Origin of the sequence: Streptomyces nitrosporeus (genome assembly GCF_008704555.1) — a bacterium.
GTDB classification, from domain to species: Bacteria; Actinomycetota; Actinomycetes; order Streptomycetales; family Streptomycetaceae; genus Streptomyces; species Streptomyces nitrosporeus.
On sequence record NZ_CP023702.1, the window covers coordinates 5730417 to 5787006 of the forward strand.

Genomic DNA, 56590 nt, shown 5'->3' on the forward strand with positions numbered 1-56590 from the left:
CCTTTCCCGCACCTTCTTCCCCCTTGTCCCGCGCTGTCGCCTGCCCGCCGGCGCGTGGATTTCGCCTGTCTCTTCCAGGAGTTCGCCATGTCTGCACCCACCGCTGCCGCCGACCAGTCGCTTTGTGCCCCTCTGCCGGTTCTGGGATCCGATGTCACGGTTCCGCTGGTCACCGGAGGAGATGTCACCTATGCCGCCCTCGACTACGCGGCCAGCGCCCCGGCGCTGAAGCGGGTGTGGGACGACGTGGCGGCGTACGCCCCCTACTACGGCAGCGTGCACCGCGGCGCCGGGTACCTCTCGCAGCTCTCCACCGACCTGTTCGAGAACAGCAGGGCGACCGTCGCGGAGTTCCTCGGATGCCGGGCCGACGACCAGGTCGTCTTCACCCGCTCCACGACGGACTCGCTCAACCTGCTGGCCGCCGTACTGCCCGCCGGCTGCCAGGTGTTCGTCTTCGAGACGGAGCACCACGCCTCGCTGCTGCCGTGGCGCGACGCGCGGGTCACCTGCCTCGACGCCCCGCGCACCCCGGAGCAGGCCGTGGCCACGCTGGAGCGGGCACTGGCCGGCCGGGAGCCCCACGGCCCCGCGCTGGTCTGTGTGACCGGCGCGTCCAACGTCACCGGTGAACTGTGGCCGGTACGGGAACTCGCCGCCGCCGCCCACGCGCACGGGGCGCGGATCGTCCTGGACGCGGCGCAGCTGGCGCCGCACCACCCGGTGGACATCGCGGAACTGGACGTCGACTGGGTCGCGTTCTCCGGCCACAAGCTGTACGCGCCCTTCGGTTCGGGCGTGCTCGCGGGCCGGGCCGACTGGCTGCGCGAGGCGGAGCCCTACCTCGCGGGCGGCGGTGCCTCCCGGCAGGTCACCCGGCGCGCCGACGGCGGGGTCGACGTCCAGTGGCACACCACCGCGGCCCGCCACGAGGCCGGTTCGCCCAACGTCATCGGCGTCTACTCCATCGCCTCCGCCTGCCGTGCGCTGACCGAGGCGGGCTTCGCGGACCTGGTCGCCCGGGAGCAGGCACTGGTGGCCCGGGTCCGTGCCGGGCTGGCGGAGGTCCCCGAGGTGAAGGTGCTCTCGCTGTTCGGCGACGACGCCCCGCGGGTCGGCGTCATCTCGTTCGTGGTCGAGGGCTGGAACAGCTCCCACTTCGCCGCGGCGCTCTCGGCCGAGTACGGCATCGGGGTGCGCGACGGGCTGTTCTGCGCCCACCCGCTCGTCCGCACCCTGCTGGGCAGCGAGCCCCAGGAGCCGGGGGAGTGCGGGGCGCCGGAGGCCGCGCCGGGGGAGAGGTCGCTCAACGCGGTCCGGGTCAGCTTCGGCGCCGGCACGCCCGACGAGCACATCGAGCGCTTCCTCGGCGCCGTACGCGAACTGGTGACCTCCGGGGCGCGCTGGAACTACCGCACGGAGGACGGCCGCTGCGTCCCCGACCGGGGCGCGGCGCAGGTCTGAGCCGCCTTCGCCCGCCGGTCCGGTCCGGACGCGGCGGGCGGTTTCGGCGGGTCCCGGAGCCCCGGGTGGAAGGGGCGCCGGACGGAAGGGGCCCCGGGCTCGCAGGGGCCGGGCCCCCTTTCCGGCGGGGGCCTCAGGCGTCGAGGCCGATGGCGAAGGCCGCCTCGAGGTCGTGCTGCGAGTACGTACGGAAGGCGACGTGCGTGTCGGTCGCCTCGACCCCCTCGATCTTGCTGATCCGGCCGGGGATGACGTCGGCCAGGTCGTCGTGCCGGGGCACCCGGACCATGGCGATCAGGTCGTACGTGCCGGTGACCGAGAAGACCTCGCTGACGCTGTCCAGCGCGGCGATGGCCTCGGCGATCTCGGGAATCCGGTTCACGCTGGTTTTGATGAGCACGATCGCGGTGATCACGGCTGGCTTTCTCCCTCGGTGGCCGTGGCTGGAGTCTTCACCCTAACCCCACCCCGGTAGCGTCCCCAGGCGCAGAGGAAGCCCGCGGCGAAGCCCGCGACGTGCGCCAGGTACGCCACGCCCGGGCCGTCGCCCGCCTCCCGCGCCGCCAGCCACTGCAGGACGAACCAGAAGACGAGCACGAACCGGGCGGGGAGGCGCAGCGGCAGGAAGAAGAGGAACGGGAAGAGGCTGGTGACCCTGGCCCGGGGGAACAGGTACAGGAACGCCCCGAGCACCCCCGAGATGGCTCCCGACGCGCCGACCAGCGTCTGGCCGGAGCCGGCGTGCGCGAGTGCGTGGACGACCGTGGCGAGGTAGCCGCAGCCGAGGTAGAAGAGGAGGAACCCCGCCCGGCCCATGCGGATCTCGGCCATCACGCCGAAGACGTACAGGAAGAGCAGGTTGCCCAGCAGGTGGAGCCAGCTGCCGTGGACGAACAGCGCTGTCAGCGGGGTCAGGGCGGCGCGCGCGGAACCGTCCAGGAGCTCGCCGGGAATCACCCCCCAGCGCTCGAAGTACCCGGCCCGGGCGGCCAGCAGGACGTCCGCGGAGCGGCCGTAGGAGGGGTTCAGCCCGGAGACCGGGCCGAGCAGGAAGACCGCGCCGCACAGCACGATCAGCCCGTACGTGACCGGGGCGCCGCCCGGAGCGGCCGCCGCCCGGGTCCTCCCCGGCCACCGCCGCCGGCCGGACGCCCGCCCATCGGTCACGTACAGAGCATGACGTACCGGGAAGAACGGGACGGACCGCATCGCCGTGTCGGCGTGGCGCGCCCAGGCCGTAGGGTTACCGCAGGACATTCGCAGTTCGACGGCGCACCGCGAGATCGACGACCCGGGCCCCGCGGGGCCCGGCGGACGACGGAAGAGGACGCAAGGATGACTACGGTTCCCCAGCCGACGGAGACGACCCGCTGGCGCTGCACGCTCTGCGGCAACCTGACCCGCTTCGACGTGACACGGTCCTCCAAGGTCGTGGAGTACGTGCATCTCGACCTGGCCGGTGAGTCGAGTGTCGAGGAGCGCGAGGTGGTCAGTGAGACCATCGAGTCGGTGCGGTGCCGTTGGTGCAACGCGGTGGACCAGATCGAGCTGGTCGACAGGCCGGGCGCCGAGTCCTGAGAGCCGCGGTCGGACAGACAACTTTGGGGTGATGGATGGTGGAGCAGCCGGCAGGCGGCGCCGAACCGGCCGATACGGCCGAGGGCGCTGCGGAGTCGCTCGACCGCCCGCTGCCGGAGAGCGTGCGCCGCAAGGTCGTCGCGCTGGTCTCGGACGCCTTCGGCGGGCTGACCGTCGGCGAACTCCCCGCCCAGCTCAGGCAGTACGCCCGCTTCACCCCGACCCGGCGCGCCAAGTTCGCCGGGAACGCCATGGCGGCCGCCCTGGAGAGCGACGCCGTCTTCCGCCGGCGCATCGGCGAGCGGCTCGGCCGCAGCCAGCCGGAGCTGGCCGCCGCCCTGGAGTCCGGGGCGCCCCCGGCCGCGGCCGACCCGGTGGACGTCGCCGCGGCCGCCTACGTGCTGCGGCCGGCCGGCTGGGCGAAGCTGGTCGCGGCGGTCGGTGAGGAGGTCCAGCGCGCCGACGCCGAACGGGCGGACGAGGAGACCCGGCACGAGCTGGCGAGGCTGCGCGAGGAACTCGCGCACTCCCGCGACCGGACCAGGGCCGAGACCGAGCGGCTGCGCACCGAACTGGAGGCGGCCCGCAAGGAGACCGACTCCCTCCAGCGCAAGCTGCGCAGCGCGCTCAACGAGGTGAAGCGCGGCGAGGCGGCCCTGCGCAAGGCGGGCGCGGAGACCGAGACCGTACGCGGTGAGGCCGCCGCCCAGGTCTCCGCCGCCGAGAGCGAGTCCCGCCGGCTCAAGGCCCGGCTCGCCGAGGTGGAGACCGCCCTGGAGACGAGCCGCCGGGCCGCCCGCGAGGGGCGTTCGGTGGAGGACATGCGGCTGCGGCTGCTCCTGGACACCGTCCTGGACGCGGCCCAGGGACTGCGCCGTGAACTGGCCCTGCCCCCGTCCTCGGTCCGCCCCGCGGACAGCGTCGACGCGGTGGAGCCGGGGCGGATGTCACCCAAGGACATCGCGGCCAGGGCCCTTTCGGAGACCGACCCGGCACTGCTGGACCAGCTGCTCGCCCTGCCGCAGGCGCATCTGATCGTGGACGGCTACAACGTCACCAAGACCGGGTATCCCCAGATGCCCCTGGAGAAGCAGCGGTTGAGGCTGCTGGGCGGCCTCTCGGCCCTCGCCGCCCGTACGGGTGCCGAGATGACCTGCGTCTTCGACGGGGCGGAGCTGGCCGCCCCGGTACTGCTGGCCCCGCCGCGCGGGGTGCGGGTGCTGTTCAGCAAGGCGGGGGTCACCGCCGACGAGCTGATCCGGCAGCTGGCACGTGCCGAACCGCCCGGCAGACCCGTCGTGGTGGTCTCCACCGACCGCGAGGTGGCCGACGGGGTGGCGAAGGCCGGCGCCAGACCCGTCGCGTCCGCCTTGCTCCTCAAGCGGCTTTCGCGCGTCTAGCGTGTCTTGCGTGGCATGGGGCGCTTGCCGGGTTTCATGGAACGGTCCGTCAAACCACCGCTACACGCTGTGGGATGAAAGCAAAGAAGTGCCTGGTGTGACGAGTTTTTTCCCGCGAGGATTTGAACTGATCACAAGATGGTCACTAGGGTCAGGCCACGAAACCTTCGCACGGTTGATCGCCCACCCGGGGTGACGGCGAAGGAACCGCCGAGTCCGTGACGTGCACGGAGCCGGGGACCCGCTCCCCCCACCAGCCCGGTAGGCGGCTCGAGGAAGAAGGAGCTCGCCTTCGTGGCGTCCCACCGTCGTCCCAAACCGCCGAGCCGCACCCGCGTGACCGTGCTCACCGCGACCGCCGCCGCAGCCGTTGCCCTGTCCTCCCAGGCGGCGCACGCCGACCCGAAGCCGACCACGGAAGAGGTCAAGGCGAAGGTCGACAAGCTCTACCACGAGGCCGAGGTCTCCACCGAGAAGTACAACGGCGCCAAGGAGCAGCAGGACAAGCTCAAGAAGCAGGTCGACGCGCTCCAGGACAAGGTCGCCCGGGGCCAGGACGAGCTCAACACCCTGCGGGGCGAACTGGGTTCGCTCGCCACCGCGCAGTACCGCTCCGGTGGTCTCGACCCCTCGCTCCAGCTGATGCTCTCCTCGGACCCGGACGACTTCCTCGACCAGGCATCCGCCCTGGACCAGCTGACGGCCAAGCAGGCCGAGTCGCTGGAGAAGATCCAGTCCAAGCAGCGGGCCCTCGCGCAGCAGCGCAAGGAGGCCCAGGCCAAGCTGGGTGACCTCGCCGACGTCCGCGAGGCGCTGGGCGAGAACAAGAAGAAGTTCCAGGGCAAGCTGGCCGAGGCCCAGAAGCTGCTGAACACCCTCACCGCCGCCGAGAAGGCGAAGCTGGCCCAGGAGGAGCAGCGCTCCAGCCGCGCCGCCAGCGACCGGGTCGAACTCGGCAACGAGGTCTCCGCCTCCGCCCGCGGTGCCGCGGCCCTCGCCGCCGCCGCCTCGAAGGTCGGCACGCCGTACGTCTCCGGAGCCTCCGGACCCGGCTCCTTCGACTGCTCGGGCCTCACCCAGTGGGCCTACGCCCAGGCCGGTGTCCAGCTCACCCGCACCACGTACACCCAGATCAACGACGGCCCGCGGATCGGCCGCAGCGCCCTGCAGCCGGGCGACCTGGTCTTCTTCAACAACACCTCGCACGTGGGCCTCTACGCGGGGAACAACCAGGTGCTGCACGCCCCCTACCCGGGCAAGTTCGTCCGGTACGAGTCGATGGAGTACCTCGGCTCCTTCCAGTTCGGCGTGCGCCCCTGACGCCCTGACGGGCACGTTCGCACAGACGTCCGCCCCGCCGGCGGCCTTCGGGCCGCCGGCGGGGCGCCGCCGTCCCCCGGCCCGCCCTCCGGGGCACCGGCCGCCCGCGGGTGACCGTACGATCGGCTGGATGACTGTCCGGACGCAGGACGCGCGGCGGGAGCGCACCCGCAGAGGGAGCACGGCGGGCGCCGTGCTCGCCGGACTGCTCCTCGCCGGCGCGTGCTCGGCGCCCGCCGGTACCCCCGCCGGCCTCACCCCGGGAGAGCTGGGCGTCGTCCTGGACCGGCGCGCCGCCGCCGTCCTGGCCCATGACACCGAGGCATACCTGGCCCCGCTGGACCCGGCGGCGGCCGCCTTCCGCGCGCAGCAGCGCACCGAGCTGGACAACCTGGCCGGTGTGCCGATCGGATCGTGGGAGTACCGGGTGAAGGATCTGACGGGGGAGGGGGACGGCCGGGCCGGGGCCGAGGTGGACCTGCTCCACCGGATCGAGGGATACGACAGCGCCCCGGTGACCTCGCCCCGCACCCTGGAACTGGTGCGGCGCGGCGACAGCTGGTACATCGCGGGGGAACGGGCCGCCGAGGGCGCCCCGGAACTGCTGTGGCACCAGGGCGGCATCGACGTCGTACGCGGCGCGCACAGCCTCGTCCTGGGCGTCGGGCGCCCGGAGGAGGAGCTGCGGCGCCTCGCGGAGACCGCCGACCGGGCGGTCCCGGCCGTCGGGGAGTCCTGGCCGCGGCCCTGGACGGGACAGGTGATGGTGCTCGCCCCCGCGTCCGTCGAGGACATGGCCGGCCTCCTCGACGGACCCGCCTCCAGCTACCGGGGGACAGCCGCGGTGACCACCGGCGAGGTCGGCGGCGGCCGCCGCCGGCCGGCGGACCGGATCGTCGTCAACCCCGCCGCCTACGGTTCGCTCGGCGAGTTCGGCCGGCGGGTCGTCCTCACCCACGAGACCACGCACGTCGCGACCCGGGCCGACACCACCGCGGCCACCCCCGTCTGGCTCTCCGAGGGCTTCGCCGACCTGGCCGCCTACCGCCGCGAGAACCGCACCGCCCCGGAGCTCGCCCCCGGACTCGCCGCCGCCGTCCGGCGGGGCGAACTGCCCGCCCGGCTGCCGGCGGACGAGGACTTCGCGTTCGACGAGGACCCGGAGGGCCTCGCACGGGCCTACGAGGGCGGCTGGCTGGCCTGCGAACTGATCGCCGGTGAATGGGGCGAGGCAGAGCTGATCGCCTTCTACCGGGCCGTCGGGGCGCACCCGGGCCGGGACGGCGCGGTGGAGCACGCCCTGCACAGCGTGCTCGGCACGACCCCGGAGGACTTCACGGCGCGCTGGCGGGAGTATCTGCGCGAGCGGCTGGGCTGATCTCCCCCGCGTCCCGCCCGGCACCCGGTCCGGGCACGCACGCCCGCCACAGCCGCCACGAAGCCGTCAGCGCCGCCGCCAGCAGCAGCCCGTTGCGTACGGCCATCAGCGCCACCCCCTGCGCGTCGCTCGCCACGACGTGCGCGAAGCCCAGCGGGAACTCCAGCACCGTCACCCCGGTCGCCACCAGCACCAGCCACGCGCAGGGCACCATCCGGGTGCCCCGGAACACCAGGCACACCGCGGCGAGCCCCACCAGCCACACGAGGTACTGGGGGCTGACGACCCGGCTGGTGACGGTGAAGAGCAGCACCGCCGTGAACGCCGCGTCCGCCGCGGTGTGCACCGCGAACGTCCGGGCCCGCAGCCGCCACACCAGCAGCCAGCCGAACGCGAGCACGCTCAGCCACAGCACCACGGTGCTCACCAGCGCCACCTGCGGGCCGGTGAACTCCATGGACCCGTAACGCAGTTCGATCCCGCCCTGCCAGCCGTACTGCCGGGCCACATGGAAGACCAGCGCCGCCGGGGACTCGATCTCCAGGCCCCGGTCGCGCTGGAACGTCAGGAACGCGAACGCGCCCGGCATGGCCACCGCCGCCACCAGCGACAGCGCCCCCGCCGTCACCGCGGCGGCCGTCCAGGCGCGCCGGGTGGCCCGGCCCTTCGCCGTCCCCACCAGCACCAGCACGGGCCACACCTTCAGCAGTGCGCCGAAGGCGGCCAGCGCCCCCAGCACCCGGGGCCGGCGCACCCCGGCCAGCAGCGCCGCGACCGCGACGGCCGTCACCATCAGGTCGTACCGGGCGTACACCGTCGGGCCGAGCAGCGGCACCCCCGCCACCCACATCCACGCCCCCGCCGGGCGGGTGCCGGGCCGCCCGGACGCGTACAGCAGCAGGGCCAGCACCAGCGCGTCGCAGAGCAGGACCAAGACGAAGAACGCCGACGCGTACTCCAGGAACGGCAGCAGGGCCGGGGAGGCCACCGCGAGCGCCGCGGCGGGCGGGTACTGCCAGGTGACGTCGTCCAGCGGGTACGAACCGGTGCGCAGCACCTCGTACCAGTTCCGGTAGATCACCGAGACGTCCACCGTGACGTCCAGGCCCGGCATCTCCAGCACCTTGAAGACCCAGAGCAGCAGCACCGCCCGGGTGAGTGCCCATACCGCGAGGGCCGCGCCCCGGCCGCCCGCTCCCGTCCACACCGTCATGGACGCAATGATGCAGGCCGGTCCGGTGCGGGAGCCGTCAGGCAGGGCCGTACGGCCGCCCGGTACTGTCGGCGGCGATGGACAAGACCCTGATCGTGACCAACGACTTCCCGCCCCGCCCCGGGGGCATCCAGGCATTCCTGCACAACATGGCGCTGCGTCTGGACCCCGCACAGCTCGTCGTGTACGCCTCCACCTGGAAGCGCGGCGAGGAGGGCGCCCGGGCCACCGCCGCCTTCGACGCCGAACAGCCCTTCACCGTCGTACGCGACCGTACGACGATGCTGCTGCCCACCCCGGGCGCCACCCGGCAGGCGGTGCGGCTGCTGCGCGAACACGGCTGCACCTCCGTGTGGTTCGGCGCGGCGGCCCCGCTCGGACTGATGGCGCCCGCGCTCCGCCGGGCCGGGGCCCGCCGGATCGTCGCCACCACCCACGGGCACGAGGCGGGCTGGGCCCAGCTGCCCGCGTCCCGGCAGCTGCTGCGCCGCATCGGCGAGGGCACCGACACGCTCACCTACCTCGGCGAGTACACCCGCTCCCGGATCGCCGCCGCGCTCACCCCCGAGGCGGCGGGCCGCATGGCGCAGCTGCCGCCCGGCGTCGACGAGCGGACCTTCCACCCCGGTTCGGGCGGTGACCGGGTCAGGGCCCGGCTCGGCCTCGCGGACCGGCCCGTCGTGGTGTGCGTGTCCCGGCTGGTGCCCCGCAAGGGCCAGGACACGCTGATCCTGGCCATGCCCGCGATCCTGGCGAAGGAGCCGGACGCGGTCCTCCTGATCGTCGGCGGAGGCCCTTACGAGGGGCGGCTGAGGAAGCTGGCCGCCGAGACCGGTGTGCGGGACTCGGTGCTCTTCACCGGGCCCGTGCCCTGGGAGGAACTGCCCGCCCACTACGGCGCCGGTGACGTCTTCGCGATGCCCTGCCGCACCCGGCGCGGCGGCCTCGACGTCGAGGGCCTCGGCATCGTCTACCTGGAGGCGTCCGCGACCGGGCTGCCGGTCGTGGCGGGCGACTCAGGCGGCGCCCCGGACGCCGTGCTCGACGGTGAGACCGGCTGGGTCGTGCGCGGCGGTTCGGCCGAGGAGACTGCCGACCGGATCACCACCCTGCTCGGCGACCCCGGGCTCCGCCGGCGGATGGGGGAGCGGGGCCGGGCCTGGGTCGAGGAGAAGTGGCGCTGGGACCTGCTCGCCCGGAGGCTCACCGCACTGCTGTGAGCGACGGGAGGGGGCCCGCACACCGTGTGCGGGCCCCCTCCCGTCGCGGCCGGACGCCTCCGGCTCAGCCGCGGTAGATCGACTCGACCTCGTCCGCGAAGTCCTTGGCGACCACGTTGCGCTTCAGCTTCAGCGACGGGGTGATGTGCCCCGCCTCCTCGGTGAACTGGGACGCGAGGACACGGAACTTGCGCACCGACTCCGCCTTGGAGACCGCCGCGTTGCCGTCGTCCACCGCCCGCTGCACCTCCGCCAGCAGATCGGCGTCCTCACGCAGCGACACCGCCGTCGAACCGGCGGGCTTGCCGTTCTCGTCGGCCCACCGGGAGAGGAACTCCTCGTCCAGCGTGATCAGCGCGCCGACGAACGGCCGCCCGTCGCCGACCACCATGCACTCGGCGACCAGGGCGTGGCCGCGGATGCGGTCCTCGATCACGGCCGGGGCGACGTTCTTGCCGCCGGCGGTGACGATGATCTCCTTCTTGCGGCCGGTGATGGCCAGGTAGCCGTCCTCGTCCAGCGTCCCGATGTCACCCGTGTGGAACCAGCCGTCGGCCAGCGCCTCCGCGCTCGCCGCCTCGTTCTGCCAGTACCCGGTGAACAGGTGCTCGCCGTGCAGCAGCACCTCGCCGTCGTCGGCGATACGCACGACCGAGCCGGGCAGCGGCTGGCCGACCGTACCGATCTTCTGCCGGTCCCACGGGTTGAAGGCGGTCGCGGCACAGCTCTCGGTCAGGCCGTACCCCTCCAGCACCGTGAAACCGATGCCGCGGAAGAAGTGGCCGAGCCGCTCGCCCAGCGGAGCGCCGCCGGAGATCGCGTACTCGCCGCGGCCGCCGAGCACGGCCCGCAGCTTGCCGAAGACCAGCTTGTCGAAGACCCGGTGCTTGACCCGCAGCCCGAACGACGGGCCCTGGGGGGTGCCCAGGGCCCGGCTGTAGGCGATCGCCGTGTCCGCGGCCCGGTCGAAGATCCTGCCCTTGCCGTCGGCCTGCGCCTTGGCGCGCGCCGAGTTGTAGACCTTCTCGAAGACCCGGGGGACACCGAGGATCAGCGTCGGCCGGAAGGACGCCAGCTCGTCGGTGAGGTTCTTGATGTCCGGCACACAGCCGAGCCGGATCGGGGCCATCACCGAGGCGACCTCGACCAGGCGCCCGAAGACGTGCGCGGCCGGCAGGAACAGCAGGACCGAGCACTCACCGGTACGGAAGAGCGGCTTCAGCCGCTCCACCACGTTGCCGCACTCCGCGAAGAAGCTGCGGTGCGTCAGCACACAGCCCTTGGGGCGGCCGGTGGTGCCCGAGGTGTAGACGATGGTCGCCGGGTCGTCGGCCCTGGCACTGCGCATCCGCAGGTCCAGCGTCCCGTCCGGGACCCCGGCGCCGGACGCGGCGAGCTCGGGGACCGCGCCCTTCTCGATCTGCCACACGTGTTCCAGGGCCGGGAGCCGGTCGCGTACGGCGGCGACGGACGCCGCGTGGGCGTCGCTCTCCACGACCACCGCGACCGCGCCGGAGTCACCGAGGATCCACTGGATCTGCTCGGGGAGCTGGTCTCGTACACCGGTACGGTGACCGCGCCCGCGCTCCAGATGGCGAAGTCCAGCAGCACCCACTCGAAACGGGTGCGCGACATCAGGGCGACCCGGTCACCGGGCTGCACGCCCGCCGCGATCAGGCCCTTCGCGGCGGCGGAGACCTCCGCCAGGAACTGCGTGGCGTCCACGTCCGTCCAGACACCGGCGACCTTGCGGCTCATCACCGCGACATCGGGATGCTGAGCGGCGTTGCGGCGGATGAGATCCGTCAGGTTGCCGTCCGTGGGGACCTCGTACAGGGCCGGAAGGCTGAACTCGCGCAAGACTGCTGCTCCTCATCGGGCTCCGGTTCCACGACTCTGTGTGACGCACCGGATGCGGTCCAAGACTGGCAGGTGCTCCGTGGGGTGAGCACGACTGGACTGCCCGGACGTTACCCACCGGTACTCGGTTCCGGATAGGGGGACCGGGGTAGATGTCTTATGCATCACACATCCCTGCGGCCCTGACCGGCACAGTAGTGCACGCGGGCCCCGGCCCGGGAGTAACCGCAGGTCCGGCGGGCTCTACCGGCGGCGGTCCCGGAGACCTAGGGTGACCTCCATGCGAGGCAGCGGACCGCAGGACCCGGATACGGGCACCGCCCGGAAGACGGGCACGCGTGTGCACGTGGTGAGCGACGTGCACGGCAACACGGAGGCGCTGGCGCGCGCCGGGGACGGCGCCGACGCCCTGGTCTGCCTCGGTGACCTGGTGCTCTTCATCGACTACGCCGACCACTCGCGCGGCATCTTCGCCGATCTCTTCGGCGCGGAGAACACCGGCCGCCTCGTCCGGCTGCGCACCGAGCGGCGGTTCGAGGAGGCCCGGGCCTTCGGCAGAGGGCTCTGGGCGGGCCTCGACCGCGACGCCGCCGTCCTGGGGGCGGTACGCAAGCAGTACGCCGAGATGTTCGCCGCCATGCCCACCCCCACCTACGCCACCTATGGCAACGTCGACGTGCCCTCCCTCTGGCCCGAATACGCCGGATCCGGTACGACCGTGCTGGACGGCGAGCGTGCCGAGATCGGCGGCCGCGTCTTCGGCTTCGTCGGCGGCGGGCTGCGGACCCCGATGAACACCCCGTACGAGATCGGCGACGAGGAGTACGCCGCCAAGGTCGAGGCGCTCGGCCCGGTGGACGTCCTGTGCTCGCACATCCCGCCCGAGGTCCCCGAACTGACCTACGACACGGTGGCCCGGCGCTTCGAGCGGGGCAGCCGCGCCCTGCTGGACGCCATCCACCGCACCCGCCCCCGCTACGCGCTCTTCGGCCACGTCCACCAGCCGCTGGCGAGCCGGATGCGGATCGGCGCCACCGAGTGCGTCAACGTCGGCCACTTCGCCGCGACCGGCCGGCCCTGGGCCCTGACCTGGTGAGGAGCCGCCGCCCGGCCCCCGCCGGGCGTTCCGGGACCGGCCGGGACCCGGTGGGCGGCGGTTCCCGGGAGCCGCGGACGGCGGGCGGCCGGGGAAGGCCCCGGGGCGTGGACGGGGCCGGGACGGGCACGCGATAGCCTGCACACGGCAGGTCACTGCCGAACGCGACCGGTACACCGCACTGGAGGGCCACGGCGATGGCTGAACACACCAGCTCGAGCATCACCATCGAGGCGGCGCCGGCCGACGTCATGGAAGTGATCGCCGACTTCGCCCGCTACCCCGAGTGGACCGGCGAGGTGAAGGAGTCCGAGATCCTGGCCACCGACGACCAGGGCCGCGCCGAGCAGGTCCGCCTGGTGCTGGACGCCGGCGCGATCAAGGACGACCACGTCCTCGCCTACACCTGGAACAGCCCCTACGAGGTCGACTGGACCCTCGTCAAGTCCCAGATGCTGCGCGCCCTGGACGGCTCGTACGCGCTGGCGCCGCTGGGCGACGGCGACCGCACCCAGGTCACCTACCGGCTTGCCGTGGACGTCAAGATCCCGCTGCTGGGCATGATCAAGCGCAAGGCCGAGAAGGTCATCATCGACCGCGCCCTGGCCGGCCTGAAGAAGCGCGTCGAGTCCGTCTCCCGGGGCTGACCCGGTGCGTACGGTCCTCGTCACGGGCCCCGGCGGCGCCGGCCGTACGACGCTCGCCGCGGCGAGCGCCCTGCACACCGCCCGCGGCGGCCGGCGCACCCTGCTGGTCACCGCGGACCCCGTCCCCGGCTTCCCCCGCGCCGCCGCCGGGGAGGACGTCGAGGTCACCGCCGGCCTCCACCACGTCCGTACCGACTCCGCCGCGCACTTCCGCGCCGAGCTCACCGCCCTCCAGGACCGCGCGTCCGGAGTGCTCGACCTGCTCGGCGCGCACCGGATGGACGGCGAGGAGCTCACCGAACTGCCCGGCGCCCCCACGCTCGCCCTCCTGCACACCCTGCACCGCGCCGCCGCCGGGGACTGGTCGAAGGACCTCTACGACGTCCTCGTCGTCGACCTGCCGCCCCTGGCCGAGGCGCTCGCCCTGCTCGCCCTGCCCGGACAGCTGCGCCGCTACCTGCGCCGCCTGCTGCCGCCCGAGCGGCAGGCGGCCCGCGCCCTGCGCCCGATGCTCGCCCAGATAGCCGGCGTCCCGATGCCCGCCCAGTGGCTCTACGAGGCCGCCCTCCGCAAGGACGGCGAACTGGCCGCCGTCGAGGGCCTGCTGCGGGACCGCTCGACGACCGTACGGCTGGTCGCCGAACCCGGGCCCGCCGCCGAGGAGGCGCTCTCCCGCGCCCGTACCGGACTCGCCCTGTACGGACTGGGCACCGACACCCTCCTCGCCAACCGGATCCTGCCCCGGCACTCGGCGGACCCCTTCCTCGCCGGCCTCGCCGCCCGCCAGGACGCGTGCCTGGAGCACTGGCGCGCGGACCCCGCCCCGCCGGCCGAGATCGCCCACCTGGGACGGGACCCCCGGAGCCTGGAGGACCTCCTGCTGCTCGGCGAGCACTGCGCGGTGGACGACCGGGCCCCCGGGCGGGCGGACGACCCGTGGTGGACGGAGGACACCGGCCGGGCGGAGGACGGCGGCCGGCTGCTGACCTGGTGCCTGCCGCTGCCCGGAGCGGTCAGGGAAGAGCTCCGGCTCGTCCGGCGGGGCGACGAACTCCTCCTGACCGCAGGGGAGTTCCACCGGACACTGCGCCTGGAGTCCGCGCTGCGCCGGTGCACCGTTTCCGGGGCGGCCCTCACCGACGGGGTGCTGCGCGTCCGGTTCACCCCCGATCCGGACCTCTGGCCGCGTACCCGGTGAACGGTCCCGGCGACCGGGCCCGGTCCCGGCCCCCGTTCGGGTAACGTCGGTAGCAGGTGGCCTGGCCCGCACGGCCACCGCAGCGACCGCGCGCAGGAGCCCGCCATGAGTGAAGCCACCGATCGTCCCGCCGACGACGACGCGTGGGCTCAGGCCTGCGCCGAGGACCTCCAGGCCGAGAAGGCCCGCCGGAAGGCGCAGTACGGGCCGCAGCCCGGATCCGCCGCCGAGGAGCTGCGCAGGCTCTTCGACGCGGTCGCCGACAAGGTCACCTCGCTCCAGGGCCCGCTGCTGGGCGCGGCCGCCCAGGGCACCGTCCAGCAGGTGATCCGGCAGGCCAGGTCCGCCGTCGGGCCCGTCATCGAGCGCAACCCCGGCGTCTTCGACCACCTCGCCGCCGCGGGCGGCGAACTCCTCGCCGCCTACCGCTCCGCCGTCGAGGGCCAGGAGAGCCGCTGGACCCGGGGGGACACCGGCACCGACACCTCCACCGGCGCCCCGGAGGCCGCCGGAACGGCCCGCGAGGCCGCCGCCGACCCCTCGGACCCCCGCGGTGACGGCCCCCGCGAGGAGCGGCGCCCGCGCGACGAGGGCACCGGCGGCGGCGAACACATCGACCTGGACTGACCCCGAGCCGGAAATACCGGCCTCCGGCTCGGGTACGGTTGGCCTTAGCGGGGCTCGACCGAAACTGAGGGATTCATGGGACTCACCATCGGCGTCGATATCGGCGGCACGAAGATCGCGGCTGGAGTGGTCGACGAAGAGGGCCAGATCCTCTCGACGTTCAAGGTACCCACCCCGCCGACGGCCGAAGGCATCGTCGACGCCATCAGCGCGGCCGTGGCCGGAGCGAGCGAGGGGCACGACGTCGAGGCGGTCGGCATCGGTGCCGCCGGATACGTCGACGACAAGCGGGCTACCGTCCTGTTCGCACCGAACATCAACTGGCGGCACGAGCCGCTCAAGGACAAGGTCGAACAGCGCACCGGCCTCCCGGTCGTCGTCGAGAACGACGCCAACGCGGCGGCCTGGGGCGAATACCGCTTCGGTGCCGGCCAGGGCCACGACGACGTCATCTGCATCACGCTCGGCACCGGCCTCGGCGGCGGCATCATCATCGGCAACAAGCTGCGCCGCGGACGGTTCGGCGTGGCGGCGGAATTCGGCCACATCCGGGTCGTCCCGGACGGCCTCCTCTGCGGCTGCGGCAGCCAGGGCTGCTGGGAGCAGTACGCCTCCGGACGCGCACTCGTCCGGTACGCGAAGCAGCGCGCCAACGCCACCCCCGAGAACGCCACGATCCTGCTGGCGCTCGGCGACGGCACGGTGGAGGGCATCGAGGGCAAGCACATCAGCGAGGCCGCCCGGCAGGGGTGCCCGGTCGCCGTCGACTCGTTCCGGGAGCTGGCCCGCTGGGCCGGAGCCGGACTGGCCGACCTGGCCTCGCTCTTCGATCCGTCGGCCTTCATCGTCGGCGGCGGTGTCTCGGACGAGGGCGAACTGGTCCTCGGCCCGATCCGCAAGTCGTTCCGGCGCTGGCTGATCGGCGGGGAGTGGCGCCCGCACGCCCAGGTGCTCGCCGCCCAGCTCGGCGGCAAGGCGGGACTGGTCGGCGCCGCCGACCTGGCCCGCCAGGGCTGACCGCCCACCGTACGGCCGACGCCCGCCGCGCCCTTCCCGGGAGCGGCGGGCGTCCGCCGTATCCTGCACCCCATGGCCACCCTCCGGACGCCCCTGCCCGACCCACGGACCGAGCCGGACGGTTCGGCCGTCGTCCGGGTGCTCAGCTACAACGTCCGCTCCCTGAAGGACGACACCGGGGCGCTGGCCCGGGTCATCCGCGCCTGCGCCCCCGACCTGGTGTGCGTCCAGGAGGCCCCGCGCTTCTTCCGCTGGCGCAAGGCGGCGGCCCGCCTCGCCGCCATGACGGACCTGGTGATGCTCTCCGGCGGGGCCACAGCGGCCGGACCGATGCTGCTCTGCTCGCTGCGCGCCGGGGTCGAGCACACCGAGGACGTCCTGCTGCCCCGCACCCCCGGGCTGCACCGGCGCGGACTGGCCACGGCCGTCGTACGCGTCGCCGGGGCGCGGCTCGGCGTGGTCAGCTGCCATCTGAGCCTCCGGGCCGAGGAGCGCCGGGCCCAGGCCGGGATGCTCCTGGACCGGCTGGACGGCATGGGCGTACCGCACGCCGTGGTGGGCGGGGACCTCAACGACGTACCCCGGGGGGCGGCCTTCGGGCAGCTGGCCGGGAAGCTCCAGGACTGCCGGGCCGTACGCCCGTGGGGCGGTGAGGCGACCTTCCCGGCCGAAGCCCCCCGCAAGCGCATCGACGCGGTGTTCGCCACCGGCGGGATCGAGGTGCTGGGCTGCGGGGTGCCCGAGGACCTGCCCGGTGTCACCGGCGCCGACCTGCGGGCCGCCACCGACCACCTGCCGGTCCTGGCCGCCCTGCGGGTACCCGCGGGCGGCTGAGACGGGCCAGGAGGAGCCCCGAGGCCGGTGCCGGTGCCTTGGTCGGACGTCCGCGCCGCTCCCGGGGCCGGAGCCCCGGTCAGACGACCGCGCCGCTCCCCGGGTCGGGGTCCTCCTCGTCGTCCGAGGGCATCCGCGCCACCAGCGTCACGAACCCGCCCAGGAAACCGCCGATGCACAGCGTGGTGAGCCACCACGTCATCTCCCACCGCATCAGCACCGCGAGCAGCATCAGCACCGGGCCGCCGATCACCGCGAGCCACGCGAACTTCGCCGTGACGTCGGCCTCCGGGAGCGGCGGGGGCTCCGGAGGAACGAAATGCCCCTCCTCGCCGTCGTCCGGGTCCTCGGTGCCGTCGTCCTTCGGTTCCGCCAGGCCGTAGTCGCGCGGACCGGCGACCCCGGGTGCGAAGGCGATCGAACTGCCCAGCGGCTTCGTGGCGGCCGGAGAGCCGGACGCCGGGGCCTCCTCCTCGCCGGACCCGTCGCCCGCACCCGGCACCGTGTTGACCTGATCGTCCTCCAACGAGGCCAGCGCCTCGACCGACTTGAACGGCTTCGCGCCCGGCGGGTCCGGCGGCTCCTCGCCGTATCCCGCGACGATCGCCTCCCAGGCCGCCGCCTCGTCCAGCCGCGGCGCCCCGTCCGCGCCGCCGGGGGCGGCCGTCGTCTCCTCCGTGGGGCGCGGCTCGCGCTCCTCGTCGCTCCCCGCCCGTTCCGCGTCGTGCTCAGCCACCGGACACGCTCCCCTTCTTGCCGACGCCAGGTGCGAGGCGGCCGATGAACCGGTAGCTCTCCTCGAAGATCCGCTCCGCGTCATGGTCCAACGTCGCCACGTGGTAGCTCTGTTCCAGCAGGATCTCCTCGACGTCCGTCGAGGACACCCGGCTCAGGATCCGCGCGGAGTCGGCGGGCGGCACCACATGGTCCCGCGGACTGCGCAACAGCACCAACGGCTGGGTCACCTGAGGAAGTTCCGCGTCGACCAGCCGGAAGAACCTCCGCAGCGAGTGCGCGCAGTGCAGCGGGACCCGGTCGTACCCGACCTCCCGGGCACCCTCCAGCGCGATGTCACCGGCCACGCCCTTCGTCGTCCGCACCAGATGCCGGGCGACCGGCAGGGCGTACGCCGACAGGCCGTGCACCTTGTTCGCCGGGTTGACCAGCACCAGGCCCGCCACCGAGTCCCCGTGCTTCGCGGCCAGCCGCAGCGCCAGCGCGCCGCCCATGGAGAGGCCGACGACGAAGACCCGCGCACAGCGGTCCCGCAACGCCCGCAGCTCCCGGTCCACTTCCGCGTACCAGTCCTGCCAGCCCGTGACCGCCATGTCCTGCCAGCGGGTGCCGTGCCCGGGGAGCAGGGGGAGGGAGACGGTCAGGCCGCGGTCCGCGAGGTAGCCGGCCCAGGGGCGCAACGACTGCGGCGAGCCGGTGAATCCGTGACAGAGGAGGACGCCGGCCTCTCCGCCCTCGTGGCGGAACGGCTCGGCTCCAGGCAGGACCGGCACCAAGGTCTCCTGTTCGTGAGCGGGCGTGGGCGTGCGGAGCTGTGCCCAAGGATGTCCTCACCGTACGCGACCGGACCGACACCGACCAGGGCCGTCGCGGCCGGTGCCGTGGTGCCGCCCGGGGAAGACGACGGGGGAGGGCACCGTCCCGCGCGGGGCGGAGGGGGGCCGGGCAGGACCCGGCCACAGGCTAAGGTCTGACCGACAGCACACAGGAGGCACCCGAGTTGATCTACGGCGCGATGAAGTTCTCCCTCGGCGGCTCCCTGAAGATCGCCTTCAGGCCCTGGGTGGAGGGCCTGGAGAACGTTCCCGCGCGGGGCCCGGCGATCCTCGCGAGCAACCACCTGTCGTTCTCCGACTCCTTCTTCCTGCCGGCCGTCCTCGACCGCAAGGTGACCTTCATCGCCAAGGCCGAGTACTTCACCGCCCCCGGGATCAAGGGCAAGCTCACCGCCGCCTTCTTCAAGGGCGTCGGCCAGCTCCCGGTGGACCGCTCCGGAGGCCGGGGCGCGGGAGAGGCCGCGATCAGGGCCGGCATCCAGGTCGTCGAGAGCGGCGGCCTCTTCGGCATCTACCCGGAGGGCACCCGGTCGCCAGACGGCCGGCTCTACCGGGGCAAGCCCGGCGGCCTGGCCCGGGTCGCCCTCGCCACCGGCGCCCCCGTCATCCCGGTCGCGATGATCGACACGGAGAAGATCCAGCCGCCCGGCCAGGTGGTGCCCAAGCTGATGCGTCCGGGCATCCGCATCGGCGAACCTCTCGACTTCTCCCGCTACCAGGGCATGGACGGCGACCGCTTCATCCTCCGGTCGGTGACCGACGAGGTCATGTACGAGATCATGAAGCTCTCCGGCCAGGAGTACGTCGACATCTACGCGACCGCCGCCAAGCGGCAGATCGCCGAAGAGGCGAAGCGCAAGGCCGAAGAGGCGAAGAAGAAGGGGACGGAACGGTCCGGCGGCTGACCGCCGGCGCCGTTCGGTCCGGACCGGGGGAGAGAGCATGGCCACGCGCGAACGGGTCGTACGGATGTCGGTCGAGCAGCCGATGTGGCGCGCGCTCGCGGGGTACCGCGTCCTGACCCTGCTCTACGCCGTCTTCCTCGGCTTCCTGCGCCGGGACACCTACGAGCGCCCCTGGGTGGCCATCGCCTTCCTCGGCCTCCTCGCCGTCTGGACCCTGGCCACCCTGCCCAGGGTCGCCGGCGCCCGCAGCTGCACCGGACGCTTCCTCGGCACCGACCTCACCGTCGCCCTCGCCGGGATCCTCCTCACCCCGCTCGCCGACTTCCAGGCGCAGCAGCAGGACGGCTCCACCCTGCCGTCGATCTGGACCGCAGGGTCGGTCCTCGCGTTCGCGCTCAAGGGCGGCTGGCGGTGGGCCGCCTTCGCCTCGACGCTCGTCGCCGCCGCCAACATCGTCGAACGCGGCGAACCCAGCCGGGACACGCTCCACAACGTCCTGCTGGTCTGGGTCGCCTCCATCGCGATCGGCTACGTCGTCGAGGTCGCCCGCGCCAGTGAACGCACCCTGGCCCGCGCCCTGGAGATCGAGGCCGCCACCCGCGAACGGGAGCGCCTCGCCCGCGACATCCACGACAGCGTCCTCCAGGTCCTCGCCATGGTGCAGCGCCGGGGCACCGCGCTCGGCGGCGAGGCCGCCGAACTCGGCAGGATGGCGGGGGAGCAGGAGATCGCCCTGCGCTCCCTGGTCTCCAGCGGCCTGGTGCCCCCGTCCCGGGCCACCGAGGACGCGGCCGGGGGCGCCCTGGTCCGCGCGCGGGACGACGGCGACGGGCGGGAGTCCGACGGGACGGACCTGCGCGCACTGCTCGCCCCGTACGCCGGGGCGCGGGTCGATCTCGCCGGGCCCGGCACACCGGTGACGATGCCGGCGCCCGCCGCCCGCGAACTCGCCGCCGCGGTGGGCGCGGCCCTGGACAACGTCCGGGCCCACGCGGGGGCCGGGGCGCGCGCGTGGATCCTCGTCGAGGACGAGCCGGACGAGGTGATCGTCACGGTCCGCGACGACGGGCCGGGCATCCCGGAAGGCAGGCTGGCCCAGGCGGAGGGCGAAGGACGGCTCGGCGTCGCCCTGTCCATCCGCGGCAGGCTGCGCGACCTGGGCGGCACGGCGGAGCTGCTCTCGGTACCCGGACAGGGCACCGAGGTCGAGTTGAAGGTACCGAAGGTTTCCCGGGGGAAGGCAGGAACGGCCCGATGAGCACACCGAACACACAGGAGTCCGCCGAGCGGCCCGTCAGGGTGATGGTCGTCGACGACCACCCCATGTGGCGCGACGCGGTCGCCCGCGACCTGGCCGAATCCGGCTTCGACGTGGTGGCGACGGCCGGCGACGGCCCGGGAGCGGTGCGCCGGGCCCGTGCGGCCTGCCCCGACGTGCTCGTGCTCGACCTCAACCTGCCGGGCATGCCGGGCGCCCAGGTCTGCAGGGAACTGGTCGGCTCGCTCCCCGGGCTGCGGGTCCTGGTGCTCTCCGCCAGCGGGGAGCACGCCGACGTGCTGGAGGCGGTGAAGTCGGGAGCCACCGGCTACCTGCTCAAGTCGGCCAGCACCCAGGAGCTCGTGGACGCCGTGCACGCCACCGCGGCCGGCGACCCGGTCTTCACCCCCGGCCTGGCCGGACTCGTCCTCGGCGAGTACCGAAGACTCGCCGCCGACCCGGCCCCGGCCGCCCCCGACGTGCCGAAGGCCCCCCGGCTCACCGACCGGGAGACCGAGGTCCTGCGGCTGGTCGCCAAGGGACTGTCGTACAAGCAGATCGCCGAGCGCCTGGTCATCTCCCACCGCACCGTGCAGAACCACGTCCAGAACACCCTGGGCAAGCTCCAGCTGCACAACCGGGTGGAACTCGTGCGGTACGCCATCGAGACGGGCCTGGACGACGCCTGACACCCGGCGGCGGCCGGCACGGTACGGCGGCACCCCGGCGGGACATGACGGGACGGCAACCCGGGAAGAGGCGGTACGGGACGTATATTCACCAGGGCCCGTCCCCCCGACCCGGGAGCTGTCGTGGAAATCCTGGCATTCGGCGTGCAGTCCGACGAGAAGCCGCTGATCGAGAAGGCGTTTCAGGGCCGGCACGAGGTCCGCTGCCTGGACGTCTTCCTCACCGCGGACACCGCCCCGATCGCCGCCGGCTACGAGATCATCTCCACCAGCGTCAACGCGGACCTCGGCGGCCCGGTGCTGCAGACGCTGGCCGCCGGCGGCACCCAGATGATCGCCCAGCGTTCCACCGGCTTCAACAACATCGACCTCGACGTCGCCGAACGCCTCGCCCTGCGGGTCGCGAGGGTCTCGCACTACTCGCCCCAGTCGGTCGCCGAGTTCGCCTGGGCCCTCGCCCTGGCCGTCAACCGCCACATCCCCCGGGCCGCCCGCCGCAGCCGGGACTTCGACTTCCGGCTCGACGGGCTCCTCGGCCGTGACATGCACGGCCGCACGGCGGGGGTGGTGGGCACCGGGAAGATCGGGGCGGCCTTCGCCCGGATCGCCCACGGCTTCGGCATGGAGCTGCTGGGCTGGGACGTCGCCGAGAACCCCGCCTGCACGGCCCTGGGCATGAGGTACGTCGAGAAGGACCGCCTCTTCGCCGAGTCCGACCTGATCAGCCTGCACGTCCCCCTGCTGCCCAGCACCCGGCATCTCGTCGGAGCGGCCGCGCTGGCGGCGATGAAGGACGACGCGATCCTCCTCAACACCAGCCGGGGCGCCCTGGTCGACTCCGCCGCCCTCGTCGCCGAACTGCGCGCCGGGCGGTTCTCCGGGGTCGGACTGGACGTCTACGAGGCGGAGGCCGGCCTCTTCTACACCGACAAGTCGCTCCAGGGCACCGACGACGACACCCTGGCCAGGCTCGTCACCTTCCCGAACGTCATCGTCACCTCCCACCAGGCGTACTACACGCACGACGCGGTGGCCCAGATCATCGACGCCACCGTGCGCAACGTCGACGACTACCTGGCCGGGCGGCGCGGCGAGAACGTCCTCGTCCCCGCCGCGCCGTCCGGTCCGTGACCGCTCGACCCGCGCCGTCCGGTCCGTGACCGTCCCACCCGGTCAGGGGCGCCCCGCCGGCAGCGCCGTCAGCAGCCCGGCCACGATCGCCGAGCCGCGCAGCGTCAGCACCGACTCCGGGTGGAACTGCACCGAGGCGAAACCCCGCCCGCGCAGCGCGTGCAGTTCACCGGTGTCCTCGTCCCGGCTCACCTCGACGCCGTGCGCCGCCAGTTCGGCGGCGGCGGCCTCGTCGCACCGCGCGGTGAAGCTGTTGTAGAAGCCGACCGTCTCCGGCCGCCCGAACAGCTCGATACGGGTCTGCGCCCCCTGGTACGGCACGGCCTTGCGGACGATGTCCAGCCCCAGCTCCGCCGCGATCAGCTCGTGCCCCAGGCACACCCCCAGCAGTCCGTACCGGTGACCGCGCACCAGCTCGGCGGTGAGCCCCCGCAGGAACCGCATCTTCGGGTCGCCGCCGTCGCCCGGGTCGCCGGGGCCGGGGCCCAGCACCACCGGGCCCCGGTGCGCCAGGGCCGCCTCCCGCAGCCCGGGTTCGTCGTACCGGCGGACCGAGACGGCCAGGCCCGAGGAGCGCAGCAGATGGGCCAGCATCGCGGTGAAGGTGTCCTCGCCGTCCACCACCAGCGCGTGCCCCTCCAGATCCCGCGCGCGCTCCTGCATCCGCAGCCAGAACGGGGCGAGGGAGCCGCGCCGGCCGTCCAGCGCCTCCCGCACCCGCGGATCGGACCCGAGCCGCGGCAGGCCCGCCTCCGCCGCGGGCCTGCCCGGCCGCACCCCGAGCGCGCTGAGCACCCCGGCGGCCTTCGCGTGCGTCTCGGCGACCTCGCCGTGCGGGTCGGAGTGGCGTACGAGCGTGGCACCGACCGGGACGCGCAGCCGGCCCGCGGGGGAGACGTCCGCGGTACGGATCAGGATCGGCGAGTCCAGGCTCTGCGCACCGCCCGGCTCCCGGCGCAGCAGGGCCAGGGCGCCCGCGTAGTAGCCGCGGCCCCCGCTCTCGTACCGCTCGATGACCCGGCAGGCGTTCTGCACCGGCGAACCGGTGACCGTCGCCGCGAACATGGTCTCCTTCAGGACCTCGCGCACGTCCAGACTGGAGCGCCCGCGCAGTTCGTACTCGGTGTGCGCGAGATGGGCCATCTCCTTGAGCCGGGGGCCGACCACCACACCGCCCATGTCCCCGACGGTGCACATCATCTTGAGCTCCTCGTCGACGACCATGGAGAGCTCCTCGGTCTCCTTGCGGTCGCCGAGGAAGGCCAGCAGCCCCTCCACGGTCGGCTCCCCGTCCGGGTAGCGGAAGGTCCCGCTGATCGGGTTCATCACGACCGTGCCGCCGGACATCCGCACATGGACCTCCGGACTGGCGCCCACCAGCGTCCGGTCGGGGGTGTGGACGACGAACGTCCAGTACGCGCCGCGCTCCCCGGCCAGCAGCCGGCGGAACAGCGCCAGCGCGTCGGACCGCCCGAAACCGGGGATCTCGCCCTCGAAGGTCCGCCGGATCACGAAGTTCGCGCCCGCGCCCTGCCCGATCTCGTCCCGGATCACCCGCCGGACGATGTCCGCGTACTCCTCGTCGGGCACGTCGAAGGCCCCGTCCCGGACGCGGACCTCGTGCGCGGGCAGCGCCGCGCACACCTCCTCCAGCGGGAACTCGCCGTACTCCGCGGCGCACAGCACGGCCAGCGGGGTGCCGTCGTCCCGGACACCGAAGCCGCGCTCGGCGATCTGCCGGAACGGCACCAGCGCCAGCGAGGGCATCTCGCCGACGGGGAGCGCGGCGAGCCGGTCCACCTCGCGCACCTCTCCGGTCAGGATCTCGACGGTGTCGTGGTCACGGCCGGGCGTACGTCTGCGCAGCAGCGCGAACGGCGGGGCGTCGTCCCGGAGCAGCCGGGCGAGGAGAGCGGTGAGACGGTCGGACATGGGCGTTCCTTCCGGAGGGAGGAACGGCCCCCGGCGCCGGAACGCGGAGAAGGCCGCCCCTCGGGCGGCCTTCGCGAATTCTGTACGCGCGATGTGTCAGCGGGCCGCCGGATGAGCGGTCCACCACCAGTTCTGGGTCGTCTGCGCGAACATGGCCCGAACCCTAGCGGACGCGGGGAGCGCGCGGGGCCCGTGTCTCACTTTCTGAGCGCGGGGGTGGGCGGGGCCCCGGACCCCGTACTGTTGGTGAGGTGACCGTGAACGCCAATACCTCCGTCGCCGGTGGCCACACCTGGCGAGACCTTCCCGCGGCGCAGCAGCCCGAGTACCCCGATGCCGAGGCCCTGCGCGATGTGCTCGCGGACCTCGAGTCGTATCCGCCGCTCGTCTTCGCCGGCGAGTGCGACCAGCTGCGTGCCCGCCTGGGAGCCGTCGCCAAGGGCGAGGCGTTCCTGCTCCAGGGCGGTGACTGCGCCGAGGCCTTCGACGCGGTGTCGGCCGAGCACATCCGGGCCAAGCTGAAGACGCTGCTCCAGATGAGCGCCGTCCTGACCTACGCGGCCTCCGTGCCCGTCGTCAAGATCGGCCGGATCGCGGGGCAGTACTCCAAGCCCCGGTCCAAGCCGACCGAGACCCGTGACGGCGTCACCCTGCCGACGTACCGCGGCGACTCGGTGAACGGTTTCGCCTTCACCGAGGAGGCCCGGATCCCGGACCCCGAGCGGCTGAAGCGGATGTACCACGCCTCCGCCTCCACGCTGAACCTGGTCCGCGCCTTCACCACCGGCGGGTACGCCGACCTGCGCCAGGTGCACGCCTGGAACCAGGACTTCGTGAAGTCCTCGCCCTCCGGCCAGCGTTACGAGGCCCTGGCGCGCGAGATCGACAACGCGCTGAACTTCATGAAGGCCTGCGGCACGGACCCGGCCGAGTTCAAGGCCGTCGAGTTCTACGCCTCGCACGAGGCCCTGCTCCTCGACTACGAGTCGGCGCTCACCCGCACCGACTCGCGGACCGGCCAGCTCTACGACACCTCCGGCCACATGGTCTGGATCGGCGAGCGCACCCGCCAGATGGACGGCGCCCACATCGAGTTCGCCTCGAAGGTCCGCAACCCCATCGGCGTCAAGCTGGGCCCGACGACCACCGGTGACGAGGCGCTCGGCTACATCGACCGGCTCGACCCGGACCGGGAGCCGGGCCGGCTGACCTTCATCGTCCGCATGGGCGCCGACAAGGTCCGCGACAAGCTGCCCGAGCTGGTCGAGAAGGTCACCGCCTCCGGCGCCTCGGTGGTCTGGGTGACCGACCCGATGCACGGCAACACCTTCGAGGCCGCCTCCGGCCACAAGACGCGCCGCTTCGACGACGTCCTGGACGAGGTCAAGGGCTTCTTCGAGGTGCACAAGGGGCTGGGCACGCACCCCGGCGGCATCCACGTCGAGCTGACCGGTGACGACGTCACCGAGTGCGTCGGCGGCGGCGACGAGATCTTCGTCGACGACCTGCACCAGCGCTACGAGACGGCCTGCGACCCGCGGCTCAACCGCAGCCAGTCCCTGGACCTGGCCTTCCTGGTCGCCGAGATGTACCGCGACCAGTAGGTATTCCCCGGCCGACGCGTCTGTGGGGCACGGATCCATGTGATCCGTGCCCCACAGCCGTGCCGGGGCTTCTCCGTACCAGGGGCGACGGGTAAGGTTAGGTTTGCCTCACCGGACAGTCGGGACGGGGCGGATATCGACCCCGTCGGGAGGTGGGCCGCGTGTACGTCTGCTCCTGCTTCGGCATCACCGAGCAGCAGGTCAAGCAGCATGCGGACGCCGGCGCCTGCACGCCCCGCCAGATCGCCTCGGTCTGCAAGGCCGGGACCGACTGCGGCGGCTGCGTCCGCCGGATCCAGGCGCTGCTCGGCCGGGGGGAGTGCCCGCGCCGCGAACTGCTCGCCGGACGCGCCGCGCACGGCGAGCCCCTCTCCTCCGCCGCGGACGTCCGGTTCCCCGACGCCGCCTGAGCGAAGGCCCCGCCCCGCGGATCAGCTGTCCGGCTGCTCGATGACCTGGGCGATGTAGAGCGGCTCCCCCAGCTTCTCGACGAGGTCCAGCTGGGTGTCGAGGTAGTCGATGTGGTGCTCCTCGTCCTCCAGGATCTTCTCGAAGATGTTCGCCGAGGTGATGTCGCCCTTGGCCCGCATCAGCTCGATCCCGCGCTTGAGCCGGTCGATCGCCTCCACCTCGACCTGGCGGTCGGCCTGGAACATCTCGGTGACCGTCTGGCCCACCCGCACGTGGAACAGCCGCTGGTAGTTCGGCAGGCCGTCGAGGAAGAGGATCCGGTCCGTGAGGATCTCGGCGTGCTTCATCTCGTCGAACGACTCGGCCCGGGTGTACGCGGCGAGCTTGGTCCAGCCGAAGTTCTCCTGCATCTTCGCGTGCAGGAAGTACTGGTTGATGGCGGTCAGTTCGGCGGTCAGCTGCTCGTTCAGGAACTCGAGGACCTCGGGGTCGCCCTGCATCGTCAAGGCTCCTTCCAAACGGTGAACGGGGCACGTGTGCGCGCATCCTCGCACCGCGCTTCCTGGATCGTCCAGTAAGTGCACACTTAGTATGAGTTGTCCGAATCTTCGTGGCCCTGGTCATGACCACCCCTGCCTGTCTGTCACCATGGAGGCATGGGTCAGCCGGAGAGCCGGGAACGCGGCACAGCACAGCAGCCCGGCCTCCCCCCGGGGCAGCGGCTGCAGCGCGGATGGCCGGTCACCCATTACGGGCCGGTGCCCAGGTTCAAGCCGGACCGCTGGGAGTTCCGGGTCTTCGGCGCGACGGCCGACGGCGGCAAGCACTGCTGGAACCACCGCGAGTTCTCCGCCCTGCCGTTCTCGACCGTGGTCGCCGACCTCCACTGCGTGACGAAGTTCAGCATGCTGGGATCCGAATGGGGCGGGGTCCCCGCCCACGAGATCGTGGAGCTGGCACCGCCCGCCCCCGAGGTCACCCATGTGATGGTCTGGGCCGAGTACGGCTTCAGCTCCAACCTGAGACTGGACGACTTCCTCTCCGAGCGGACGCTCTTCGCCACCCACAAGGACGGCGAGCTCCTCACCGCCGAACACGGCTTCCCGCTGCGCCTGGTCGTGCCCCATCTGTACGCCTGGAAGGGCCCGAAATGGGTCCGGGGCATCGAGTACATGACCGCCGACCGCCGGGGGTTCTGGGAGGAGCGCGGCTACCACAACATCGGCGACCCGTGGAGCGAGCAGCGCTACTCCTACCAGGAGGAGCCCGGGGACGGCCCCGAGCTCTGACCCCCCCTGCCGGGTCCGGCCCCCGGGCCGACGGCGCCGCCTCCGGAACACGCCCTGAGGGCGGCACCGCCAAGGACTACGGGACAGCCCTCAACCGGGAAGGGAGTCCCGGAGCGCCTTCAGCCGGGCCACGTCCGCCGCGTGCCCCTCCTTGCCCCCGGGGGTCTCGATGACCAGCGGTACGCCGTCGGTCGCGGGATGCGAGAACAGCTCCCGGAACGGCTCGGCCCCGATGTGGCCCGCCCCGATGCCGGCGTGGCGGTCCTTGTGCGCGCCCACCACGTCCTTGGAGTCGTTGGCGTGGATCAGTTTCAGCCGGCCCTCGCCGACCGTCTCCACCAGCAGGTCCAGGGTCTGCCGCATGCCCGCGGGACTCGCGAGGTCGTGCCCGGCCGCGTGGATGTGGCAGGTGTCCAGGCAGACACCCAGCTTGGGGTGGGAGTCCAGGGCCTCGAAGTACGGACCGAAGTCCCAGGTCCGCGAGCAGATCGAGGAACCCTGCCCGGCGGTCGACTCCAGCAGCAGGAACGGGTCGTCGTCACGGGTCAGCTCGTCCAGCAGCGGCCTCATGTGCGTACGCACCTGGGCCAGGGCCTCGGCGCGCGGCCGGCCGCCCGTCGCCGAGCCGGTGTGCACCACCACGCCGAGCGCCCCGATCGCCCTGGCCCGGCGCAGGGAGTGCCGCAACGACCGGACCGAGGACTCCACGGTCGCCTCGGTGTGCGAACCGAAGTTGATCAGGTACGGGGCATGGACGTACGCCGGTACCGACAGCGCCGCGCACTCGGAGCGGAACAGCTCGTCCTGCGCCGGATCGCCGGACGGGGTCGCCCAGCCGCGCGGATTGGCGACGAAGACCTGCACGGCCTCCGCCCCCGTCTCCCGGGCGTAGGCCAGGCCGGTCTTGGCCAGACCGCCCGCCACGGGAACGTGCCCGCCCACCGGATTACGCATGATGTGCCCACGCATGACGTGCCCTAGAAACCCTTGGTCCTGACGGTGATCCTGGAACCCTCGGCGGCCTTCTCGCCGCCCTCGACCGACTGGCTCGCGACCGTGTCGCTGAAGGAGAGGAACGGCCGGTCGACCTTGACCTCGAAGCCCGCGTCCTCCAGTGCGCTCCGGGCCTCGCCGACACTCCTGCCGGTCACGTCGGGAACCTCGATCATGCGCGGCCCCTTGGAGAGGGTCAGCTCCACGGTGTCCCCCTCGGCGGCGTGGGCCCTGGCGCCGGGCGACTGCCGCGCCACCTCGCCCGCGTCCTCGGACGCGTTGATCCGCTCGGGCAGCACCTTCGCCTTCAGCCCCGCCTCCTCCAGCTTCGCACGCGCGTCCTGGGCATCCAGCCCCGTGACGTCCGGGACGCCGACCGGGGCGCCCTTGCTGACCACCAGGGCGACCGCGGAGCCGACGTGCCGCTCGGTGCCGACGGCCGGGTCCGTGCGGACGATCTCGCCCCGGGCGACGTCCAGGCTGAACTCCCTGGTCACCATCCCCGCCTCGAACCCGGTCGCCTTCAGCTCGCGCCGGGCGTCCGGGAGCGGCAGACCCTCCACATCGGGCACCCGCATGGTCTCCGGGCCGCGCGAGACGACCAGCGTCACCGCGTCGTTGCCCCGGATCCGCTCACCCGGAGCCGGATCGCTGCTGATCACCGTGTCGCGCTCGACCGTGTCGCTGTACGCGCGCCGGACCGCCTTCACATCGAGGCCCGCGTCCTCCAGCCGCTTCTCCGCGTCGGTCTGCGTCTTGCCCAGCAGCGCCGGAACCCGGGTGAACTGCCCCGAGTTGATGTACCAGACACCCGCGCCCGCCCCCAGTACCAGCAGCACGGCCGCCAGCACGGCGACCAGCACACGCCGGGGCGCGGCGAGCAGCCCCGCCCCCCGCCACCACGGCCGCGGCACAAGCTCCGGCGGGACCTCCAGCCGGCTGGTGTGGTGCGCGGTGCCCTGGCCCTCCGGGAGCACCCGCGGGATCACGCTCGTACGGTCCTCGGCGCCGTCGCGCGCGTCCGCCACCGCCTGCGGGGGCATCGCGTCCAGCTGCTCCCCGGTGAGCGCGGCCCGCACCTCGCGGGTACGGGCGAACAGCGCCACCGCGTCCGTGGGCCGCAGCTCCGCCGCACGGGCGGTGGCCTCGGCCACCAGCTCGTCCAGCCCGGCCGCGAGACCCGGCACGGCGGCGGACGGAGCCGGTACGTCCTCGTTGAGGTGCTGGTAGATGACCTGGGCGGCGGTGTCCCCGGCGTGCGGCTTGGAACCGGTGAGCATCTCGTACAGCACGACACCGCAGGCGTACACATCGGCACGGGTGTCGGCGGTGCCGTGCTCGATCTGCTCCGGGGCGAGGTAGGACACGGTGCCCAGCAGCGACCCGGTGGTGTCCGTGACGGTGCCCACCGCCCGCACGAGACCGAAATCGGCGACCTTGACCCGGCCGTCGTCCCCGATCAGGACGTTCTCCGGCTTCATGTCGCGGTGCACGAACCCCGCCCGGTGGGCGGCGCCCAGCGCGGCCAGGACCGGCTCCAGGATGTCCAGCGCGGCCCGGGGCTGGAGGGCGCCCCGCTCCCGCAGCACGTCACGCAGGGTGCACCCGGCGACGTACTCCATCGCGAGGTACACGTACGCGCCCTGGGCGCCCTGGTCGAAGACGGCCACCACGTTGGGGTGCGCGAGCCGGGCCACCGACTTGGCCTCCCGGATGAAGCGCTCGACGAACGCGGCGTCGGTCGCCAGCGCCGGATGCATCACCTTCAGGGCGAGCACCCGGTCCAGCCGCGTGTCCGTGGCCCGGTAGACCGTGGCCATGCCGCCGACGGCGATACGCGCGTCGATCCGGTAGCGGCCGTCGAGCAGCTGCCCGACGAGGGGGTCCTGGAGGGTCGTGTCCACGGGACGAGTCTACGAGCCGCCACGGACATCCCGGACGCGTCCGGGGCCGTCTGCGACGGACCCGTGACAGGGGAGCGCGCGGGCCGTGACCTGCGCCACCTTCGGACGCGGCCCGCGCGGGACCCCGGGGCGCGGAGCCGGGCGGGCGGTCCGGGCCCCCTCCCGGGAGGCGCCGGACCCGGTCCTGGCGCGGCCGGGCGCCCGGCTCCCCCTCAGAAGGCCGGGCGCTCCGGGTCCAGGGCCGCCCGGCCCTCGACGGGGGAGGACGCCTCGGCGAAGTGCCGCCGGGGGATCCGCCCGGCCCGGTACGCGAGACGCCCGCCCTCGACCGCGTGCCGCATCGCCGCGGCCATCAGCTCCGGCTCCTGCGCCCGGGTCACCGCCGAGGCGAGCATCACCGCCGAGCACCCCAGCTCCATCGCCTGCGCCGCGTCCGAGGCGGTGCCCGCCCCGGCGTCCAGGATCACCGGAACCGCGGCCTGCTCGGTGATCAGCTGGAAGTTGTGCGGGTTGCGGATGCCGAGCCCCGAACCGATGGGGGAGCCGAGCGGCATGATCGCCGCGCACCCCACGTCCTGGAGCTTCCGGGCGAGCACCGGGTCGTCGTTGGTGTACGGCAGGACGGTGAAGCCGTCGTCGACCAGCGTCTCCGCCGCGTCCAGCAGCTCGATCGGGTCGGGCAGCAGGGTCCGCTCGTCGGCCACGACCTCCAGCTTCACCCAGTCCGTGCCGAGCGCCTCCCGGGCCAGCCGGGCGGTCAGCACGGCCTCGCCCGCGGTGAAGCAGCCCGCGGTGTTCGGCAGGACACGGATGGAGAGCCGCTCCAGGACGGTCAGGACCGAACCCCGCACCGTCGGGTCGAGCCGGCGCATCGCGACCGTCGCCAGCTCGGTGCCGGAGGCGACCAGGGAGCGCTCCAGCACCTCCAGGCCGGTGGCCCCGCCGGTACCCATGATCAGCCGGGAGGAGAAGGCGGCGGACCCGAGGGTGAACACGTCGTCGGACACGGTCAGCCCCCCTGGACCGCGGTGAGGACCTCGACACGGTCGCCCCCGGCGAGCACCACGGAGGACCACCGGCCCCGGGGCACGACCGTCTCGTTGAGCGCGGCGGCGACACCGGAGTGCGCGGAGGTCAGGGTCGCGACCAGGGCCTGGAGCGAGGTTCCGGCGGACACCGTCCGCCGCTCCCCGTTGACGAGGACGGGGACGGACCCGGGTGCGGACGCGGACGTGGGTGCGGACGCGGACGTGGGAGGGGCTGCGGACTCGGTCATACGGTCTGCTCCTGGTGCGTGCGGTCGGAGGCGGAAGCGCTGCCGGAGGCGGAGGTGCCGCCGGAGGTGCCGGACAGCGGGGCGCCGGGGGAGGGGGCGAAACGGTCCGGCCCGAACGGGCGGGCCACCTCGGGCAGTTCGCCCGTGGCCAGTACCTCGCCCATCACGTCGCCCGTGACGGGCGTCAGCAGCACCCCGTTGCGGTGGTGGCCGGTCGCGAGGTGCAGCCCCGGCAGCCGGGCCGGACCCAGCAGGGGGGCGTTGTCCGGGGACGCGGGGCGCAGCCCCGCCCGGCTCTCGGTCAGCGGCAGCTCCGTGATGCCGGGCACCAGCTCATGGGCGTCACGCAGCAGTTCGTAGACCCCGCCCGCCGTGACCGTGGTGTCCCAGCCCATCTCCTCGGTGGTGGCGCCGACGACCAGCTCGCCGTCGGCACGCGGCACGAGATAGACATGGCTGCCGCGCACCAGGGCCCGTACGGTCCGGCTGAGGAAGGGCGCGTACACGGGCGGGATCCTCAGCCGCAGCACCTGCCCCTTGACCGGCCTGACCGGCACCGCCACGGACGCCGGCAGTCCGGGCAGCCGGCCGCTGCGGCTCCCGCCCGCCAGCACCACCTGGTCCGCGGCCAGTTCCGTACCGTCGGCCAGCACCCCGCCGGCGGCCCGGCCGCCCGACACCGTCAGCCGCTCCACCCACGCCCGGCGGAAGGCCACCCCGGCCCGCTCGCACGCGACGACCAGCGCCGAGGCCAGCCGCCTCGGGTCGATCTGGTGGTCGCCGTCGGCCCGCAGCCCGCCGCGCACACCGGGCGCCAGCATCGGCTCCAGCCGGCGGCACTCACGGCCGCTCAGCCACTGCGAGTCCAGCCCCGACCGCTGCTGGAGCGCGTGCAGTTCCCGCAGATGGGCGCGGTCGTCGGAGTCCAGCGCCACCGACAGGGTGCCGCAGGTACGGAAGCCGGTGCCCTGCCCGCTCGCCTCCTCCAGCTCGGCCACGAACGCCGGATAGCGCCCGGCCGAGGCGAGGTTGAGGCCGAGCAGCGCCTGCTCGCCGTAGTGCAGTTCGGTGACGGCCGCCAGCATCCCGGCCGCCACCCCGGCGGCGCCGCCCCCGGGCTCCGGGTCGGCCACCGTCGTACGCAGACCCCGCTGCGCCGAACGCCAGGCCGTGACCAGGCCGATGATGCCGCCGCCGACCACCAGGACGTCGGATCCGTCCTCGGAGAAACGCATGGGCTTCCAGCCCCTCCCTTCGCCGGCATGACCCGGATCAGGTTGTTGACGGTCGGAGGCCGGCCAGCCTCCCTCTCAGCCCGGTCCGTCCGGGCTCCCGCGAGTGCCTTACGTTGGCCACCCTAAGCCCCCGTCCCCGCCCACCGGCAAGGGAGTCTCCACCATGGCCCGCTCACTCGACGGACTCGTCCTCTCGCCCGTCGCCGACCAGGCGCCCGGCCAGGTCGGCACCAGGACCCGCTTCACCTACCACGAGCGGGACGGCCGGATATGGGCCGAGTACGCGGGCGGCGACGTCGTGCGGGGCCACCTCGTGGGCACCCGTGAGGCGGACACCCTCGACTTCCGGTACGTCCAGCTCAAGCAGGACGGCACGACCTCCAGCGGCCACTGCCGCTCCACCGTCACCGAACTCGCCGACGGGCGGGTGCGGCTGGACGAGCGCTGGGCCTGGGAGTCCCAGGAGGGCAGCGGGACCAGCGTGGTGGAGGAGCTCCCGGCCTGACGTGCCGCCGGCCGAGGCGGTCCGGCGGACCCGGGCCGGGCAGCCCTTAGGGTGGGCGGGTGAGCGAGCAGACGCAGGAACGGCAGCCGCACCACGTCGTGGTCGCGGGCGCGGGCATGGCGGGCGTGCAGACGGCGCTCGCCCTGCGCGAACAGGGGTTCACGGGTGCCGTCACCCTGATCGGCGCCGAACCCCACCGGCCCTACGACCGGCCCCCGCTGTCCAAGGCGGTCCTCCTGGGCAAGGCCGAGGACTCCGCGTTCGACGTGGACTTCGAGGCCCTGGACATCACCCTGCGCCTCGGCGTGGAAGCGACCGGGCTGCGCGCCGCCGCACACGAACTGGACACCGGGCAGGGGCCCGTCGCCTACGACACCCTGGTCGTGGCCACCGGCGCCGGGCCCGTCGTCCTCCCCGGTACGGAAGGCGCGCCGGACGTCCACCTGCTGCGCACCCTCGACGACGCCGCACGGCTGCGGCCCGTCCTGGACCGGGGCCACGACGTGGTGGTCGTCGGAGCCGGCTGGATCGGCGCCGAGTTCACCACTGCGGCCCGCGCCGCCGGCTGCGCCGTCACCGTCGTCGAGGCGGCCGGCCGGCCCCTCGCGGGCGCCCTGCCCGCGGAGGTGGCCGCTCCCATGGCCGCCTGGTACGCCGAGAGCGGGGCCCGGCTCCTCACCGGCGCCCGGGTCGCCCGTGTCGAACCCGGCGCCGTCCACCTCGCGGACGGCCGGACGGTCCCCGCCGGAGCCGTCGTCGTCGGCATCGGCGCCCGGCCGGCCACCGGCTGGCTGACCGGTTCCGGGATCGCCCTCGGACCGGACGGCTCGGTCACGGCCGACGCCGCCCTGCGCACCTCGCTGCCCGACGTGTACGCGGTCGGCGACTGCGTCTCCTTCCCCTCCGCCCGCTACGGCGAACGGCTCGCCGTCCACCACTGGGACAACGCCCTCCAGGGCCCCCGCACGGTCGCCGCGGACATCGTCGACGGCCGGGCGCCGGCCTACGACCCGGTGCCCTACTTCTGGTCCGAGCAGTTCGGCCGCTTCGTGCAGTACGCCGGCCACCACACCGGCGCCGGCACCCTGCTGTGGCGCGGAAGCCCCGACGACCCGGCCTGGACCGCCCTCTGGCTGCGCGAGGGCGTCCTCGCCGCCGTGCTGGCCGTGGGCAGGCCGCGGGACCTGACACAGGGCCGCAAGCTGATCGAGGCGGGGGCGGCCGTCGATCCGGTGACGGCCGCCGACCCCTCCGTACCGCTGAAGTCGGCGAGGCGGTAAGGGGCGGCCGGCGCCGTCCCGGGCCGTGGTCCGCCGCGCGGCTCCCCGCGGGCACCGCCCGGCACGCGCCCCGGACAGTCGGCCCGGCTACCGGCTGACGGTCCAGGATGGCAGGCTTGTCCCCGTGACCGAGATTGACGCAAAGACCGATGCTCTCGTCCCCGCCTGGCTCCACCTTCCCGACATCGCCGAAATGCTCGGTGTCGAGGTGACGCGCGTACGGCAGCTGGTCAAGGAAGGCCAGCTCATCGCCGTACGCCGTGGTGAGAACCGGGCGCTCCAGGTGCCCGCCGCCTTCATCGACGGCGACAAGGTGGTCAAGGGCCTCTCGGGGACCCTGACCCTCCTGAGGGACGACGGCTACTCCGACGAAGAGATGCTGGAATGGCTCTTCACCCCCGACCCGACCCTGCCCGGGACCCCCGCCCAGGCACTGAGCGAGAATCGCGGTACGGAGGTGAAGCGCCGGGCCCAGGCGCTCGCCGTCTGACCGGACGGCCGTGACAGGGGCGCGGGCCGTGGCTCCCACGGCCCGCGCCCCGCTGTCCACCGGCCGTCCCCGCCCCGGCCCGCCGGCACACCGCCGGGCGGGCCACCGACACACCCACGGGGGGAACTCCTCATGTCCACGCCTCGCAGCCGGCTGGCCGGCGCCCGGCTCTACCTCTGCACGGACGCCCGCAAGCGGCAGGGCGACCTCCCGGAATTCCTGGACGCCGTGCTCTCCTGCGGCGTGGACATCGTCCAGCTGCGGGACAAGGGCATGGAGGCGGCCGAGGAACTCGACCACCTCGCCGTGTTCGCCGACGCCTGCGCGCGCCACGGGAAGCTCCTCGCCGTCAACGACCGGGCCGACGTCGCCCACGCGGCCGCCTCCGACGTGCTCCACCTCGGACAGGGCGACCTCCCCGTGCCCGCCGCCCGCGCGGTCATCGGCGGTGACACCGTGATCGGCCGCTCCACGCACGCGGAGGCGGAGGTCGACGCCGCCGTCGCCGAGGACGGCGTCGACTACTTCTGCACGGGCCCCTGCTGGCCCACCCCCACCAAGCCCGGCCGGTACGCGCCGGGCCTCGGCCTGGTCCGGTACGCCGCCTCGCTCGGTACGGCCCGCCCGTGGTTCGCCATCGGCGGAATCGACGCGGACAACCTCGACGAGGTCCTCGACGCGGGAGCGCGCCGGATCGTGGTCGTACGGGCGATCACCGAGGCGGAGGACCCCGCGGCCGCCGCCGCCGGGCTGGCGGAGCGGATCGCGGCCCGCCCGCTCTGACACGGCCCGCCCGCTCCGGCCCGTCCGCCCGCACCGCCCCCCGCCGCCGGTGTCCTGCCCGTCGGCACCGCCTGCCGTCCGCGCCCGGTCCGCCCCGCCCGGTACCCGGTACCCGGTCCACGGATACCGGTCCGGGTGTCCGAAGGATGGACAAGAACCGCATCATCGAGGACAAAACGGTCCGTCCGGTTGGGGTACCGCCGAGCCCTGGTTAACCTCGCGTCATGGCCCTTGGTACAGCTTCCACCTGGACGGATCACGCGCGCACCGTGCGTGAGATGCTCGCGTCGGGCAAGACGTCGTACTCCTTCGAGTTCTGGGCGCCCAAGACCGAGAAGGGTGAGCGGAACCTCTGGAACGCGCTGCGCCGGGTCGAGGCGGTGCGCCCCACCTTCGTGTCGGTGACGTACGGGGCGGGCGGCTCCACACGGGCCGGGACGGTGCGGGCGACCCAGCAGATCGCCGCCGACTCCACCCTCACCCCGGTCGCCCACCTCACCGCGGTCGACCACTCCGTCGCCGAACTGCGCAACATGATCGGGCAGTACGCGGACGCGGGCATCCGCAACATCCTCGCGGTGCGCGGCGACCCGCCGGGCGACCCGATGGGCGAGTGGGTCGAACACCCCGAAGGCGTGCGGTACGCCGCCGACCTCGTCCGGCTCATCAAGGAGTCCGGCGACTTCTGCGTGGGCGTCGCGGCCTTTCCCGAAATGCATCCCAGGTCGGACGGCTGGGACGCGGACATCCGCCATTTCGTCGACAAGTGCCGGGCCGGCGCGGATTACGCGATCACCCAGATGTTCTTCCAGCCGGAGAGCTATCTCCAGATGCGTGACCGGGTGGTCGCCGCGGGTTGCGAAACCCCGGTCATTCCCGAGGTCATGCCCCTGACCAGCGTCCGGCAGCTGGAGAGATTCGCGAAACTCAGCAACGCGTCCCTGCCTTCTTCACTGAAAGACCGCATCCTCGCAGCCGAGGACGATCCGGCCGCTGTACGCTCCATTGGCATCGAGTTCGCAACGGAGTTCTGCGCGAAGCTGCTCGCCGAGGGTGTACCGGGCCTGCACTTCATCACGCTCAACAACTCGACGGCAACGCTCGAGATCTACGAGAATCTCGGACTGCACAAGCAGTCCTGACCGGCCGTACCCGCCACCGACCGGGGCGGCCGCAGGAGGGGGCGGGCGTGGGCTGGACGGTCCTCTACATCGCATTCGGCGTTGTGGCGCTGTGGCTGCTGGGCGAGGTACTGCTGCAGTACAAGGCGCGGTTGCGCTGGAGGCTGCTGGCCTTCAGCGGCTTCCTCGGCGTGGTCATCGGGGTGCTGGTCCCCTCCGTGCCGGTGATCGCCCTCGGGACGATCGCCTTCGCGACAGGCCAGACGTATGTGACGCTCTCCTTCCGGCGGGGCTTCTCCACCGGCTGGGCGATCGGCGGCAACCCCGGGGCGAGCCGCCGGCGGCGCGGGGCCGGGGAACCCGCCGTACGGCAGCCCACCCTGGAGGTCACCGGCGTCGAGTACCAGGAGCACACGCCGGCCGCAGCCGCGGAGGATCCCTTCCCCGCGGTCCACGAACCGCAGCCGATGCCCGACGACACCGGGCAGTACGGCGTCTACACGGACGCGGCCCGGGAGCCGTACGGCACTCACGCCGACGGCCGGGGCCAGGACGGCTACGACGGCCGGAACAGCTACCCGGGCCAGGAGTCCTACCAGGGCCAGGAGTCCCACCAGGACGAGAGGCCCTATCAGGACCAGGGCGGATACGCCGCCGCGGGCGCCTACGGCCAGGACTACGGGCCCCCCCGCCAGGAGGACCCCGCCCACGCCGGTTCCCCCGCCCCGGCCGGCGCCGGGGGGTACCCCGCGTACGACGGTTACGGCAACGGCGGTGACCACGGCTACGGTTACGGTTACGACGGCAGCGGCTACGGCGGACAGCAGCAGCACGCCGACCCCTACGCCGGGCAGTACGCCTCCGACACCCCGCCGGGCGGGGTCTGGGTGCCGCACCAGCGCGAGAGCGGGCAGTACCCTCCGCTCCCGCCCGAAGCACCGGCTCCGTACGGCAACGGCTACCCCACCGGCTACTCCGGCTGACGGACGGACGGGCGGACGCCGCCGTCCGGACGGTGTCCGGGCGGCCACGGTCCGGGGGACGGGGCAGGAGCCGGGGTCCGGGCGGTCAGCGGGAGCCGCGGAAGCCGTCACCCTCCACGACGAGGCCGGCGACCAGGGCGCCCGACATCCCCGCGTGGGCCGGTCCGCCGCCCGGATGCGCCCAGCCGCCCGCCAGGTACAGACCCGGCAGCGCCGTGCGGTTGCCCGGGAGCAGGAAACCGCCGGACGCCCCGGCCAGCGCGGGGGCAGGCACCGACCCCCCGGCCGCACCGGTCTCCGCCTCGGTCTCGGCCGGGGTACGGATCTCGGTACGGAGTATCCGCTCGCCCAGGCCGGGCACCGCCCGGGAGGCCCGCGCGGCCAGCACCCCGGCGTACCGCTCGCGCAGCGCCGGGTCCGTCCAGTCCACCGGGCCGTGCGGGGCGACCGTCGCCGTGAGGGTCACCGCCTCGTGCGCCTCGTCGGGGCGGGTGGCGGGATCGTCCGGGCGCACCACGGTCACCGTCGGGCACTCCGCGACCCGCCCCCCGAACACGGCGTCCTGCTCGGCCGGCCCGTCCTCGGTGTGCACCACGGTGCGGTGCACCGCACCGGCGTCCCGGGCGCCGCGCAGCGACAGCATCACCACGAAACGCCCCGGCGTCCGCGCCGGTGCGGCGTCCGGGTGCCCGGCCGTCCCCGGTGCCAGCTCCGGGGACGGCCGGGCACCGACGACGACATGGCCGGCCTCGGCGGTCGTCCCGTCGGCCAGTTCGACGCCCGCCGCCCGGCCGTCCTTCTCCACGGTCCGCACCACCTCGGCGCCGAAGACGAACTCCACCCGGCGGGCCAGGCACCGCTCGTACACCGCGTCGGCGAGGGCGCGCATGCCCCCGGCGACGTACCAGCTGCCGAAGGTCTGCTCCATGTAGGGCAGGAGAGCCGCGGCCGCCGGAGCGCGGCGCGGGTCCAGGCCGTACGACAGGGCGTACCCGTCCAGGAGGGCCGCGAGGCGGGGATCGGACAGCTCCCACGCACCGATCCCGGCGAGGGTGGACGCCTGCCGGGGGGAGCGCAGCACCCGGCGGCGGCGCACCGCCGGGTAGGGGTCCCGGGCGAGGACCCCGGGGTCCTCGGGCAGCGGCTCCTCCAGCAGGGGCCTGCGCGACCGGTCCCAGGCGGTGCCCGCCCGGTCCAGGAAGCCGGCCCACCGGGCACCGGCGCCCGCGCCGAGGGCCCCGTCCAGCGCACCGGTGACTCCGGCACGGCTGGCGTTCGGCAGGGACACCACGGTGCCGTCCGCGAAGAGATGGCGGCTCGCCGGGTCGGCCTGGGTGAGCGTGACACACCGCTCCAGCGGCTCCTTGCCCGTCTTCACGAACAGGTCGCGGTAGACCGCGGGCAGGTGCAGCAGTGAGGGACCGGTGTCGAAGACGAAGCCGTCCCGGGCATGCCGCCCGAGCGAACCGCCGTACGTCCCCGAGCGCTCGTACACCGTCACCCGGTGGCCTGCCACGGCGAGCCGGGCAGCGGCCGCCATCGCGCCCAGTCCGGCGCCGATCACCGCAATTCGTGCCATGCCAGTGACCTTAAGGGGTGCCGCCGACAGCTCATCCGGGAGGCCGGTACCCCGCGGTCCCGGCCGGCCGGCGGGCCTCGCGCCGCCGCGCCCTCCGGCGCAGGAACCTCCTGATGCGCGAGGCGAGGAGGACCACGACGGCGATGCCGGCCAGCAGCAGGGCCCCGGCGACCACCGCGGCCGCGACCGGGTGGAACACGGCGAAGACGATGACCGCCGCGACCCCGAGATCCTCCGCGACGCTGACACCGATGTTGCTGAAGGGCTCAGGCGAGGTGTTGACGGCCATCCTGGTACCGGCCTTGACCAGATGGCTGACCAGCGCCGTCGACCCGCCGACCGCGGCGGCCGCGAGCTCCGGCAGTGAGCCGCTCCCGCCCGCCAGCAGCGCGGCGACCACCGCACCCGACAGCGGGCGCACCACCGTGTGCACGGCGTCCCAGACCGAGTCCACGTACGGGATCTTGTCGGCCACCACCTCGCACAGGAAGAGCACGCCGGCCACCACCAGCACGTCGGTGCGCTGGAGCGCTTCGGGCACCTCGTCGGACAGGCCGGCCGCACCGGACACGCCGAGGAGCAGGATCACCGCATAGGCGTTGATCCCGCTCGCCCAGCCGCTCGTGAAGACCAGGGGGAGTACGGACACGGACGTGATCGTAGCCAGCCGGGACGGGGCGCGGGTGAGGACGGGAGCGCCGTTCTGAGTACCCCTACTCAGACCCGCGGATGAGTACGGCAGCGGATGGGCCCCCGCCCGGGCGGGCGGAAGAGTGGGGGACACGGAAAAGGCACGGCGCCCGGACCGCCGGCACGGGGCGGCGGAACGGGCGCCGTACCCGGACGTGACGGGGGCGCAGGACGGCAGGCCCGGGGACCACGGGGGAACGAGGTCACGGGGGAGGGCCCGCCGGACCGTACAGGACACCGGGCCGGTGGTCACCGAGGGGGATTCGGTGACCACCGGCCCGGCGTCCGTGTGCGTCCGGGGCGGCCGTTCCGTGGCCGCCGAGGCGGGGACGTTCCGCGACCGCTCCACCGGGCCGTTCCGTGACCGTCCCTGTGGGGCTGTTCCGTGTGGGGCTGTTCCGCGATCGTCCCGGCGGTCGCTCCGCCGGGCGGGCCCGGCCACGGCCCGCACGCGGCAGCCGTCAGCGCCCGCTGACGCGTCCGTGCAGCAGCAGGGAGAGAGCCGAGTGCACGTCGTCGAGCGTGCGTTCGGGCTGGAAGGCCTGCCAGTCGAGAGCCGCCACCAGCACCATGCCGACGAGGGCCGCGGCAGTGAGCTGCACGTCGATCTCCTCGCTCAGCTCACCGCCCGCCACCCCCTCCCGGAGCACTTCCTCCACCACGGCGACGGCCTCCTGGCGCAGTACCAGGAGGGTGGACTGCCAGGCCCGGTTGGTGCGCCACAGCTCGGCCACGTACAGCTGGGTGAAGGCCGGGTAGCGGTCGATGAACACCAGACCGGCCCGGATCATCGCGTCCAGTGCCTCCACCCGGCTGCCGCCGCGGGCCCCGGTCTCCGTCGCGGCGGAGCGGAGCGACTGGGTGAGCAGGCCCACCCCGTGCCGCAGCAGTTCCTCGAAGAGCTCGGTCTTGCTCTTGAAGTTGTAGTAGACCGTGCCCTTGGCGACCCCGGCGCGATCGGCGATCTCGTCCACCGTCGTCGCGGAGAACCCCTTCTCCGCGATGAGGGTCACCGCCGCCTCGTAGAGTTTCTGCCGGGTCGCCCGGCGACGCGTGCTGCTGCTGTCCATGTCCCCGATTCTCACAGGTCCCGCCGTGCTCACAGGCTGAGCTCCGGGTGCAGCCGGGACGGCGTCCACATCTGCTTGCGGCGGGCTGCCAGGGCGGTCAGCGCCAGAGCGGCCGCGGTGAAGGCCGCCAGCACCGCGCAGGCCTGCCAGACCGGGCCGGGGTCCCCGCCCGTGATCAGCCGGCGCAGCCCCTCCACGACGTAGGTCATGGGCAGGTAGGGATGGATCGCCCCGAAGAAGCCCGGGCTGGTCTGGACGGGGTAGGTGCCCCCGGCCGAGGTCAGCTGGAGCATCAGCACCGCCAGCACCAGAATCCGGCCGGCCGCCCCGAACCGGGCGTTGAGCCACTGCACGATCGCGGCGAAACAGCAGGTCACCAGGGACAGGAAGCCGATCGTCCCGGCCGCGTGGGCCATCTCCAGACCCAGCCGCCAGTGCAGCACGGACATCAGGGCGACGACCTGGAGCAGCCCTATCGCGGCGACCGGCAGCCAGCCCGCGAACGCGATCCGCCAGGCCGGGGCCCCCGCCGCGAGCGCCCGCCGGTTCAGTGGCTGGACCAGCATGTACGCCACCATCGCGCCCACCCAGAGGGAGAGCGGGATGAAGTACGGGGCGAAACCGGTCCCGTAGTCCGGTGCCGCGTGCAGGGACGAGGAGGCCAGCCGGACGGGGTCGGCCATGACACCGGTGCGGGCGTCGCGGTCCTTCTCGTCGTAGTCGGGGATCTCGCCGGCACCGTCGTTCAGCCCCTGGGCCAGGGTCGCCGAGCCGTCGCTCAGCCTGTACAGCCCCTCGTCCAGGTCGCCGGCGCCCGTCCGCAGCTTCTTCAGCCCGGCGTCGACGTCCCCGGCACCGGTCTTCGCGGTACCCAGGCCGGTGCGGAGCGCGCCCGCACCCTCGGCGACCCGCTGCGCCCCGCTGTCGAGGGCGTCGATCTTCGCCACGGCCGTCTCCAGATCGGTGTCCAGGTGCGGCGCGCGCTCGGCCAGGGCGTTCGCCTGCTTCTCCAGGGCGGCCAGCCGGGTGCGCAGCGCGGCGAGGTCCCCGTTCCCGTCGGAGACCAGCGCGCTGACGCCGTCGGCGACCGCCGCCACCTCCGAGGCCGCCTCCACGGCACGCCCGAGCTGCGGGCACACGGCGGGGTCGGGCGGTGTGTCCCCCTCGCAGCGGGACCGGTGGACCCCGGCCAGGTCGTCGTACGCGGTGTGCGCCGCCGCCGAGGCCGTCGGGGCCGCCTCCACGAGCAGACCGAGGTTCTCCCGCACCGCCTTCGAGGAGTCGGCGACCAGCCGGGCGGTGTCCCCGATCGCCTTGCCGCCGTCCTTCAGGAACGGCCGTACGCCGGCGGCGGCCCGGCCGGCCTCCCCGGCCAGCGCGCGGGTGCCGTCGGCGACCTGCCGGGAGCCGGTGGCGAGGTCACCCGCCCCCTGGTCCAGCTTCTCGAGGCCCTCGGCCAGCCGGCCGCTGCCGGACTCGGCCTCCTTGAGCCCCGCGACGAGGTCCTCGGAGCCCTTCTTCGCCCGGGTGATACCGCTTTCGAGGTCGTCGGCGCCCTCGGCGGCCTTCTCCGTGGCGTCGTGGATGCCGGAGAAACTGATGAAGATCCGGTCCAGGAAACCGCGCGATGCGCGGGTGGAGGCGGCGCTGCGGACCTCGGCGAACACCGTCCGGGATATCTGCCCGACGATGTAGTTGTTCGCGTCGTTCGTACGGACCTGGAGGGCGCCGGCCGCGGGGGAGTCCCCGCTGCTGGACGCGATCCGCTCGCTGAAGTCGGACGGCACGGTCAGCGTGAGGTAGTAGGTGCCGTCCTCCAGCCCCCGCTCGGCCTCGTCCCGGCCCACCCGGTGCCAGTCGAAGACCTTCGAGGCGAGGAGCCTCTTTGAGATCTCCTCCCCGGCCGCCAGCCGTTCGCCGTCGGCACTCGCGCCCTTGTCGTCGTTGACGAGCGCCACGGGGATGCGGTCGAGCCGGCCGTACGGGTCCCAGAACGACCAGAGGTAGAGCGCTCCGTAGAGGAGGGGCAGCAGGAGGAGCGCCACCAGGGCGGCGCGCGGCAGCCGCCCCCTGCCGAAACGCCTCAGCTCAAGCGCGGCCAGTCCCGGCGATCGCATCGTCCGCCCCCTTCCCGTCCGCCGCCGTGGCCGTGCCGCCGTTTCCGGTCGTGGTGCCGTGCCTGGTCGTGGTGCCGTCCTCGGTCGTGGTGCCGTTTCCGGTCGTGGTGTTGTGCCCGGTCGTGGTCCCGTGCCCGGCTGTACCGTCGTCCCCGGCCGTACGGTCGTCCCCGGTCGTCCCGTCGTCCCCGGCCGTCCTGCCGTCCGCCTCGCCGGTCCTGTCCGCGGCCGTGTCCTCATGCGGGGCGGTGGTGTCCCGGGACCCGCTCCCGGTGCGTACGGTCAGCACGTCTTCGGGGGCCTCGCTGCACACCGCGAGCACCGTGGTGCCGCCGTCCGCGACGGAGCGCAGCAGGGCCCAGGCATCGGCCCGTTCGGCGGCGGACAGCTTGAGGTCGGTGTCGTCGACGGCGAGCAGCCGCGGGCGGCCCATGAGGGCCAGCGCCAGGGAGAGCCGCAACGCCTCCAGCCGCTCCAGGTCCCGGACCGGGGTGCGCTCGGCCTTGGGGAGGGCGGCGGGGTCCAGACCGACGGCGTCCAGAGCCTCCTCCACCGAGGCCCGTACGGCGGCGCGCGCCGCGCGGGGCCGGAACAGGGCGCTCGGCGAACCGTCGAAACGGCGCCGCAGCAGGGCCCGCTCGCGGAGGTGCTCGGCGACCGTGAACGCGGGATCGAGTTCGTTGACTCCCGGGACCGGGCCCAGAGCGCTGATCGCCCGGACCGCGCCGGCCCGCCGGGGCAGAGGCAGTCCGTCCACCTCGGCACGGCCCCGGCCGGCACGCATCCGGCCGGTGAGTGTCAGCAGCAGACAGGTGCGCCCCGATCCGGACGGCCCTTCGACGGCCACGAGCGAGCCGGGAGCCGCCGTCAGGGACACCCTCTGGAAGACCCACCCCCGGGGTCCCTTCAACCCGAGGTCCCCGGCGCTCACCGCCGCTCCTCGCGCACTCTCCACGGCCTGCCCCATTCTTTTGAACTGACTGGTCAGTGCAAAAAAGTAGCGGCCCTGGACACGGAAGGCAAAACCGCAGACCAGGGCCGGTTTCAGGTGGATTGTCAGTGGGGGCCGTCACGATGGACACATACGGCTACGCAGCCGTCACCCGACGACAGGAGGTTCGTCATGGCCAGCTCGTCCGCAGCCGCCGCACCGCGGCGCCGCGCAGGCAGCCCTGCCCCCTCACTGACCGGTCCGGCAACCGACGTCCACCCCGTACCCCGCCGTGCCGCGGCGCCCCCCGCAGCCCTCGACCTGCTCGCCCTGGCCCGCGACGGCCTCGAAGAAGCCCGCGGGCTCGACGTGCCCAACGAGCGGTACGCCACCGCACACCTCGCGGCCCTGCGTACCGCGGCCGCGGTGCTCGCCGCCCGCGCGCGGCCGGAGGCCGGCGGACGCCGCCGGGAGAAGATCCGCAGCGCCTGGGAGGTCCTCCCCGAAGTCGCGCCGGAACTCGCCGAGTGGAGCGCCCTGTTCGCCTCCGGAGCCGAGCGGCGGGCCCGCGCCGAAGCCGGTATACAGGGCGCCGCCGACCACCGGGACGCCGACGGACTGCTGCGCGACGCGGCCCTGTTCCTGCGTCTGGTCGAGCGGCTGCTGGTCCTCCGGCCGGTCCTCCCGCGCCAGCCCCGGGACCGGCCGGCGTAGCGGCAGCCGGACGGCGGAGGCGTGCCCGGAGGCCGGTGCCGGCCACGGGTGACCTGGGCGGCGGCGGGAGGCAATAGGGTGGAGAGCACCGAACCACCTGCACCGTTCACGCTCCGCCGTCCGTGGCGGCACCGTGCCGAGGAGTCAACTGCCGTGTCGGACCAGCTGCGCCCCCGCGCCTCCCTCCGTACCGCCGTGGTCTGGGAGGTCCTCAAGGACGCCCTCGAACGCCGCGTCGAGGCGACCGGCAGGGATGCCCTGGACGTACTGGACACCGGTGGCGGCACCGGGAACTTCGCGGTGCCCGTGGCCCGGCTCGGCCACCGGGTCACCGTCGTCGACCCCAGCCCCAACGCCCTCTTCGCCCTGGAGCGCCGGGCCGCCGAAGCGGGGGTCGCCGACCGGGTCCGCGGTGTCCAGGGCGACATCCTGGGCCTCTTCGAGGTGGCGGACCGCGCCGGATACGACGCCGTGCTGTGCCACGGCGTCCTGGAATACGTCGACGACCCCGCCGAAGGCGTACGGACCGCGGCCGGCGCACTGCGCCCGTCGGGTGCGCTCAGTCTCCTCGGCGCCGGTCTCGGCGGCGCCGTCCTGGCACGGGCCCTCGCCGGGCACTTCGCGGAGGCCCGCCAGGCGCTCCAGGACCCGTCGGGACGCTGGGGCGAGGGCGACCCGGTGCCGCGCAGGTTCACCGCGGAGCAGCTGACCCGCCTGGTGGAGGCCGCCGGGGTGGAGGTGGGCGCCGTGCACGGGGTGCGCGTCTTCGCCGACCTGGTCCCGGGTGCCCTGGTCGACGCCGAACCGGGCGCGATGGAGGCACTGCTGAGCCTTGAGGCGGCCGTCGCGGAACTGCCCTCCTTCCACGCCGTGGCGACCCAGCTGCACGTTCTCGGCGAGAAGCGCGCCTGACACCCCGCACCGGGAGGCCGGGGCAGGGCCGGAGAACGGCCGCAGCGTTGCTGATCAGCAACGCAGCCGCAGACGGAGTAGCGTCCGGAACACCCGATCGGGGCTCCGGCCCCGTATGATCGGGTGACACCATCCGGCATGACGGATCGGAGGTCGGGGAATCTACGCCTCAGCAGCCGAGCCGGCATGACGGTCCGGACTGGCTAGGGCTAGAGGGCGGGTTTCACGGGGGCGAATCCCTGCCTATCCTGGAAGGGCCGCATAACGGTCGCCCCCCGCGGCCGACGACGAGGAGGACTCCGTGCCGCTCTCGGAGCACGAGCAGCGCATGCTCGAGCAGATGGAGCGAGCGCTGTACGCCGAAGATCCCAAGTTCGCGACAGCGCTTGAGGGAAGCGGGCTGCGCAGGTACACCCGGCGACGGGTCTACCAGGCGGTGGCCGGTTTTCTGGTGGGTATCGCGCTCCTCATGGCCGGAATGGTCGCCCAGCAGATCTGGATCAGCGTGGTGGGGTTCCTCGTCATGCTGGGCTGTGCCGTGCTGGCGGTCACCGGATGGCGCAAGGCGCCCAAGCCAGGTGAGCAGCAGCAGGCAGGGAGCGGGGGAGGCGGCGACAGCCCGCATCCCCGGCAGCGTCGCTCGGTGATGAACCGGATCGAGCAGCGGTGGCAGCGACGCCGGGACGAACAGGGCCAGTGAGCGTGGCACCGCCTCGGCGGTGCCGGCCGGTCCCCGCGCTCGGGCCGTGCTTCACACTTCACGGGTGAGGGGCGGACGCATCTGCGTCCGCCCCTCACCCGTGCGCGGGCTCTCGGTGCCCACCGGCCGGCCCGCGCGGCCGGGCACGGGCCACGCCCGCACCCGCTCGCCGCGTCCCCTCCTTCCGAGAGCCCCGGACAAGGGGTGGGCCCGGCTCACGGGGTCGGCCCCCGGCGTGGGGTGGAAGGAGCGCCGTCCCCGCCGCCGGGGAGACGGGCCCCTCACCCCGCCCGACGACCTCAGACCCGGGCCCGCGGGGGGCGCAGACGGGCGGTGAGGGCGGCCCAGCGGCCCCGGCCGCCCGTACGGTCCGCCCAGCGCCGTGACAGCCGGGCCCGCAGGTCGGAAAGGGCCCACACCACCCGGACGGCCGAACGCGGTGCGAACGTCGCACGCAGCCGGGCCGCCCGCCCGGCGGAGGCGCGCAGCCCGGCCCGTACCGCCGCCACATCCTCGAAGAGCCCGCCCGCCGCCCGGGGGCGCGGCGCGTACAGCACCTGTTCCACCGCGCCCGCCAGCCGGTGGACCGCCTCGGCCGCGCTGGTGTCCAGCTCACCCAGCCGGACGATCCGTGCCGCCGTCCCGCGGGGCGTCGCCGAATCGTCCGGTGCCACCCCGTGGTCCCAGGCGGTGTCGACGGCCTCCCGCCAGGCGGCCAGGACCCTGGCCGCCGTGTCGGCCGGCGCACGGCCCCGTGAGACGCCCAGCCTGCGCGAGCGCGCCCGCAGCCGCCAGAGCAGAGGGAGGAACGGCAGTGCGAGCACCACCAGACCGCCGAGCGTCCACAGGACGATCCTGCCCACCGGCGCCCCGGGGTCCCCGGAGGCCAGGGCGCCCGGAGCCGTGGACTCACCGCACTCACCCAGGCGCCGGCTCTGCTCCGGACAGGTCTCCGACGCCGACGGGGCGTCGGACGGCGTCGCGGTGACGTCCTGCGAGGGCTGCTCCGGAGCGTCGGCCCCGTCGGAGGGAGCCTGCGGCAGTGCGTACGACGGTGTGCTGCCCCGGGACGGGGTCGGCTCGAAACGGGTCCAGCCCACGCCCTCGAAGTACAGCTCCGGCCAGGCGTGCGCGTCCTTCAGCCCGACCGTCATGGAGCCGTCGCCCTTGGCCGTGCCCGGGGTGAAGCCCACCGCCACCCGCGCGGGGATCCCCAGCGTCCTGGCCATCGCCGCCATCGTGAACGAGAAGTGGACGCAGAAACCCTCCCGGTCCCTCAGGAAACGCTCGATCGCCGCCGTACCCGTGCCCGACGTCACCGTCGTGTCGTAGCGGAAACCGCCCTCGGAGGCGAACCAGTCCTGGAGCCTCACCGCCCGCTCGTAGTCGTTGCGGGCGCCCTCGGTGACCTCCTCGGCGGTCCGCAGGACCACATCGGGCAGCGAGCCGGGGACCCGGGTGTACTCACTCGCCAGATCCGAACGCGGTGCCATCGCGCGGGCGAGCTGGCCGGCCGTCGGCATCACCGTCAGGCTGCTGACCTCGTAGTTCACGCCGCGCGTCGTCTGGCCGTCGTCCCCGACGAGGGTGCGCCCCTCCGGTTCGTACCGCCAGCGGCCCTCGACGTCCACCGCGCTCGCCGGGTACGGCATCGGCAGGTACGTCTGCGCGTACGAACCGGCCGCCGAGAAACTCGTCCTGACCTCGGCCACGGGAACGTCATGGCCAAGCCCGGCGGGCTGGGGGAGCCGCTCCGGGACGTCCCGCAGCCGGCGCGTCGAGGACTTCCACTCGCTTCCGTCGAACCGGTCCAGGGCCAGGATGCGGATGTAGAAGTCCTGCGGGGAGGGGGAATCGGTGCGGTAGGTCATGACCTCCCGGTCGACCGGCTGGTTGAGGTTGTTCTGCAGCGAGACCAACGGGTTCACGGCGGAGATCGTGCCTCCGCCGCCACCCCGGCCCGTGCCGCCGCCCCCGCCGTCCAGCAGCCCGCCGTCCAGCGCGGGGAGCGCCGCGGGTACGACGAGCGCGACCCCCAGGGCCACCGCCCCGATACGTCGGCCGGTACGGACCGGGGCACGCCCCGCCCCCTCCAGGCCGGCCACCAGACCGCCCGGACCGCGGGAGGCCCCGCCGAAGACCCGGCCCCAGCCCGACAGCCGGTCCCGGCCCTCGGCCAGCAGGAGGAGCAGATATCCGCAGGCCGCGAGCAGGAACCAGAGCCGGCCCGCACCCTCGTCCGCGAGCCCCGCCGCGACCGAGTAGAGCGCCAGCAGCGGCAGTCCCGCCGGGGCGGCGCTGCGGAAGGTCACCGCGAGGACGTCGACGGCCAGCCCTATCAGCAGCACCCCGCCGACCAGCATCAGCGAGATGCCGTCCGTCGCCGGTGCCGGGATCGCGTACCGGCCCACGTCGTCGGAGCCCGCCGCCAGCAGCTCGAAGAGCCACCGGACGGCCTGCGGACCGGGCACCGCACCGAACAGGGCGTACTCCCGGGCGAAGGCCACGGTCAGCAGGAGCACCGTCGCCAGCATCTGCAGACAGACCGTCAGGAACCGGGCCGGCGACAGCCACCGGACCAGCACCCCCACCGCGCTCTGGACCGCCAGCAGGAACGCGGCCTGCACCAGCCACCGCGAGCCCTCCACCAGGGGCAGCAGAGCGCCCGACGCCATCAGCGTCGCCGCCCACGCACACAGCGCCAGCCGGATCCGCCCGCTCACGACCATCCCCCCGAGAACCCCGTCGTACCGGGCAGCGCGCCCGAACGCGCCTCACCCGCCTCCCGCCACACCTGCGCGAGACCGGCACCGGGCGGCACCCGCACCGCTGTCCAGCCCGCCTCCCGCAGCAGCCGCAACGAGTCATCGGTACCGGAACCCGGAGCCCCGGTTCCGCCGGCCCGCCCCCAGTCGGCGCCGCTCAGCACGAACGCGACGGCCGCGCCGCTGCGCTGCCGCATCCGGGCGGCCACCGCCGCCTGCTCCGGGCCGAGATCACCGAAGAACGCCACCAGCAGCCCCTCGGCGCTGCCGCGCAGCACGTCGTGGGCCCGGGAGAGACCGCCTCCCGAGGAGTGCCCGACGACGGCGAGCGAGTCCATCATCACACCCGCCGCCTCCGCGGACTCCTGGGCCGACGCCGCGAAACCGTCCGCGCTCCCGTCCGGGACGGCCCTCCCGTCGTCCGTCAGCAACCGCACCGCGAAGCCGCGCTCCAGCATGTGCACCAGGGCCGACGCCGCGCCCGACACCGCCCATTCGAAGGCCGAGTCCGGACCCGCCCCCTCGTACGCGATACGCCGGGTGTCCAGCAGTACCGTGCACCTGGCCCGCTGCGGCTGTTCCTCGCGGCGCACCATCAGCTCGCCGTACCGCGCGGTGGAACGCCAGTGCACCCGGCGCAGGTCGTCGCCGTGGCGGTAACCGCGCGGAATGATGTCGTCCTCACCGGCCAGCGCCAGGGAGCGCTGCCTGCCGTCGCCGTACCCGGACGCCTCACCCGCCAGCCGCAGCGTCGGCAGGGGCTCCGTGCGCGGCACGACGACCAGCGTGTCGTACGCGCTGAAGGACCGGGTCAGCTCGCACATACCGAACGGGTCGCTCAGCCGCAGCTGCAGCGGTCCGAGCGGGTACCGGCCCCGCAGGTCCGAGCGCACCCGGTAGGACACCTCGCGGCTGCCGCCCGGCTCCACCCGGTCCAGCACGAAGCGGGGCCGGGGGCCCAGGACGTAGGGCACCCGGTCCTGGAGCATCAGCAGTCCCGTGGGCAGCCGGGAGACGTTGTCCGTACGCAGGTGCACCCGCGCCTCCGAGCCCGCGGGCACCCGGGACGGCGCCAGCCGCCGGCTCCCCGCGACCCGGTAGCGGGTGCGGTAGAGCACCGTCACACAGACCAGCGGCAGCACCGCCAGCAGCAGCCCGACCCGCAGCAGGTCCCCCTGCCCCAGCACATAGGCGCAGACCGCGGCGGCGACGCCCGCGGCGAGGAAGGACCGGCCCCGGGTCGTCAGCCCGCCCAGGGCCGCCCGCAGCCCGCCCTTGCTCTCCCTGCTGTCGACGGGGCCCGGCGCCCCGGCCGCCATCACGGCCGCCGTACGCCGGGCTGCCGGCCGTACACCGGGCCACCCGGCTGCGGCGGGGCGGCGGCCGGGACCGCGCCGGACGCCGGAACGGGCGTGCGCTGCAGGATGTCCAGCACCACCTGCTCCGCCGTCCGGCGGTTGAGCTGGGCCTGAGACGTCGGCAGCAGCCGGTGCGCGAGCACCGCGACGGCCAGGGCCTGGACGTCGTCGGGCAGGGCGTAGTCGCGGCCCGACAGGGCCGCCGACGCCTTGGCCGCCCGCAGCAGGTGCAGGGTCGCGCGGGGCGAGGCCCCCAGCCTGAGCTCCGGATGATGCCGGGTCGCCGCCACCAGCTCCACCGCGTACCGGCGCACGGACTCCGCCACGTGCACGGTGCGCACCGCGTCGATCAGCTTCACGATGTCGTGGGCGTGCGCCACCGGCTGGAGGTCGTCCAGCGGTGAGAACCCGCCGTGCACGTCGAGCATCCGCAGCTCGGCCTCGGCACTGGGGTAGCCGATCGACACCCGGGCCATGAAACGGTCGCGCTGCGCCTCGGGGAGCGGGTAGGTGCCCTCCATCTCCACCGGGTTCTGGGTGGCCACCACCATGAAGGGGTCGGGCAGTTCGTAGGTCCGGCCGTCGATCGTGACCTGCCGCTCCTCCATCGACTCCAGGAGCGCGGACTGGGTCTTCGGCGACGCGCGGTTGATCTCGTCACCGATCACGATCTGGGCGAAGATCGCGCCGGGTTTGAACTCGAAGTCGCGGCGCTGCTGGTCGAAGATCGACACCCCCGTGATGTCCGAGGGCAGCAGATCCGGAGTGAACTGGATGCGCCGCACCGAGCAGTCGATCGACCGGGCCAGCGCCTTGGCCAGCATGGTCTTTCCGACGCCCGGCACGTCCTCGATGAGGAGGTGCCCCTCCGCGAGCAGTACGGTCAGCGAAAGCCGTACGACCTCGGGCTTGCCCTCGATCACACCCTCGACCGACCTGCGCACCCGCTCCGCGGTGGTCGTCAGATCCGTGAGGCTCGCTCGATCGTCATAGGTCGTCACCCGGCCCTCCTCGGCCCCTTGTGCACGGGCCGGCTGCACCGCAGATGCCCGGCCCCGCCCCGAAATACGGACACTCCCCGGAGGACCCGGAAAGACGTCTCACCCGCATTCTTGTTGCCGTTACCGCTTCGTGTCACTCGCCTGTGGACAACTGGGGGCGAAATGTCGGGTCTGGATCGTATGTCGAGGTGGGCGGGGGTGGCCTGTGGAAATCCGGGGGACCCGGAAGGGCCCCCCGGAGCGGCCGGAGCCCGCTCAGGCGGCGGGGTCGATCTCGCGCAGCAGACCGGTGGTCACGTCGAAGACGAAACCGCGGATGTCGTCCGTGTGCAGCAGGAACGGCGAGGTGCGGACCCGCTGCATCGACTGGCGCACGTCCTGCTCGGCGTCCGTGTACGCCTCCACGGCCCAGACCGGCCGCTGTCCGACCTCGCGCTCCAGGTCCTGGCGGAACTCCTCGGTGATGCTTTCCAGACCGCAGTTGGTGTGGTGGATGAGGACGATGCTGCGGGTGCCGAGCGCCCGCTGGCTGATCGTCAGGGACCGGATGACGTCATCGGTGACGACGCCCCCGGCGTTGCGGATGGTGTGGCAGTCGCCGAGCTCCAGACCGAGGGCGGCGTGGAGGTCGAGGCGCGCGTCCATGCACGCGACCACGGCGACCTGGAGCACGGGCCGTGCGTCCATGCCGGGATCGGTGAACTTGTCCGCGTAGTTCGAGTTGGCCCGGACGAGCCGGTTGATGACCTTATCGGGATGAGACGTGTCCGAAGCGGAGGAATCGGTCTCGACGGAAGGGTTCGCGGAAGTCGACATGGTTATGAAGGTAGTCCTCGCCATAGCCGGTGACGTGTGAAGGAAGGGGACAAAGAACAACAACGAGACTTGTTGTGAGCTAATCCACAAGCCTCACAGGCACTCACCCGTCCGGGTGATCCGCCGGCGGGCGGCGGGCCGTGCGACGCGCTGCCCGGTTCGTTGATCGGGAATCGATCCGGTGGCAGGGTGGACTAAAGTGACACGAAGTTACCGACACGCCCGCACATTGTGCAGCTTTCTGCATGTTTCGAACCCTCGTGCCGTGCGGCGCACATGCGGCCCGGCCCTTGCCCGCTCGTCGGTCGGCCGACGCCCCTTCCCCGGCGCCGGCGGACCTCCCCTTCCGAGCGGGCGGGGACCAGACCGCACGTGCGGCCGGCACGGGACTGAGCCTGAGAGGGCGTCTTGAGCCAGACCCGACATGTCCCGGTGATGCTCCAGCGGTGCCTGGACCTGCTGGCCCCGGCTCTGGAGGCCACCGGATCCGAAGCCCCCGTCGTCGTCGACTGCACCCTGGGGCTCGGCGGGCACAGCGAGGCCCTGCTCGCCGCCTTCCCCCGGGCACGGCTGGTCGCGCTGGACCGCGACAAGGAGGCGCTGCGCCTCTCCGGCGAACGCCTCGCCCCGTACGGCGACCGGGCCACCCTCGTGCACGCCGTCTACGACGAACTGCCCGAGGTGCTCGAACGGCTGGGCATCCCCAAGGTGCAGGGCGTCCTCTTCGACCTCGGTGTCTCCTCCATGCAGCTGGACGAGGCCGGCCGGGGCTTCGCGTACGCCCAGGACGCACCGCTGGACATGCGGATGGACCAGAGCACGGGCATCGCCGCCGCGGAGGTGCTCAACACCTACCCGCCGGGGGAACTCGTCCGGATCCTGCGCGCCTACGGCGAGGAGAAGCAGGCCAAACGCATCGTCTCCGCCGTCGTGCGGGAGCGCGAGAAGGAACCGTTCAGCAACAGCGCGCGGCTCGTCGAGCTGATCCGCGACGCGCTCCCGCAGGCCGCCAAGCGCACCGGGGGCAACCCGGCCAAGCGCACCTTCCAGGCCCTGCGCATCGAGGTCAACGGCGAACTGGGCGTCCTGGAACGAGCCGTCCCGGCCGCGGTGCGGAGCCTCGCCGTCGGTGGCCGGATCGCCGTCCTCTCCTACCACTCGCTGGAGGACCGGCTGGTCAAGCAGGTCCTCGCGGCCGGCGCGGCCAACACGGCACCGCCCGGCCTGCCCGTCGTGCCCGAGCGCTACCAGCCCCGGCTGAAACTGCTGACCCGCGGCGCCGAACTCCCCACCGAGGAGGAGGTCGCCGAGAACCGCAGGGCGGCCCCCGCCCGGCTGCGCGGCGCCGAACGGATCCGCGAGGACGAGCGATGAGCACCCGGCGGAGGACCGGCCGGCACACGGGAAGGGCGGGGGCACCGAGGTGACCGGAGGGGCCGGACAGAACGAAGGGCGGACCGGGCGGCTCGCCCGGCTGATGCCGTCGGGTCCGAGCACCGCGGCCCGTACCCCGTTCGTCCTGCTCGTGGTGCTGCTCCTCGCCGGCGGCCTGATCTCCCTGCTGCTGCTGAACTCCGCTCTGAACGAAGGGTCGTTCGAGCTGAGCCGGCTGGAGCGGGAGACGACCGAACTCACCGACGAGCAGCAGGCCCTGCAACGGGACGTCGACAGCTATTCCGAACCGGACGCGCTGGAACGCCGCGCCCGGGAACTCGGCATGGTGCCCGGCGGCCCCCCCGCCTTCCTGGACCTGGACGGCTCCGTACGCGGCGTGCCCGAGCAGGCCACCGCCGACCCCTCCACCCCGCCGGCCGCCCGCGAGCCGCGCACGGACCCGGAGCCGCCGGCCCCCGCTCCCTCGGCCACCCCCGCGCCCGGCACCCCCGTGGCCCCGCCCGCCGCGTCCGGCCCCGCCGCCGTACCCCCCGCGACCCCCACCGAACCGTCCCCGACGAGCTCCGGCAGGTGACCGAGTGCCCCCGAAGGAACCGCCGCGCCGCCGCGTACCCGGCCCGGCGCGCCCCCGCGGCGCAGCCGGAGGATCCGGGCGCCCGCGCCCCGCGTCCCGCCCCGGGGCCCGGCGGCCCCGGGCATCGGCCCGGCCGCGGACCGGAGCACCGCGCGGGCCCCGCAACGCCATCCGGCTGGGCAACCCGCGTCCGCGGCTGCGTCTGATCAGCCTCTGCCTGACTCTCGTCATGGTGGCGTTCGTCATCCGGCTCCTCCAGGTGCAGGCGGTCGACGCCGACGAGTACACGGCCAAGGCCGAGAAGAACCGCTACCTGGAGTACACGATCGCCGCCGAGCGGGGCGAGATCACCGACCGCAGCGGTATCGCCCTGGCGACCAGCGTCGACGCGCACGACATCACCGCCGACCCGAAGCTGTTCACCCCCGAGGAGAGCAAGGCGCCCGACGCCCCGCGGCAGGCGGCGCAACTGCTCGCGCCCGTCCTGGGCAGGGACGCCGGGGAACTGGAGAAGAAGCTCTCCGCCCCCGGCAGCCGCTACACCGTGCTGGCCCACCGCCAGACGCCGCAGGTCTGGAAGCAGATCAAGGACCTCAAGGCGGCCTTCGCCGAGAAGGCAGCCGAGGACAGGGCCCGGGGCGGACCGGGGGCCAACGTGCTGGCCGGCGTCCTCCAGGAGCCCACCACCAAACGCGTCTACCCCAACGGCGACCTCGCCGCGGGGATACTGGGATTCGTCAACGCGGAGGGCAAGGGCGGCGGCGGCCTGGAGGCCCGGCTGGACGAACAGCTCGCGGGCGAGGACGGCACGATCCGGTACGCCCAGGCCGGCGGCCGTCCCGTGCCGACCGCGGGCTCCAAGGAGACCCCGGCCGTCGCGGGCTCCGACATCGAGCTCACCATCGACCGAGACATCCAGTGGGCGGCCCAGCGGGCCATCGCCGACCAGGTGCGGGAGTCGAAGGCCGACCGCGGCTACGTGATCGTCCAGAACACCCGGACCGGCGAGGTGCTGGCCATGGCCAACGCCCCCGGCTACGACCCGAACGACCTCTCCCAGGTCGACGCGGCCGTCCTGGGCAACGCGGCCCTCCAGGACGTCTACGAACCCGGCTCCACCAGCAAGGTCATGTCCATGGCCGCGGTGCTGGAGGAGGGCGTGGCGACCCCCGGTACACACGTCACCGTCCCCAACCGGCTGCACCGCGGGGACCGGCTGTTCCGGGACGACATCGACCACCCCACCTGGTACCTCACGCTCAACGGCGTACTCGCCAAGTCCAGCAACATCGGCACCATCCTGGCCACCGGCCAGCTGGGGAAGACGCAGGCCGAGGCCAACAAGGTCCTCCACTCCTACCTGCGCAAGTTCGGCCTGGGCAGCACCACGGGGCTCGACTACCCGGGCGAGTCGCCCGGCATCCTCGCCGCGCCCGGGGACTGGTCGACCTCCCAGCAGTACACGATCCCGTTCGGCCAGGGGCTGTCGCTCAACGCCATGCAGGCCGCCTCCGTCTACCAGACCATCGCCAACGGCGGGGTCCGGATCGAGCCGACCCTCGTCCGCGGCACGAAGGGCGCGGACGGCCGGTACACGGCGGCCGAGGCCCCGAAGAAGACCCGGGTCGTCAGCGAGAAGACGGCCAGGACCCTGGCGAAAATGCTGGAGTCCGTCGTGGACGACCGGGAGGGCACCGGGACCAAGGCCCACATCGAGGGCTACCGGGTCGCCGGCAAGACGGGTACGGCCAACCGG

Annotated in this window: 53 protein-coding genes, 1 pseudogene and 1 riboswitch (1 of these 55 running past the window's edge); of the genes and pseudogenes, 31 read left to right on the forward strand and 23 right to left on the reverse strand. The window is 73.5% G+C overall.

Annotation, left to right across the window (positions count from 1 at the left end; all coding sequences use genetic code 11):
- The first annotated feature begins 87 nt into the window (after positions 1-87).
- On the forward strand, positions 88-1464 hold the full coding sequence (locus tag CP967_RS25265; RefSeq protein WP_150490174.1) for an aminotransferase class V-fold PLP-dependent enzyme: 1377 nt from the start codon (positions 88-90) through the stop codon (positions 1462-1464).
- A 133-nt stretch (positions 1465-1597) separates the two neighbouring features.
- Here the strand turns inward: CP967_RS25265 and CP967_RS25270 are convergent, their stop codons facing one another.
- Together CP967_RS25270 and CP967_RS25275 are read right to left on the reverse strand one after the other, a co-directional pair.
- Positions 1598-1879, reverse strand: coding sequence for an Lrp/AsnC family transcriptional regulator (locus tag CP967_RS25270; RefSeq protein ID WP_014045474.1), 282 nt, complete (start codon positions 1877-1879; stop codon positions 1598-1600).
- Positions 1876-2631 (reverse strand): rhomboid family intramembrane serine protease, encoded by a 756-nt coding sequence (locus CP967_RS25275; protein WP_229888323.1) that lies wholly within the window; start codon positions 2629-2631, stop codon positions 1876-1878. The genes CP967_RS25270 and CP967_RS25275 overlap by 4 nt, the downstream gene beginning before the upstream one ends.
- 168 nt (positions 2632-2799) lie before the next feature.
- On the opposite strand from CP967_RS25275, the gene CP967_RS25280 reads away from it, so the two are divergent.
- From CP967_RS25280 to CP967_RS25295, 4 genes are all read left to right on the forward strand, one after another.
- Entirely contained in the window at positions 2800-3042 is a 243-nt protein-coding gene (locus CP967_RS25280) for a hypothetical protein (RefSeq protein WP_150490175.1), read from the forward strand.
- Between the two features lie 38 nt (positions 3043-3080).
- A complete protein-coding gene (locus tag CP967_RS25285) occupies positions 3081-4442 on the forward strand; it encodes an NYN domain-containing protein (protein WP_373300354.1) in 1362 nt (453 codons plus the stop codon).
- Between the two features lie 294 nt (positions 4443-4736).
- Positions 4737-5762: a C40 family peptidase gene (locus tag CP967_RS25290; protein WP_150490177.1), complete on the forward strand. Its 1026-nt coding sequence runs from the start codon at positions 4737-4739 to the stop codon at positions 5760-5762.
- A 130-nt stretch (positions 5763-5892) separates the two neighbouring features.
- Positions 5893-7140, forward strand: a complete 1248-nt coding sequence (locus tag CP967_RS25295) for a hypothetical protein (protein ID WP_190175057.1) — start codon at positions 5893-5895, stop codon at positions 7138-7140.
- On the opposite strand, the gene CP967_RS25300 is transcribed toward CP967_RS25295, so the two are convergent.
- Positions 7097-8353, reverse strand: coding sequence for a glycosyltransferase 87 family protein (locus CP967_RS25300; protein WP_150490178.1), 1257 nt, complete (start codon positions 8351-8353; stop codon positions 7097-7099). The genes CP967_RS25295 and CP967_RS25300 overlap by 44 nt on opposite strands.
- 77 nt (positions 8354-8430) lie before the next feature.
- Here CP967_RS25300 and CP967_RS25305 point away from each other — a divergent pair, with 77 nt between their 5' ends.
- Positions 8431-9573, forward strand: a complete 1143-nt coding sequence (locus CP967_RS25305; RefSeq protein WP_150490179.1) for a glycosyltransferase family 4 protein — start codon at positions 8431-8433, stop codon at positions 9571-9573.
- A gap of 64 nt (positions 9574-9637) precedes the next feature.
- Here the strand turns inward: CP967_RS25305 and CP967_RS25310 are convergent.
- Positions 9638-11433 (reverse strand): annotated as a pseudogene (locus CP967_RS25310) (AMP-dependent synthetase/ligase).
- 280 nt (positions 11434-11713) lie between these two features.
- Here CP967_RS25310 and CP967_RS25315 point away from each other — a divergent pair.
- The 6 genes from CP967_RS25315 to CP967_RS25340 all read left to right on the forward strand — a co-directional run bounded on the left by CP967_RS25315 (position 11714) and on the right by CP967_RS25340 (position 16852).
- Entirely contained in the window at positions 11714-12529 is an 816-nt protein-coding gene (locus tag CP967_RS25315) for a metallophosphoesterase family protein (protein WP_150490180.1), read from the forward strand.
- Between the two features lie 197 nt (positions 12530-12726).
- Complete coding sequence (locus CP967_RS25320) at positions 12727-13176, forward strand: SRPBCC family protein (protein WP_150490182.1); 450 nt, start codon at positions 12727-12729, stop codon at positions 13174-13176.
- A gap of 4 nt (positions 13177-13180) precedes the next feature.
- A complete protein-coding gene (locus CP967_RS25325) occupies positions 13181-14374 on the forward strand; it encodes an ArsA family ATPase (RefSeq protein WP_150490183.1) in 1194 nt (397 codons plus the stop codon).
- Between the two features lie 105 nt (positions 14375-14479).
- Entirely contained in the window at positions 14480-15001 is a 522-nt protein-coding gene (locus tag CP967_RS25330; protein WP_150490184.1) for a DUF5304 domain-containing protein, read from the forward strand.
- Between the two features lie 75 nt (positions 15002-15076).
- Positions 15077-16018, forward strand: coding sequence for an ROK family glucokinase (locus tag CP967_RS25335; protein ID WP_150490185.1), 942 nt, complete (start codon positions 15077-15079; stop codon positions 16016-16018).
- A 72-nt stretch (positions 16019-16090) separates the two neighbouring features.
- Complete coding sequence (locus tag CP967_RS25340) at positions 16091-16852, forward strand: endonuclease/exonuclease/phosphatase family protein (RefSeq protein WP_150490186.1); 762 nt, start codon at positions 16091-16093, stop codon at positions 16850-16852.
- Between the two features lie 79 nt (positions 16853-16931).
- Here the strand turns inward: CP967_RS25340 and CP967_RS25345 are convergent, their stop codons facing one another.
- Together CP967_RS25345 and CP967_RS25350 are read right to left on the reverse strand one after the other, a co-directional pair.
- Positions 16932-17588 (reverse strand): hypothetical protein, encoded by a 657-nt coding sequence (locus CP967_RS25345; protein WP_150490187.1) that lies wholly within the window; start codon positions 17586-17588, stop codon positions 16932-16934.
- The gene (locus tag CP967_RS25350) at positions 17581-18360 is read right to left on the reverse strand and encodes an alpha/beta hydrolase (protein ID WP_150490188.1); all 780 of its coding nucleotides are present in this window, start codon (positions 18358-18360) and stop codon (positions 17581-17583) included. The genes CP967_RS25345 and CP967_RS25350 overlap by 8 nt, the downstream gene beginning before the upstream one ends.
- Before the next feature lie 227 nt (positions 18361-18587).
- Here CP967_RS25350 and CP967_RS25355 point away from each other — a divergent pair, with 227 nt between their 5' ends.
- The 4 genes from CP967_RS25355 to CP967_RS25370 all read left to right on the forward strand — a co-directional run bounded on the left by CP967_RS25355 (position 18588) and on the right by CP967_RS25370 (position 22406).
- Positions 18588-19328: a lysophospholipid acyltransferase family protein gene (locus tag CP967_RS25355; RefSeq protein WP_150490189.1), complete on the forward strand. Its 741-nt coding sequence runs from the start codon at positions 18588-18590 to the stop codon at positions 19326-19328.
- Between the two features lie 37 nt (positions 19329-19365).
- Positions 19366-20586, forward strand: coding sequence for a MacS family sensor histidine kinase (gene macS / locus CP967_RS25360; RefSeq protein ID WP_150490190.1), 1221 nt, complete (start codon positions 19366-19368; stop codon positions 20584-20586).
- Complete coding sequence (locus CP967_RS25365; protein ID WP_150490191.1) at positions 20583-21275, forward strand: response regulator; 693 nt, start codon at positions 20583-20585, stop codon at positions 21273-21275. The genes macS and CP967_RS25365 overlap by 4 nt, the downstream gene beginning before the upstream one ends.
- Before the next feature lie 123 nt (positions 21276-21398).
- The gene (locus CP967_RS25370) at positions 21399-22406 is read left to right on the forward strand and encodes a 2-hydroxyacid dehydrogenase (protein ID WP_150490192.1); all 1008 of its coding nucleotides are present in this window, start codon (positions 21399-21401) and stop codon (positions 22404-22406) included.
- Between the two features lie 42 nt (positions 22407-22448).
- On the opposite strand, the gene CP967_RS25375 is transcribed toward CP967_RS25370, so the two are convergent.
- Positions 22449-24338: an anthranilate synthase family protein gene (locus CP967_RS25375; protein ID WP_150490193.1), complete on the reverse strand. Its 1890-nt coding sequence runs from the start codon at positions 24336-24338 to the stop codon at positions 22449-22451.
- Positions 24339-24434: 96 nt separating this feature from the next.
- Positions 24435-24491 carry a trp operon leader peptide gene (locus CP967_RS35475; RefSeq protein ID WP_124277238.1) on the reverse strand — a complete coding sequence of 19 codons (57 nt, stop codon included), beginning with the start codon at positions 24489-24491 and terminating at the stop codon, positions 24435-24437.
- 104 nt (positions 24492-24595) lie between these two features.
- Here CP967_RS35475 and CP967_RS25385 point away from each other — a divergent pair, with 104 nt between their 5' ends.
- Both CP967_RS25385 and CP967_RS25390 read left to right on the forward strand, forming a co-directional pair.
- Positions 24596-25942, forward strand: coding sequence for a class II 3-deoxy-7-phosphoheptulonate synthase (locus CP967_RS25385; RefSeq protein WP_167535521.1), 1347 nt, complete (start codon positions 24596-24598; stop codon positions 25940-25942).
- A gap of 161 nt (positions 25943-26103) precedes the next feature.
- Complete coding sequence (locus CP967_RS25390) at positions 26104-26352, forward strand: (2Fe-2S)-binding protein (protein WP_150490196.1); 249 nt, start codon at positions 26104-26106, stop codon at positions 26350-26352.
- A gap of 21 nt (positions 26353-26373) precedes the next feature.
- Here CP967_RS25390 and bfr read toward each other — a convergent pair whose 3' ends face one another.
- On the reverse strand, positions 26374-26853 hold the full coding sequence (bfr, locus tag CP967_RS25395; protein ID WP_150490197.1) for a bacterioferritin: 480 nt from the start codon (positions 26851-26853) through the stop codon (positions 26374-26376).
- Positions 26854-27009: 156 nt separating this feature from the next.
- Here bfr and CP967_RS25400 point away from each other — a divergent pair, with 156 nt between their 5' ends.
- On the forward strand, positions 27010-27642 hold the full coding sequence (locus tag CP967_RS25400) for a sulfite oxidase-like oxidoreductase (protein WP_150490198.1): 633 nt from the start codon (positions 27010-27012) through the stop codon (positions 27640-27642).
- 90 nt (positions 27643-27732) lie between these two features.
- Here the strand turns inward: CP967_RS25400 and CP967_RS25405 are convergent, their stop codons facing one another.
- The 5 genes from CP967_RS25405 to thiO all read right to left on the reverse strand — a co-directional run bounded on the left by CP967_RS25405 (position 27733) and on the right by thiO (position 33050).
- Positions 27733-28596 (reverse strand): deoxyribonuclease IV, encoded by an 864-nt coding sequence (locus CP967_RS25405; protein WP_150490199.1) that lies wholly within the window; start codon positions 28594-28596, stop codon positions 27733-27735.
- Positions 28597-28619: 23 nt separating this feature from the next.
- Positions 28620-30539, reverse strand: coding sequence for a Stk1 family PASTA domain-containing Ser/Thr kinase (gene pknB / locus CP967_RS25410; RefSeq protein ID WP_150490200.1), 1920 nt, complete (start codon positions 30537-30539; stop codon positions 28620-28622).
- A 212-nt stretch (positions 30540-30751) separates the two neighbouring features.
- Entirely contained in the window at positions 30752-31546 is a 795-nt protein-coding gene (locus tag CP967_RS25415; RefSeq protein ID WP_150490201.1) for a thiazole synthase, read from the reverse strand.
- A 2-nt stretch (positions 31547-31548) separates the two neighbouring features.
- Positions 31549-31815: a sulfur carrier protein ThiS gene (gene thiS, locus CP967_RS25420; protein ID WP_150490202.1), complete on the reverse strand. Its 267-nt coding sequence runs from the start codon at positions 31813-31815 to the stop codon at positions 31549-31551.
- Complete coding sequence (thiO, locus tag CP967_RS25425; RefSeq protein ID WP_150490203.1) at positions 31812-33050, reverse strand: glycine oxidase ThiO; 1239 nt, start codon at positions 33048-33050, stop codon at positions 31812-31814. Before thiO ends, thiS begins: the two co-directional genes overlap by 4 nt.
- Positions 33048-33161: riboswitch (TPP riboswitch) on the reverse strand. (Overlaps the previous gene by 3 nt.)
- A 52-nt stretch (positions 33162-33213) precedes the next feature.
- Between thiO and CP967_RS25430 the strand changes: the two genes are divergently transcribed.
- The 6 genes from CP967_RS25430 (at position 33214) to CP967_RS25455 (ending at position 38212) form a co-directional block, all read left to right on the forward strand.
- Positions 33214-33555 carry an avidin-fold protein gene (locus tag CP967_RS25430; RefSeq protein ID WP_150490204.1) on the forward strand — a complete coding sequence of 114 codons (342 nt, stop codon included), beginning with the start codon at positions 33214-33216 and terminating at the stop codon, positions 33553-33555.
- A gap of 59 nt (positions 33556-33614) precedes the next feature.
- The gene (locus CP967_RS25435) at positions 33615-34835 is read left to right on the forward strand and encodes an NAD(P)/FAD-dependent oxidoreductase (RefSeq protein ID WP_150490205.1); all 1221 of its coding nucleotides are present in this window, start codon (positions 33615-33617) and stop codon (positions 34833-34835) included.
- A 124-nt stretch (positions 34836-34959) separates the two neighbouring features.
- Positions 34960-35325, forward strand: a complete 366-nt coding sequence (locus tag CP967_RS25440; protein ID WP_150490206.1) for an Rv2175c family DNA-binding protein — start codon at positions 34960-34962, stop codon at positions 35323-35325.
- 132 nt (positions 35326-35457) lie between these two features.
- Complete coding sequence (thiE, locus tag CP967_RS25445) at positions 35458-36108, forward strand: thiamine phosphate synthase (RefSeq protein WP_150490207.1); 651 nt, start codon at positions 35458-35460, stop codon at positions 36106-36108.
- 224 nt (positions 36109-36332) lie between these two features.
- Positions 36333-37250, forward strand: coding sequence for a methylenetetrahydrofolate reductase [NAD(P)H] (gene metF, locus CP967_RS25450; protein ID WP_150490208.1), 918 nt, complete (start codon positions 36333-36335; stop codon positions 37248-37250).
- Between the two features lie 47 nt (positions 37251-37297).
- Positions 37298-38212, forward strand: a complete 915-nt coding sequence (locus CP967_RS25455; RefSeq protein ID WP_150490209.1) for a hypothetical protein — start codon at positions 37298-37300, stop codon at positions 38210-38212.
- Positions 38213-38297: 85 nt separating this feature from the next.
- On the opposite strand, the gene CP967_RS25460 is transcribed toward CP967_RS25455, so the two are convergent.
- From CP967_RS25460 to CP967_RS25480, 5 genes are all read right to left on the reverse strand, one after another.
- The gene (locus tag CP967_RS25460; protein ID WP_150490210.1) at positions 38298-39791 is read right to left on the reverse strand and encodes a phytoene desaturase family protein; all 1494 of its coding nucleotides are present in this window, start codon (positions 39789-39791) and stop codon (positions 38298-38300) included.
- Between the two features lie 31 nt (positions 39792-39822).
- Entirely contained in the window at positions 39823-40440 is a 618-nt protein-coding gene (locus tag CP967_RS25465) for a DUF4126 domain-containing protein (protein WP_150490211.1), read from the reverse strand.
- A gap of 502 nt (positions 40441-40942) precedes the next feature.
- Positions 40943-41551: a TetR/AcrR family transcriptional regulator gene (locus tag CP967_RS25470; RefSeq protein WP_150490212.1), complete on the reverse strand. Its 609-nt coding sequence runs from the start codon at positions 41549-41551 to the stop codon at positions 40943-40945.
- Positions 41552-41580: 29 nt separating this feature from the next.
- Positions 41581-43668 carry a YhgE/Pip family protein gene (locus tag CP967_RS25475; protein ID WP_150490213.1) on the reverse strand — a complete coding sequence of 696 codons (2088 nt, stop codon included), beginning with the start codon at positions 43666-43668 and terminating at the stop codon, positions 41581-41583.
- A complete protein-coding gene (locus tag CP967_RS25480) occupies positions 43640-44623 on the reverse strand; it encodes an ATP-binding cassette domain-containing protein (protein WP_150490214.1) in 984 nt (327 codons plus the stop codon). Before CP967_RS25480 ends, CP967_RS25475 begins: the two co-directional genes overlap by 29 nt.
- Before the next feature lie 168 nt (positions 44624-44791).
- Here CP967_RS25480 and CP967_RS25485 point away from each other — a divergent pair, with 168 nt between their 5' ends.
- The 3 genes from CP967_RS25485 to CP967_RS25495 all read left to right on the forward strand — a co-directional run bounded on the left by CP967_RS25485 (position 44792) and on the right by CP967_RS25495 (position 46925).
- Entirely contained in the window at positions 44792-45313 is a 522-nt protein-coding gene (locus CP967_RS25485) for an SAV_6107 family HEPN domain-containing protein (protein ID WP_150490215.1), read from the forward strand.
- A 153-nt stretch (positions 45314-45466) separates the two neighbouring features.
- On the forward strand, positions 45467-46225 hold the full coding sequence (locus CP967_RS25490) for a class I SAM-dependent methyltransferase (protein WP_150490216.1): 759 nt from the start codon (positions 45467-45469) through the stop codon (positions 46223-46225).
- Positions 46226-46526: 301 nt separating this feature from the next.
- Positions 46527-46925 (forward strand): DUF3040 domain-containing protein, encoded by a 399-nt coding sequence (locus tag CP967_RS25495; protein WP_150490217.1) that lies wholly within the window; start codon positions 46527-46529, stop codon positions 46923-46925.
- Between the two features lie 299 nt (positions 46926-47224).
- Here the strand turns inward: CP967_RS25495 and CP967_RS25500 are convergent, their stop codons facing one another.
- From CP967_RS25500 to CP967_RS25515, 4 genes are all read right to left on the reverse strand, one after another.
- A complete protein-coding gene (locus CP967_RS25500; protein ID WP_150490218.1) occupies positions 47225-49648 on the reverse strand; it encodes a transglutaminase TgpA family protein in 2424 nt (807 codons plus the stop codon).
- Positions 49645-51009 (reverse strand): DUF58 domain-containing protein, encoded by a 1365-nt coding sequence (locus CP967_RS25505; RefSeq protein ID WP_150490219.1) that lies wholly within the window; start codon positions 51007-51009, stop codon positions 49645-49647. The genes CP967_RS25500 and CP967_RS25505 overlap by 4 nt, the downstream gene beginning before the upstream one ends.
- Positions 51009-52049 (reverse strand): AAA family ATPase, encoded by a 1041-nt coding sequence (locus CP967_RS25510; protein WP_150490220.1) that lies wholly within the window; start codon positions 52047-52049, stop codon positions 51009-51011. Before CP967_RS25510 ends, CP967_RS25505 begins: the two co-directional genes overlap by 1 nt.
- 255 nt (positions 52050-52304) lie before the next feature.
- Positions 52305-52865: a beta-class carbonic anhydrase gene (locus CP967_RS25515; protein WP_150490221.1), complete on the reverse strand. Its 561-nt coding sequence runs from the start codon at positions 52863-52865 to the stop codon at positions 52305-52307.
- 408 nt (positions 52866-53273) lie between these two features.
- On the opposite strand from CP967_RS25515, the gene rsmH reads away from it, so the two are divergent.
- The 3 genes in view from rsmH to CP967_RS25530 are tightly spaced (at most 49 nt apart) and all read left to right on the forward strand, a layout consistent with a single transcriptional unit that may run on beyond the window.
- Complete coding sequence (gene rsmH / locus CP967_RS25520; protein ID WP_150490222.1) at positions 53274-54239, forward strand: 16S rRNA (cytosine(1402)-N(4))-methyltransferase RsmH; 966 nt, start codon at positions 53274-53276, stop codon at positions 54237-54239.
- Positions 54240-54288: 49 nt separating this feature from the next.
- Positions 54289-54834, forward strand: coding sequence for a cell division protein FtsL (gene ftsL, locus CP967_RS25525; protein ID WP_373300352.1), 546 nt, complete (start codon positions 54289-54291; stop codon positions 54832-54834).
- Positions 54835-54838: 4 nt separating this feature from the next.
- Positions 54839-56590, forward strand: partial view of a peptidoglycan D,D-transpeptidase FtsI family protein gene (locus CP967_RS25530; protein WP_150490223.1) — the 5' portion only. 246 nt of this gene lie beyond the right edge of the window; only the first 1752 of its 1998 coding nucleotides appear in the window; the start codon lies at positions 54839-54841; its stop codon lies beyond the right edge, outside the window.

What these genes read in the sequence shown, in the direction of transcription:
- CP967_RS25475 (WP_150490213.1), bottom strand. Translation starts at nt 43,668, where the DNA reads ATGCGATCGCCGGGACTGGCCGCGCTTGAGCTGAGGCGTTTCGGCAGG.
- CP967_RS25405 (WP_150490199.1), bottom strand. Translation starts at nt 28,596, where the DNA reads ATGCGTAATCCGGTGGGCGGGCACGTTCCCGTGGCGGGCGGTCTGGCC.
- CP967_RS25430 (WP_150490204.1), top strand. Translation starts at nt 33,214, where the DNA reads ATGGCCCGCTCACTCGACGGACTCGTCCTCTCGCCCGTCGCCGACCAG.
- CP967_RS25470 (WP_150490212.1), bottom strand. Translation starts at nt 41,551, where the DNA reads ATGGACAGCAGCAGCACGCGTCGCCGGGCGACCCGGCAGAAACTCTAC.
- CP967_RS25265 (WP_150490174.1), top strand. Translation starts at nt 88, where the DNA reads ATGTCTGCACCCACCGCTGCCGCCGACCAGTCGCTTTGTGCCCCTCTG.
- CP967_RS25320 (WP_150490182.1), top strand. Translation starts at nt 12,727, where the DNA reads ATGGCTGAACACACCAGCTCGAGCATCACCATCGAGGCGGCGCCGGCC.
- CP967_RS25280 (WP_150490175.1), top strand. Translation starts at nt 2,800, where the DNA reads ATGACTACGGTTCCCCAGCCGACGGAGACGACCCGCTGGCGCTGCACG.
- CP967_RS25375 (WP_150490193.1), bottom strand. Translation starts at nt 24,338, where the DNA reads ATGTCCGACCGTCTCACCGCTCTCCTCGCCCGGCTGCTCCGGGACGAC.
- CP967_RS25365 (WP_150490191.1), top strand. Translation starts at nt 20,583, where the DNA reads ATGAGCACACCGAACACACAGGAGTCCGCCGAGCGGCCCGTCAGGGTG.
- CP967_RS25515 (WP_150490221.1), bottom strand. Translation starts at nt 52,865, where the DNA reads ATGTCGACTTCCGCGAACCCTTCCGTCGAGACCGATTCCTCCGCTTCG.
- thiE (WP_150490207.1), top strand. Translation starts at nt 35,458, where the DNA reads ATGTCCACGCCTCGCAGCCGGCTGGCCGGCGCCCGGCTCTACCTCTGC.
- CP967_RS25300 (WP_150490178.1), bottom strand. Translation starts at nt 8,353, where the DNA reads ATGACGGTGTGGACGGGAGCGGGCGGCCGGGGCGCGGCCCTCGCGGTA.
- metF (WP_150490208.1), top strand. Translation starts at nt 36,333, where the DNA reads ATGGCCCTTGGTACAGCTTCCACCTGGACGGATCACGCGCGCACCGTG.
- thiS (WP_150490202.1), bottom strand. Translation starts at nt 31,815, where the DNA reads ATGACCGAGTCCGCAGCCCCTCCCACGTCCGCGTCCGCACCCACGTCC.
- CP967_RS25330 (WP_150490184.1), top strand. Translation starts at nt 14,480, where the DNA reads ATGAGTGAAGCCACCGATCGTCCCGCCGACGACGACGCGTGGGCTCAG.
- CP967_RS25295 (WP_190175057.1), top strand. Translation starts at nt 5,893, where the DNA reads ATGACTGTCCGGACGCAGGACGCGCGGCGGGAGCGCACCCGCAGAGGG.
- CP967_RS25335 (WP_150490185.1), top strand. Translation starts at nt 15,077, where the DNA reads ATGGGACTCACCATCGGCGTCGATATCGGCGGCACGAAGATCGCGGCT.
- CP967_RS25505 (WP_150490219.1), bottom strand. Translation starts at nt 51,009, where the DNA reads ATGGCGGCCGGGGCGCCGGGCCCCGTCGACAGCAGGGAGAGCAAGGGC.
- CP967_RS25315 (WP_150490180.1), top strand. Translation starts at nt 11,714, where the DNA reads ATGCGAGGCAGCGGACCGCAGGACCCGGATACGGGCACCGCCCGGAAG.
- macS (WP_150490190.1), top strand. Translation starts at nt 19,366, where the DNA reads ATGGCCACGCGCGAACGGGTCGTACGGATGTCGGTCGAGCAGCCGATG.
- CP967_RS25340 (WP_150490186.1), top strand. Translation starts at nt 16,091, where the DNA reads ATGGCCACCCTCCGGACGCCCCTGCCCGACCCACGGACCGAGCCGGAC.
- CP967_RS25400 (WP_150490198.1), top strand. Translation starts at nt 27,010, where the DNA reads ATGGGTCAGCCGGAGAGCCGGGAACGCGGCACAGCACAGCAGCCCGGC.
- thiO (WP_150490203.1), bottom strand. Translation starts at nt 33,050, where the DNA reads ATGCGTTTCTCCGAGGACGGATCCGACGTCCTGGTGGTCGGCGGCGGC.
- CP967_RS25485 (WP_150490215.1), top strand. Translation starts at nt 44,792, where the DNA reads ATGGCCAGCTCGTCCGCAGCCGCCGCACCGCGGCGCCGCGCAGGCAGC.
- CP967_RS25460 (WP_150490210.1), bottom strand. Translation starts at nt 39,791, where the DNA reads ATGGCACGAATTGCGGTGATCGGCGCCGGACTGGGCGCGATGGCGGCC.
- CP967_RS25305 (WP_150490179.1), top strand. Translation starts at nt 8,431, where the DNA reads ATGGACAAGACCCTGATCGTGACCAACGACTTCCCGCCCCGCCCCGGG.
- bfr (WP_150490197.1), bottom strand. Translation starts at nt 26,853, where the DNA reads ATGCAGGGCGACCCCGAGGTCCTCGAGTTCCTGAACGAGCAGCTGACC.